Here is a 55,952-nt window from a genome sequence, read left to right as displayed (position 1 = left end):
GCTGCACAGCTGTCCCATGGGACCCGGCCCGGTGGGAATCGGGCCGCTGGTGGGTCGTATCCCGCCTCCCCTTTACGGGGGACAGCGATGGGACGCAGCGGGGGAGCACACGGTTCCCGCGCGCGCCCCGCTCAGTCCCCGTAGTCCGACATCGCGTCGAGCAGCCGCGCCGACGCCGGGGGTACGGTCACACCGTGGATCAGGGTCGGGGACACCGGCCGGGAGGCGACGCGCTCGGGAGCCGCCCAGTGCGGAGCCATCCGTGCCCCCTCACCCGGCAGCGACGCCAGATCGCCTTCGACATCGACCGGAGCGGGGGCGTTGAGCTTGAGGTTCGTCATAGCCGCACCGTATGCACGGCGGTGCGTACGGAGAAAGATCTACTATCGGGTAGTTTCGGTTCCTTCAGGGCAGCCGCGCCCACCCGATAGCGTGAAGCGTCAAGGTCCGCCTCCCTCAGGAGAATCCACGCCGTGCGCATCGCAGTCACCGGCTCCATCGCCACCGACCACCTCATGACCTTCCCCGGCCGCTTCGCCGACCAGCTCGTAGCGGACCAGCTGCACACGGTCTCGCTGTCGTTCCTGGTGGACAAGCTCGACGTCCGCCGCGGCGGCGTCGCCGCGAACATCGCCTTCGGCATGGGGCAGCTCGGCACCCGGCCGATCCTGGTCGGCGCCGCGGGCGCGGACTTCGACGAGTACCGGGCCTGGCTGGAGCGGCACGGCGTCGACACCGACTCCGTGCGCATCTCCGACACGCTGCACACCGCCCGCTTCGTGTGCACCACCGACGCCGACCACAACCAGATCGGCTCCTTCTACACCGGCGCCATGAGCGAGGCCCGCCTCATCGAGCTCAAGACCGTCGCCGACCGGGTCGGCGGCCTCGACCTGGTCTCCATCGGCGCCGACGACCCGGAGGCCATGCTCCGGCACACCGAGGAGTGCCGCTCCCGGAAGATCCCGTTCGCCGCGGACTTCTCCCAGCAGATCGCCCGGATGGACGGCGAGGAGATCCGCATCCTCCTGGACGGGGCGACGTACCTCTTCTCCAACGAGTACGAGAAGGGCCTCATCGAGACCAAGACCGGCTGGAGCGACGCGGAGATCCTCTCCCGGGTCGGCCACCGGCTGACCACCCTCGGCGCGCGGGGCGTGCGGATCGAGCGGGTCGGCGAGGACCCGATCGAGGTCGGCACGCCGGACGAGGAGCGCAAGGCCGATCCGACGGGTGTCGGCGACGCCTTCCGCGCCGGGTTCCTGTCGGGTCTGGCGTGGGGTGTCTCCCTGGAGCGCGCCGCCCAGGTCGGCTGCATGCTGGCGACCCTCGTCATCGAGACCGTGGGGACGCAGGAGTACCAGCTGCGGCGGGGGCACTTCATGGAGCGGTTCACCAAGGCGTACGGCGACGAGGCGGCGGCGGAAGTGCAGGCGCACCTGTCCTGACCCGCCGACTCCGGCAGCGGGTGCGTGGGGGCTGGTCGCGCAGTTCCCCGCGCCCCTGAGTCGCTCAGCTCGCCCGGCGGACCAGGTACGTCGTTCCTCGGTCCGCCGGTTCCTCCCCGACGTACTCCTGGCCCCGCATCTCGCACCACGCCGGGATGTCCAGCCGTGCCGCCTCGTCGTCGGCGAGGACCCGGACCAGGCCGCCCACCGGCACGTCACCGATGACCTTGGCCAGCTCGATGACGGGGATCGGGCAGCGCTTGCCGAGGGAGTCCACGACCAGGGCGTCCTCCTGGCGGGCGACGGCCTCGGAGGCAACCGGCGCGCCCAGCTTCTCCCGCACGCCCGCCACCACCCGGGGAAGCACCTCCAGGAATTTCTCCACATCCTCCTCGGCCGCCCCCACCGGCAACGAGATCCGCACATTCCCCTCGCTGAGCACGCCCATCGCCCGCAGCACATGGCTCGGCGTCAGCGTGCTGCTCGTGCAGGACGATCCGGAGGATACGGAGAAACCCTCCCGGTCCAGCTCGTGCAGCAGGGCCTCGCCGTCGACGTAGAGGCAGGAGAAGGTCACGACCCCGGGCAGCCGGCGCACCGGATCGCCGACCACCTCGACATCGGGCACCAGCCGCGGCACCCGGGCCCGGATCCGTTCCGTCAGTTCCCGCAGCCGCGCGGCCTCCGCGGCCGCCTCGGCCCGTACGGCCCGCAGGGACGCGGCCGCCGCCACGATCGCCGGGAGGTTCTCGAAACCGGGCGCCCGCCCCGACTCACGCTCGTCCACCGGCCCTTGCGCCGAGAACCGCACGCCCTTGCGCACCACGAGCAGTCCGACCCCTGAGGGCCCACCCCACTTGTGCGCACTGGCCGTCAGCAGCGACCAGTTCCCGTCCACCGGCCCCCACCCCAGCGACTGCGCCGCGTCCACCAGCAACGGCACCCCGGCCTGCCGGCACAGCTCGGCCACCGCGGCGACCGGCTGCTCGGTCCCCACCTCGTGGTTGGCCGACTGCAGACAGGCCAGTGCGGTGTCCTCGCGCAGGGCTTCGGCGTACGCCGCCGGAGCGACCGTCCCACCCCGGTCCACCGCCACCTGACTGACCGAACCGCCCTCCGCCTCGTGCACCTCGGCCGAATGGAGTACCGAAGAATGTTCGACCGCTGACACGATCAGGTGGCGCCCGACCCGCCGCCGCCCGGCCAACGCGCCCGCGATCCCCGCGTGCACGGCCCGGGTCCCGGACGAGGTGAACACCAGCTCGTCCGCCCGGCACCCCACCGCCTCGGCGGCCGCCTCCCGCGCGGCGTCCAACAGCATCCGGGCCCGCCGCCCTTCCCGGTACAACCGCGCGGGATCCGCCCACCCCTCGTCCAGCGATGCCAGCAGAGCCTGCCGGGCGACGGAATGAAGCGGAGCAGCGGAAGCAGCATCGAAGTAGGCCACACAGCAACGCTAGAACGCCCGGCACCGGGACGCCCATGAGGGGCGCGGGGCGGTGACATCCGCGGCTCCGCCGCGGGGCGCGAACAACGACGACGAGCGCCGCACCCGCCAATCAAGCGAACACCCCACCCCACTAGGCACCCCTCCTCGAGAACCCCCGGAGGGCGTCGGCTAGGGTTTGGTCCGCATAAACATCCAAACCCCTGCCCGACGCAGGGCGGCGACCGACCAGCGAGAAGGCCAGGCCGCAGCCGATCCGCGCGGGCGAGACTCTCGGGAAGGCGCTACGTGAGTCCCAACGGCTCCGACCGCTCGCCGCGGCGCCCGATGCGGCGGAAGCTGCTGCAGGCACTGACCGCGGGCCTGGTCTTGGCGACAGCCACCGGTTGCTCGTACAACTGGGAAGACTTCCCCCGCCTTGGTATGCCCACCCCGACCACGGAAGAGGCTCCGCGGATCCTCTCCCTGTGGCAGGGGTCCTGGGCGGCTGCGCTCGCCGTCGGCGTGCTGGTGTGGGGTCTGATCCTGTGGAGTGCTTTCTTCCACCGGCGCAGCCGCACCAAGGTCGAGGTACCTCCACAGACCCGGTACAACATGCCCATCGAGGCGCTGTACACCGTGGTCCCGCTCATCATCGTCTCGGTGCTGTTCTACTTCACCGCCCGTGACGAGTCCGAGCTGCTCAGCCTCAAGAAGAAGCCCGACGTCACGGTCAACGTGGTCGGCTTCCAGTGGAGCTGGTGCTTCAACTACATCGAGCCCGTCGCCGGTTCCTCCGGTGACGCCAAGACCTCCAAGGACCTGGACGCGATCCCGGACCGCTTCAAGGAGGACTTCCCGGCCAACGCCGGCGGCACGTACGACTGCGGTACCCCGGGCACCCGGAACCCGCAGACCAACAACCCGGGCCCGACACTCTGGCTCCCCGAGGGCAAGACGGTCCGCTTCGTCCTGACCTCGCGCGACGTCATCCACTCCTTCTGGGTGGTGCCGTTCCTGATGAAGCAGGACGTCATCCCGGGCCACACCAACGCCTTCGAGGTGACCCCCAACAAGCAGGGCACCTTCCTGGGCAAGTGCGCCGAGCTCTGTGGCGTCGACCACTCCCGGATGCTGTTCAACGTGAAGGTCGTCTCCCCCGAGCGTTACGAGCAGCACCTCAAGGACCTCGTGAAGAAGGGGCAGACCGGTTACGTTCCCGCCGGCATCGAGCAGGCAGGCCACGAGAAGAACCGGGAGACGAACGTACTGTGAGCATCCTGAATGACCCCAAGGGTGCCGCGGCAGCTGGGTCCCACTACGAGGACGAGCAGCCGGTCCGGCGCCAGAACCGCGGCAGTGTCGTGGTCAAGTGGCTGACGACGACGGACCACAAGACGATCGGCACGATGTACCTGGTTACGTCGTTCGCGTTCTTCGTCATCGGTGGCGTGATGGCGCTGTTCATGCGCGCCGAGCTCGCCCGGCCTGGTCTGCAGATCATGTCGAACGAGCAGTTCAACCAGGCGTTCACGATGCACGGCACGATCATGCTGCTGATGTTCGCGACGCCGCTGTTCGCCGGCTTCGCGAACTGGATCATGCCGCTGCAGATCGGCGCGCCGGACGTGGCGTTCCCCCGGCTGAACATGTTCGCCTACTGGCTGTACCTGTTCGGCTCGCTCATCGCGGTCGGTGGCTTCCTCACCCCGCAGGGCGCGGCCGACTTCGGCTGGTTCGCCTACAGCCCGCTGTCGGACGCGGTCCGCTCCCCGGGTATCGGCGCCGACATGTGGATCATGGGTCTGGCCTTCTCCGGCTTCGGCACCATCCTCGGTTCGGTCAACTTCATCACCACGATCATCTGCATGCGCGCTCCGGGCATGACGATGTTCCGCATGCCGATCTTCGTGTGGAACGTGCTGCTGACCGGTGTGCTGGTCCTGCTCGCCTTCCCGGTCCTGGCCGCGGCCCTGTTCGCGCTGGAGGCCGACCGCAAGTTCGGCGCCCACGTCTTCGACGCGGCCAACGGCGGCGCGTTGCTGTGGCAACACCTCTTCTGGTTCTTCGGCCATCCTGAGGTGTACATCATCGCGCTGCCGTTCTTCGGCATCATCTCCGAGGTCATCCCGGTCTTCTCCCGCAAGCCGATGTTCGGTTACACGGGTCTGATCGGCGCGACCATCGCGATCGCGGGTCTGTCGGTGACGGTGTGGGCGCACCACATGTACGTCACCGGCGGTGTGCTGCTGCCGTTCTTCTCCTTCATGACCTTCCTGATCGCCGTCCCGACCGGTGTGAAGTTCTTCAACTGGATCGGCACCATGTGGAAGGGCTCGCTGTCCTTCGAGACACCGATGCTGTGGGCGACCGGCTTCCTCATCACCTTCACCTTCGGTGGTCTGACCGGTGTCATCCTGGCCTCGCCGCCGATGGACTTCCACGTCTCGGACTCGTACTTCGTGGTGGCGCACTTCCACTACGTCGTTTTCGGCACCGTGGTCTTCGCGATGTTCTCCGGCTTCCACTTCTGGTGGCCGAAGTGGACCGGCAAGATGCTGGACGAGCGCCTCGGCAAGATCACCTTCTGGACGCTGTTCATCGGCTTCCACGGCACGTTCCTGGTCCAGCACTGGCTGGGTGCCGAGGGCATGCCGCGCCGGTACGCGGACTACCTCGCGGCCGACGGCTTCACCGCGCTGAACACGATCTCGACGATCAGCTCGTTCCTGCTCGGCATGTCGATCCTGCCGTTCTTCTACAACGTCTGGAAGACGGCCAAGTACGGCAAGCCGGTCGGCGTCGACGACCCGTGGGGCTACGGCCGCTCCCTGGAGTGGGCCACCTCCTGCCCGCCGCCGCGGCACAACTTCCTCACCATGCCGCGGATCCGCAGTGAATCCCCGGCGTTCGACCTGCACCACCCGGAGATCGCCGCTCTCGACCAGCTCGAGAACGTGGGCCACGGCGACAAGGCCCTCGCCGGCGGCAAGGAGGCCGGCAAGTGAAGATCCAGGGCAAGATGTTCATGTGGCTGAGCGCCTTCGTGCTCGTCATGGCGATCGTCTATGGCGTGTGGTCGAAGGAGCCGGCCGGTACCACGGCCCTCTTCCTGACCTTCGGCCTGTGCATCATGATCGGCTTCTACCTCGGCTTCACGGCCAAGCGGGTCGACGTCGGCGCGCAGGACAACAAGGAGGCGGACGTCGCGGACGACGCCGGCGAGGTCGGGTTCTTCAGCCCGCACAGCTGGCAGCCGCTGTCCCTGGCCATCGGTGGGGCCCTCGCCTTCCTGGCCGTCGCGATCGGCTGGTGGCTGCTGTACTTCTCGCTGCCGATCGTCCTGATCGGCATCTGGGGCTGGGTCTTCGAGTACTACCGCGGCGAGAACCGCACCCAGTAACACGCGCCGAGCGCCGCAGGGGCCCGGACACTCCGACAGGAGTGTCCGGGCCCCTGCTTCTGCCGCAATTCATGTCACTCGTTCGAGTCATTCGGCGTGCCGCTGTTGACATGGCTTCCTAGCGTGAGGTCATGAGCCACATAGCGATCTCCCGACGCCGCACCGCCGTCAGCTGCACGCTGCTGGTGATAGCCCTCTGCGCGGGCGTCACCGCCTGCGGCTCGGACGGCAACCCCCTCTCCCACCGCCCGTACGACGCGGCGGGCCAGATCTCCTTCAACGCCCCCTCAGAGGGCCGCAAGAAGGCCGACCCGGACAAGCCCCTGGAAGTGGTCGCCGAGGACTCCGACGGGCGCATCACGGACGTCACGGCCTACGACGCCTCAGGGCGCTACGTGGCCGGTGAACTCGCCGCCGACGGAGGCCGCTGGCACAGCACCTCCCCACTGGCCGCCAACGCCAGCTACACGGTCCGTGTGAGCACCGAGGACGAGGACGGGGCGCCCGGCCGCAAGGTGCTCACCTTCGACACCGGCAAGCCCACCGCCAAGAAGCTCCTGGACGTCGCCTTCGGCCCCGAGAAGGGCACCTACGGCGTGGGCCAGCCCATCACCGCCGAGCTGAGCCAGCCGGTCAAGGACCTCGCCCAACGGGCCGTCGTCGAACGCGCTCTGAAGGTCTCCTCCACGCCCGCCACGGAAGGCGCCTGGCACTGGGTGGACGACAAGAAGCTCCACTACCGCCCGCAGGACTACTGGCCCGCGCAGGCCACCATCCAGGTCCGCAGCAACCTGCAGGGCATCAGGATCAGTGACCGGATGTGGGGCGGCAAGGCCAAGCCGCTGACCCTCACCACGGCCGACAAGGTCGTCGCCGTCACGGACGCCGCGGCCCACCGGATGACCGTCTACAAGAACGACGAGATCGTCCGGCAGATCCCGGTCACCACGGGCATGCCCGGCTACGACACCCGCAACGGCGTCAAGGTCGTCCTGGCCAAGGAGGGCACCGTCCGCATGACCAGCGCCAGCATCGGCGCCGCGGACTTCTACGACCTGATAGTGCACCACTCGGTCCGGGTCACCAACAGCGGCGAGTACGTCCACGCGGCCCCCTGGTCCGTCGGCTCCCAGGGCTTCGCCAACGTCAGCCACGGCTGCACGGGTATGAGCACCGAGAACGCCGCCTGGTTCTACGACACCATCCGCGAGGGCGACATCGTCAAGGTCGTCAACTCCGGCGGCGAGACCATGGCCCCGTTCGGCAACGGCTTCGGAGACTGGAACCTCGACTGGCAGAAGTGGCGCACGGGCAGTGCCCTCCTGGGAGGCACCCCGGACGGCCCCACGGCAGCGGACAGGGCCCGCTTGAGGCCGCAGAGCGTGTGACCCGAAGGGCACGGGGCCGGTCCGACATGGCGGCTCCGCCGCGTGGGCGCGAACGACCCCCACGCGACCGCAGCCGCGGAACGACAGGCGAACCCGAGCCCTAGGCGTTCAAAGCCGCCTTCTCCCGCAACAGGGAAGCCAACGCGGCGGCGAACTCCACCGGCTCCACCGGCAACGTCACCGCCGACTCGGCGCGACTCCAGGTCGCCAGCCAGGCATCCTGCGGCCGCCCGATCAGCAGCAGCACCGGCGGGCAGTCGAAGACCTCGTCCTTGATCTGCCGGCAGAGCCCCATGCCACCCATCGGCACGGCCTCACCGTCCAGCACACAGACATCGATCCCACCCCGGTCCAGCTCCTTGATCACAGCCGCCGGTGTCGCACACTCCACGAACTCCACCACGGGAACGTCCGGCGCCGGCCGCCGTCCCGTGGCGAGCCGCACCTGCTCGCGGGTGTTGGAGTCGTCGCTGTAGACCAGCACCGTGGCGGTCGGCTGCATTGTTCCTCCGTGACGTCAGCGTCGTAAGGACAGGCCCGATGGGCGGATGCTACTCCCTTGAACACCACGTCAACACCGGTACGACCGGCTTAGACACTCCGAACGGCACCCCCCGGAGTGAGGGCGGGATAAGCGACCGACATAATGTCGGTCGTGGCGACAGCAACGACAGTAGAAACCGGGCACGCGCACCCGTCGGTCAACCGGCCGAACCTCACCAGCGTCGGAACCATCATCTGGTTGAGTTCCGAGCTGATGTTCTTCGCGGCCCTCTTCGCGATGTACTTCACCCTGCGATCGGTGACGGGTCCCGATCACTGGAAGGAGATGGCGAGCCATCTCAACTTCCCGTTCTCGGCGACGAACACCACGATCCTGGTGCTCTCCTCTCTGACCTGCCAGCTGGGCGTCTTCGCCGCCGAGCGCGGTGACGTGAAGAAGCTGCGGATGTGGTTCATCGTCACCTTCGTGATGGGTGCGATCTTCATCGGCGGTCAGGTCTTCGAGTACACGGAGCTGGTCAAGGAGGCGGGCCTGTCCCTGTCCTCCGACCCGTACGGCTCGGTGTTCTACCTGACCACCGGCTTCCACGGCCTGCACGTGACGGGCGGTCTCATCGCCTTCCTGCTGGTCCTGGGCCGGACCTACGCGGCCCGGAGGTTCACCCACGAGCAGGCGACCGCCGCGATCGTCGTGTCCTACTACTGGCACTTCGTCGATGTCGTCTGGATCGGCCTCTTCGCCACGATCTACATGATCAAGTAGCAGGGCCCCCAAACCGCGCGTGCTCGACGAAGCGCGCATCCCAGAAGCATCGACGCAGAAGATCCTGACACCGGGGTAATCCGTGAAAAAGCTCTCCGCACGACGACGCCATCCGCTGGCGGCGCTCGTCGTCCTACTCCTCGCGCTGGCATGCACCGGGGGGCTGTACGCCGTGTTCGCACCCGCGGACAAGGCGCAGGCCGACGAAACCGCCCAGTCCCTCACCATCGAGGAGGGCAAGAAGCTCTACGCCGTCGGCTGCGCCAGTTGCCACGGCACCGGCGGTCAGGGCACCTCCGACGGGCCGAGCCTGGTGGGTGTGGGCGCCGCGGCCGTCGACTTCCAGGTCGGCACCGGGCGTATGCCGGCCGCCACCTCCCAGGGCCCCCAGGTCCCGGAGAAGAAGAACATCTACTCGCAGGCCGAGATCGACCAGCTCGCGGCGTTCATCGCCTCGCTGGGTGCCGGTCCGTCCGTCCCGACGGAGGATCAGTACGGCCCCCAGGGTGCCGACATCGCCAAGGGCGGTGAACTGTTCCGCACCAACTGCGCGCAGTGCCACAACTTCACCGGCAAGGGTGGCGCGCTCACGCACGGCAAGTACGCGCCGTCCCTCGAGGGCGTCTCCCCGAAGCACATCTACGAGGCCATGCAGACCGGCCCGCAGAACATGCCGTCCTTCCCCGACACCACGCTGTCGGAGAAGAACAAGAAGGACATCATCGCGTACCTCGACGCGGTCAACAGCGAGAAGACCGAGAACCCCGGCGGCCTCGAGCTGGGCGGCCTCGGGCCGGTCAGTGAGGGTCTCTTCGGCTGGATCTTCGGTCTCGGCGGACTGATCGCCGTCGCCGTATGGGTCGCCGCCCGGACCGCAAAGGCCAAGAAGTCATGAGTAGCCAAGACATTCCAGAAGAGAACCTGCCTGCCGCGCAGTCCGCGGGACATGACGAGCACGGGCACGACGCGGTGAGCGTCCCGGACGAGAAGCACCCGTTCGCCGACCCGGGCCTGCCGCCCCACGAGCACCGGATCCAGGACATCGACGAGCGGGCCGCCAAGCGGTCCGAGCGCGCGGTCGCCCTGATGTTCACGGTGTCGATGCTGGCGACGGTCGCCTTCATCGCCGCGTTCGTCGCGATCCCGGTCGACAAGTCGGTCTACATCTTCCCGCTCGGCCACATCAGCGCCCTGAACTTCGCGCTGGGCATGACGCTCGGCATCGCGCTGTTCTGCATCGGCGCGGGCGCCGTCCACTGGGCGCGCACCCTGATGTCGGACGTGGAGATCGCCGACGAGCGCCACCCGATCGAGGCGTCGCCCGAGGTCCGCGAGAAGGTCTTCGCGGACTTCAAGCAGGGCGCCAAGGAGTCGGCGCTCGGCCGCCGCAAGCTGATCCGCAACACCATGCTGGGCGCGCTCACGCTGGTGCCGCTCTCCGGTGTCGTGCTGCTGCGCGACCTCGGCCCGCTGCCCGGCACCAAGCTCCGTCACACGCTGTGGTCCAGGGGCAAGCTGCTCGTCAACATGAACACGAACCAGCCGCTGCGTCCCTCCGACGTCGCGGTCGGTTCGCTGACCTTCGCCAAGCCCGAGGGCCTGGAGGAGCACGACCACGAGTTCCAGAACGAGATCGCCAAGGCCGCCCTGATGATCGTCCGGATCCAGCCGGAGAACATCAAGGACAAGCGCGAGCTCGAGTGGTCGCACGAGGGCATCGTCGCGTACTCGAAGATCTGCACCCACGTAGGCTGCCCGATCTCCCTGTACGAGCAGCAGACGCACCACGTGCTCTGCCCCTGCCACCAGTCCACCTTCGACCTCTCCGACGGTGCCCGAGTGATCTTCGGTCCCGCCGGTCACGCCCTGCCGCAGCTCCGCATCGGCGTGAACGACGAGGGCTACCTCGAGGCGCTCGGCGACTTCGAAGAGCCCGTCGGCCCTGCTTTCTGGGAGCGCGGATGAGCACTGCACAGACACGTGGAAAGGCACCCGCCGGAGAGCGGGTCGCCGACTGGGCCGACGGCCGCCTCGGGATCTACTCCCTGGCCAAGGCCAACATGCGCAAGATCTTCCCGGACCACTGGTCCTTCATGCTGGGTGAGATCTGCCTCTACAGCTTCATCATCATCATCCTGACGGGTGTGTACCTGACGCTGTTCTTCCACCCGTCGATGAACGAGGTGGAGTACCACGGCAGTTACGTCCCGCTCCAGGGGCAGCTGATGTCGGAGGCGTTCGCCTCCACGCTGGACATCAGCTTCGACGTCCGCGGCGGTCTGCTCATCCGGCAGATCCACCACTGGGCGGCGATCATCTTCCTCGCCGGCATGTTCGTGCACATGATGCGCGTGTTCTTCACCGGCGCGTTCCGCAAGCCGCGTGAGATCAACTGGCTGTTCGGCTTCCTGCTGTTCGTCCTGGGCATGTTCACCGGTTTCACCGGCTACTCGCTCCCGGACGACCTGCTCTCCGGCACCGGTGTCCGCTTCACCCAGGGCGCGATCCTGTCCGTGCCGATCGTCGGCACGTACATCTCGATGTTCATGTTCGGCGGGGAGTTCCCGGGTACCGACTTCGTCGCCCGGTTCTACTCGGTCCACATCCTGCTGCTGCCGGGCATCATGCTCGGGCTCGTGGTCGGCCACCTGATCCTGGTCTTCTACCACAAGCACACCCAGTTCGCGGGTCCCGGCCGGACCAACAAGAACGTCGTCGGCATGCCGCTGCTGCCGGTCTACGCGGCCAAGGCCGGAGGCTTCTTCTTCCTGGTCTTCGGTGTCATCGCGGCCATCGCCGGCCTCGTGACCGTCAACCCGATCTGGGCCCTGGGTCCCTACCGGGCCGACCAGGTGTCGACGGGCGCACAGCCCGACTGGTACATGGGCTTCGCCGAGGGTCTGGTCCGCGCCATGCCGGGCTGGGAGATCAACTTCTGGGGTCACACGCTCGTCCTGGGCGTATTCATCCCGCTGGTCCTCTTCGGCCTGTTCCTCGGGATCATCGCCCTCTACCCGTTCATCGAGTCGTGGGTCACCGGGGACAAGCGCGAGCACCACATCCTGGACCGGCCGCGCAACGCCCCGACGCGCACCGCCTTCGGTGTCGCCTGGATCACCGGCTACATGATCATGCTGATCGGCGGTGGCAACGACATCGTCGCCACCCACTTCCACCTGTCGATCAACGCGGTCACCTGGTTCGTCCGGATCGGGTTCTTCCTCGGACCGGTCGTCGCGTTCATCATCACCAAGCGCATCTGCCTCGGCCTCCAGCGCCGCGACAAGGAGAAGGTGCTGCACGGCCGCGAGACCGGCATCATCAAGCGCCTGCCGCACGGTGAGTTCATCGAGGTGCACGAGCCGCTCAGCCAGGAGCAGATGTACACGCTCACGGCGCACGAGCAGTACAAGCCGGCCGAGATCGGCCCGACGGTCGACAAGAACGGTGTCGAGCGCAAGGTGAAGGGCACCGAGAAGCTGCGCGCCAAGCTCAGCGACGCCTACTACGGCGAGGACGCCCAGATCCCGAAGCCCACCGCCGAGGAGTACCGGGAGATCACCAGCGGCCACGGCCACCACTGATCACTGCTTCGCCACGCCACGCCAAGGGCCCCGTCCGGTGTTCGGACGGGGCCCTTCGCCGTGCCCTGGCCTGGATAGGGTGGACCTCGTCGAGACTCTCGTCCCGCGGTGCGGGACGCCTGACCCTGGAGCGGCTTATGAGCGCTGTGACCCCCGCTGGAGGCGACACCGCGGCGGGCCGCTCCTGGCCCCTGCTGTTGAACGGCCTGCTGGAGGGCCGGGACCTGACCGCCGACGACACCGCGTGGGCGATGGACCTGATCATGCGCGGCGAGGCGACCGACGCGCAGATCGCCGGGTTCGTGGTGGCGCTGCGCGCCAAGGGCGAGACCGTCGAGGAGATCGCCGGATTCGTCCGGGCGATGTACGAGCACGCGAACGTGATCGAGGTGCCGGGCCCGGCGGTCGACATCGTCGGCACGGGCGGCGACGGGGCGAAGACCGTCAACATCTCCACGATGTCGGCCATCGTCATCGCCGGCACGGGGGCGAAGGTCGTCAAGCACGGCAACCGCGCGGCGTCCTCGGCGTCCGGGGCGTCGGACGTCCTGGAGAAGCTCGGCGTCAATCTGGAGCTGCCGACGCAGCGGGTGGCGGGGGTGGCCGAGGAGGCCGGGATCACCTTCTGCTTCGCGGCGAAGTTCCACCCCTCGATGCGGTACGCGGGCGCGGCACGCGGGCAGTTGGGCATCAGGACGATCTTCAACGTCCTCGGCCCGCTGACCAACCCCGCGAAGGTCCGGGCCCAGGCCGTCGGTGTGGCGGACCCGCGCATGGCGCCGATCGTCGCGGGCGTATTCGCCGAGCGCGGCAACTCGTCCCTGGTCTTCCGCGGCGACGACGGCCTCGACGAGTTGACCACCACGTCCACGTCCCGGGTGTGGATCGTCCGGGACGGCAAGGTGACCGAGGAGGCCTTCGACCCGCGCGACGTGGGCCTCGAACTGGTCCCGGTGGAGGCGCTGCGCGGCGCGGACGCCTCCTACAACGCCGAGGTCGCCCGCCGGCTGCTGGACGGCGAGACCGGCCCGGTCCGCGACGCGGTCCTGCTGAACTCGGCGGCGGCGCTGGTGGCGCTGGAGCCGGGCGCGGGCACGCTGGCCGAGCAGATCCGCGCCGGCATGGCGAAGGCCGCCGAATCGATCGACTCCGGGGCCGCAAAGCGGACCCTGGAGCGCTGGGTGGCGGCGAGCAACAAGTAGCGCGGGTGTCCCGCAATCCGGACGCGGGTTGCGGGACCTCGATCATTCCCGTACGTTCCTGTCCAGGTCATGAGTGACAGTCATGAGGCCCCGGCCGACTGTCCGGCAACCCTCCGTCCGTGGCGGGGTGCCCCGGGTGAAGACCAGGTCGTAGGCAGCAAGGCCTACGGCAAGCGCGGACCCCTCGCGAAACCAGGGGTCCTGGTCGTTCGAGGGAGCCTTCCGTGAGCAAGCGAATGCGATAGGGCCGCAGAGCCCCGCCTCCGCATCCTCTTTCCTTTCACCCCCCGCTCGTAGCCGTACGTGTTCGCGGGGCGGATTCCACCTGCCTTCACGGGAGTTGCGCCATGTCCGTCTCCACTGTTGCCGCCGACCAGTCCGTTTGTTCCCCGTTGCCCGTTCTGGGGCGGGATGTCACCGTGCCGCTCGTCACCGGGGGCGAGGTCAGCTACGCCGCGCTCGACTACGCCGCCAGCGCCCCGGCGCTCCAGCGGGTCTGGGACGACGTCGCCGCCTACGCGCCGTACTACGGCAGCGTCCACCGCGGTGCCGGGTACCTCTCCCAGCTGTCGACCGACCTGTTCGAGAACGCCCGCCGGACCGTCGCCGAGTTCCTCGACTGCCGGGACGGCGACCAGGTGGTGTTCACGCGGTCCACCACCGACTCCCTCAACCTCCTCGCCGCCGCCCTCCCGGACGACTGCCAGGTCTTCGTGTTCGAGACCGAGCACCACGCCTCCCTGCTGCCCTGGCGCAACGCGCGCGTCAGCTACCTCGACGCCCCGCGCAGCCCCCGTCAGGCCGTCGAGACCCTGGAGCGCGCCCTCGCCGACCGGGACCCCTACGGGCCCGCCCTCGTCTGCGTCACCGGCGCCTCGAACGTCACCGGCGAGCTGTGGCCCGTGCGGGAGCTCGCAGCGGCCGCGCACGCCCACGGCGCCCGGATCGTGCTCGACGCCGCCCAGCTGGCGCCGCACCACCCGGTGTCCGTCGCGGATCTGGACGTCGACTGGGTCGCCTTCTCCGGGCACAAGCTGTACGCGCCCTTCGGCTCCGGCGTGCTGGCCGGGCGGGCCGACTGGCTGCGCGCGGCCGAGCCGTACCTCGCGGGCGGCGGTGCCTCGCGGAAGGTCTCGCGGCGTGACGACGGGGGCGTCGACGTGGAGTGGCACGAGACCGCCGCCCGCCACGAGGCCGGCTCCCCGAACGTCATCGGCGCCTACTCCATCGCCTCCGCCTGCAAGGCCCTCACCGAAGCCGGGTTCGACACCCTGGTCGCCCGCGAGCGGTACCTGATCGAGAAAGTGCGCGCGGGTCTCGCCGAGGTGCCGCAGGTCCCGATCCTCTCCCTGTTCGGCGAAGACGCCCCGCGCGTCGGCGTCCTGTCCTTCGTCGTCGAGGGCTGGAACAGCTCCCACTTCGCCGCCGCCCTCTCCGCCGAGTACGGCATCGGTGTCCGGGACGGGCTGTTCTGCGCCCACCCGCTGGTGCGCACGCTGCTCGGCAGCGACCCGCTGACGCAGGGCGAGTGCGGGTCGCCCGAGGCCGCGCCCGGGGAGAAGTCGCTCAACGCCATCCGGGTCAGCTTCGGCGCGGGCACGCCGGACGAGCACGTGGAGCGGTTCGTGCGGGCCGTGAAGGAGCTCGTGACGGACGGGGCGAAGTGGAACTACCGCACGGAGGACGGGCGCTGCGTGCCGGACACCTCGGCTTGAACGGCCCGGTCGGAGACCAGTGACAGCCGGGTGCCGAGGACGATCATCCGCAGGGCGCGTTCCGTGGCGTCCGTGAGCAGTTCGCTCGCGCGCAGCAGCGCCTCGGCCAACTCCATCGGGGCGGGCAGGATGCCGTGGCAGGCGTCCACGCCCGGCACCTCGTGCGCGCCCTCGCCGAGGGTGCCGGCCAGGGCCAGGACCGGGCGGCCGTAGAGCTTGGCCCGGCGGGCCACCTCGGCCGGGACCTTGCCGCGCGGCGTCTGGTGGTCCAGGGCACCCTCGGCGGTGACGACGAGGTCGGCGCGGGCCAGGCGGGCGTCCAGGTCGAGATGGTTCAGCAGCACGTCGAAGCGGGGCAGGAGGCGGGCGCCCAGGGCGGCGAGACCGGCTCCGAGGCCGCCGGAGGCCCCCGTTCCGGGGCCGAAGCGAAGCTCGGTGTCCGGCACGGCGGCATCCCGGGTCAGGACGAACGCCCAGTTCTCCAGCGCCGCCGACAGCTCCTCCACCTGCGCCGGCGTCGCGCCCTTCTGCGGTCCGAAGACCCGGGCCACGCCCCGTTCGCCGCACAGGACGTTGTACGGATTGCAGGCGACGAGGAGTTCGACCTCGGACAGCCGGGCGTCCAGGCCGGTCGGGTCGATGCGGTGCAGGCGGGTCAGCTCCCGGCCGCCGCGGGGGAGTTCCCCGCCCTCCTCGTCCAGCAGCCGGGCGCCCAGCGCCTGGAGCGCGCCCGCGCCCCCGTCGGAGGTACCGGAGTCGCCGCAGCCGACCAGGATCCGGCGTACCCCGGTGTCGAGGGCGGCACGGATCAGCTCGCCGACGCCGTACGTGGTGGTGGCGCCCGGGTCGCGCAGGTCGTGCGGGACGAGGGAGAGGCCGGCGACCGCGGCCATCTCCACCACGGCGGTGTCCCCGTCGCCCAGGAGGGCGAAGTGGGCGGCGACGGTCTCCTCGACCGGGCCTGTCGCGGGCACGGTGACGATCGTGCCCCCGGTCGCGGCGGCCAGGGCGTAAGCCGTGCCCTCGCCGCCGTCCACCAGGGGCACGAGGTCGATCTCGGCGCCGGGCAGGACCCGGCGCACGCCGGCCGCGATGGCGTCGGCGGCGGCCTCGGCGGACAGGGACTCCTTGAAGCCACTGGGGGCTACGACGACGCGGTTCGGCATGGAGGGCTCCTCAACGGGTGACGGACACGCCGAGCAGCGGCCACACCGCGACGGCGAAGAGCAGGACGAGCGCGGCGGTCAGCGGCGCCAGGAAGGCGGACAGCCGCAGCAGGTCGCGCGGGGTGTAGGTGGGGGTGCCGGGGATCTGCGCGAAGAGCGTGACCGGCTTGGCCGAGGCGGGCAGGGTGTGGCAGAAGCCCGCCGCGGCGGTGGAGGCGAGGGCGGCGGCGACCGGGTTGACCCCGACGCCGAGGGAGGCGGCCACGACCAGCGGGACCAGGACCGAGGAGCGGGCCGAGCGGGACTGCAGGACCAGGTGGGCCGCCGTGCTGACGGCGATCACCAGCGCCAGGAACAGCACCGGGGACTCGTTCGTCGGCAGCCCGGACACCAGCCACTTCGCCGCGCCCGAGTCGGCGAGCGCGACGCCCATCGCCATCGTCGCCGCCATGAACAGCAGCAGCGACCAGGGCACGGTCTTCAGCGCGTCCTTCAGCCGCACGGTGCCGAGGGCGGGCGAGGAGGCGATGACCGCGCCGATCAGTGCGACCAGGGCCGGCGGAACGCGGTGCAGCGGCTCACTGCACCACAGGACGATCACGGTGGCCAGCAGCAGGGTGCAGCGTTTCTCGGCCTGGCTCCAGGGGCCGGTGACCGGCTGCTCGCTGTGCTCCTGGATCCGCTCGGGGGTGATGTGGACCGGGCCGGTGCGGTCCGCGCGCCGGGTCGTCGTCAGCAGGACCAGTTCCGCGGCCAGGTGGGAGGAGGTCACGGCCAGCGGCAGACCCAGCAGCAGCCACTGGGTGAAGCCGACATGCTGCCCGGTCGTCTCCCACAGCACGGACACGGTGATCAGATGCGCGCCGGCGCCGATCAGGGTCGCCACCGCCGACAGCAGGATCACGGTCGGGAACAGCAGCGCCAGCATCACGACCAGCCGCTTCCGGGCGGCGAGGACCTTGGCGAGGGCGAGGAACACCGGCAGCGCGAGCGCGGCCCGGCCGGAGGTGGCGGGCACCGCGAACGCCGTGACGACCAGGGCGGCCGTCGTCAGGTGCACCAACTGCCGTACGGTCCGCGCCCCAGTGACCAGGAACACCGCCGCCCGCCCCGCGAGCCCGGTCCGGCTCACCGCGGCCGCCAGCACGAACGCGCAGATCAGCAGCCAGACAGTGGCGTCACCGAGCGTCCCGAACAGGGTGTCGCTGCTGATCACCCCGGTCACCGTGAGGGCCAGCCCGGCACCCAGCGCGATGTAGGTGTCGTCGATCGACGTCCCGATCCAGGTGCAGGTCGCCAGCGCGAACACGGCGAGTGTGAACCGGGCGTCGCCTGCGAGCCCAGTGAAGTTCCCGGGGATCGCCAGCAGCGCACACAGCGTCAGCGCCACGCACAGGGCGGTGAGAGCTCGTGGGTTCCATGTCACGTCATCGAGGGTTCATCCCGGGGGTGAGCCGCCGATGAGCCGAACATGAAGGGAGCTTCACCCGGTGGGGAGCCGGTACCCCATCCCCCGCACCGTCTCCACCCGCTGGGCCCCCAGCTTCTTCCGCAGCGTCCGCACGTACACGTCCACGATGTTGGACCCCGGGTCGAAGTCGTACCCCCACACGTGGGACAGGATCTGCTCCCGGGACAGCACCTGCCCCGGATGCCGCAGGAACAGTTCCAGCAGCACGAACTCACGGGCCGTCAGGTCGACCGTGCGCTCCCCGGAGCGGGCCCGGCGCGTGCGCAGGTCGAGGCTCAGGGTGCCCGACCTGAGCACCGTCACCTCCGGCGCCCGCGCCGCCGTGCGGAGCCGCAGCCGCACCCGGGCCAGCAGCTCCTCGAAGCGGAACGGCTTGGTCATCCAGTCGTCGGCCCCGCCCTCGAGACCGGCCACCGTGTCCCGTACGGAGTCCCGCGCGGTCAGCACGATCACCGGCACCGTCACCCGCGCCTCGCGCAGCTCCCGCAGGATCGTGAAGCCGTCCCGGCCGGGCAGCCCGATGTCCAGGACGACGAGGTCGAAGCCGCCGGTCAGGGCGTACTCGTAGCCCGCGTCGCCGTCGGTGACGACGGTCGTGGTGAAGCCGTTGGAGCGCAGGCCCTTCTCCACGAAGGAGGCGATGCGCTCCTCGTCCTCGACGATGAGGATGCGGTTCACGTGGGGTCCCCTTCCGGTGCCCGGGAGGTGTGCAGGACGAGGGCGAAGGTGGCGCCGCCCCCGGGAGTGCCGTGGAGCCGTACCCGCCCCCGGTGGCCCTCGGCGATCGCCTTGACGATGGACAGCCCGAGTCCGGCGCCGGAGCCCCGGGTGCCGCGGCGGGCCGTGCCGCGCCGGAAGCGCTCGAAGATCACCTCGCTGTCCTGGGGCTGCACACCGGGCCCGGAGTCGGCGACGTACAGCTCCAGCCGCGAGCCGTCGGCGCGGGAGCCGATGCGGATGGTCTGGCCGGCCGTGGTGTGCTGCACGGCGTTCTGCGCGAGCTGCACCATGGCCTGGGTGATCCGCTGCGGGTCCAGCTCGGCCTCCAGATCGGCGACCTCGGCCAGCTGCCAGTCGCGGTCACCCAAGGTCCGGGCCTTGACGTAGACGTCGGCGGTGAGTTCGGCGACCTGGAACGGTTCCGGCGTGACGAAATCGGGGCGTTCGGCCTTGGCGAGCAGCAACAGGTCCTCGACGATGCGGCTCATCCGGTCCAGCTCGTCGGTGACCAGCCGGACCGTCTCCTCGCGCTCGGCCGGGTCCTCGCCCATCAGCTCCAGATGGCCGCGCACGATGGTGATGGGGGTGCGCAGCTCGTGGCCGGCGTCGTCGACGAACTCGCGCTGCGCGGCGAAGGCCCGCTCCAGCCGGTCGAGCATGCCGTTGAACGTCTCGGCGAGAGCCGCTATGTCGTCGTGGCCGTGCACCGGGATGCGGCGGGTGAGGTCCTGCTCGGTGAGCTGCGCGGCCGCGGTGCGCACCACCCGCACCGGTCTCAGGATCCGACCGGCGACCGCCCAGGCGATGCCGACGGTCAGCAGCAGCGCGACCCCGGAGATGACGAGCAGCGTGCGGAACATGCTGTTCACGCGCGCTTGCTCGCGCTCCGGGTGGAAGGCGACGACGAACGCGGCGTCCGGTTCCCGGCCCTGCCGCGCCACGGTCACCTTCGCCCAGCGGATCTCGCCCTGCGGCCGCCGGAGCACACCGGAGGAGTCGGGCGAGTCGAAGACGCGGCGCCGGGCCTCGGAGTCCCGGTGCAGGGGCAGGGCGACGGGCAGGTCGTGCGGCTGGCGGATCTGCCGGGGAGCACCGCCCGCCCCGGCGACCAGGCCGATCAGCTCCTCGTCCGCGTCGGGGTACTGCCGCTCCAGGAACACCGTCAGCAGCCGGTCGGCGTCGGTGAACGGCCGGCCCGTCTGCGGATCCCCGCCCCGCTCCTCGAAGTTGGCGAACTCGCCGGTCTCCTGGGCGAGCAGCCGGTTGATCCGGTTGTCGACGTCCCGCATCAGGAACGATCGGGTGGTCATGGCCACCGAGGCGAGTGCGACCGCCATCACGAGCAGCAGCCACAGCAGGATGCGGACCCGGGCGGAGATCCGCCGGCGCCCGGTGTCAGTTGTCGGAGCCGGGCCCGTCGTCGTCGCCCGGCCCGTCGTCTCCGTTGCCCCGGCCGCCGTCGTCGTCGTCATCGTCACTCGCTGAGCTGTCGGTCACCGGAGGCCGTGAGACGACCTCGTCGCCCGGCGCGGCGCCGGACGGCGTGGGCTTGGAGGTGGGATCGAGCGTGGAGGTGGGTGTGGGCGAACTCCTGTCCAGTTCCACCTGCGGGGAGGGCATCTTGGGCGACTCGGGGCTGTCCGCGAGGGCGTAGCTGGTCGCGGCGATGCCCAGCGGGATCAGCACGACCGCGGACAGGGCGGCCATACGACGGGAGAATGCCATGCGCCCGATCCTGCGGACGGAACCCGGGGCGGATGATGAACCCCGGATGAAGAACTCTTCATCCGGGGCCCCGGGGACCGGGTTCTCAGCGTGCCCTCGGGCAGGGAGCCCTAGGCGTCCAACCCGATCGAGAACGCCGCTTCCAGGTCGTGCTGCGAGTAGGTGCGGAACGCCACGTGCGTGTCCGTCCCCTCCACCCCGGGGATCTTGCTGATCCGTCCCGGGATGACCTCGGCCAGGTCCTCGTGCCGCTTCACCCGGACCATCGCGATCAGGTCGTAGGTGCCGGTGACGGAGAAGACCTCGCTGACGTTGTCCAGCGCCGCGATCGACTCGGCGATCTCGGGGATCCGGTCCACGCTGGTCTTGATGAGGACGATCGCGGTGATCACGGCTGGTTCTCTCCCTCGGGGGCCGGAGCAGGGGCGGCCTTCACTCTAGTGGGGCCGGTCGGGCGGCCGTAGCGGACCGACGCGTAGCCGAAGCCGAGCCCGAACCCGATCAGGTGGGCGAGGTAGGCCACCCCCGGTCCGTCCGGGGCGCGCCCCGCGGCCAGCCACTGCAGGGCCGCCCAGAACGGCAGCACGATCCACGCCGGTAAGCGCACCGGAAGGAAGAACAGGAACGGCAGGAGACTGGTCACCCGGGCACGGGGGAACAGGTACAGGAACGCGCCGAGGATCGCCGAGATCGCCCCGGAGGCACCGACCAGGGACTGCCCGGAGTCCGCGTTGGCGACGGCGTAGCCCAGCAGGGCCAGGTAGCCGCAGCCGACGTAGAACAGGGTGAACTGCACCCGTCCCATCCGCTCCTCGGTCATCGCCCCGAAGACGTAGAGGAAGAGCATGTTGCCGAGCAGGTGCACCCAGCTGCCGTGGACGAAGAGCGCGGTCGCGGGGGTCAGAGCGGATCCCCCGGACCCGTCGAACAGTTCTGCGGGGATCACGCCCCAGCGGCGGAAGTAGCTTCGCTGCGCGGCGAGCAGCTCGTCGCCCGTGCCGTACGCCGGATTCAGGCCCGAGCCGGGCCCGGCCAGGAAGACCAGGCAGCACAGGACGATCATGGAGTACGTCACCGGCGCCGACGACCCCCTGACCGCCCTGCCGGCCCGGACGATCGACGCGCTCCACTTGCGGATCATGGACACAGAGCATGACGTAACCGGACGCAACCGCGCAGACCGCCTCGCCGCCGCGGACGCGTGGGCGGCGGGGACCCGCCAGGCCGTAGGGTTACGAGCCACACGCACCGGGGATGCCGGTGGCGTCACGGACACTAGAAGGAAAGAGAACAGGTCACGATGACGGTTCCCCTGCCGACCGCCGAGACGCGGTGGCGCTGCACCCTCTGCGGCAACCTCACGCGGTTCGACGTGACCCGCTCGTCGAAGGTCGTGGAGTACGTCCACCTGGACCTGGCCGGAGAGCCGAAGGTCGAGGAGCGCGAGGTGCTCAGTGAGACCATCGAGTCGGTGCGCTGCCGCTGGTGCAACGCGGTGGACCAGGTGGAACTCGTGGACAGGCCGGGCGCCGGGTCCTGACGACGGGGGTCCCCCCGCTCGAGCGAAGTCGAGAGTGAGGGAGGGCCCCGCACAGAATTGGGGTGTGACGGATGGCGGAGACCACAGGCGGGGGGCCGGGCGACGGCGCCGCCGAGGTGCTCGACCGTCCGCTGCCCGACGGCGTGCGCCGCAGAGTCGTCCAGATCGTCTCCGACGGCTTCGGCGCGCTGACGGTCTCCGAGCTGCCCGCGCAGTTGAGGCAGTACGCCCGGTTCGCCCCGAACCGGCGGACCAAGTTCGCGGGCAACGCCATGGCCGCGGCGCTGGAGACCGACCCGCTGTTCCGGCAGCGCATCGGGGAGAAGCTCAGAGAGACCCAGCCGGAGCTCACCGGCGCCCTCGACTCAGGCTCCCCGCCTCCGGCCGCGGACCCGCTCGACGTGGCGGCCGCGGCCTACGTACTGCGGCCGCCCGGCTGGGTGAAGCTGGTGGCCGCCGCCGGCGAGGAGGCCCAGCGGGCCGACGCCGAGCGCGCCGACGAGGAGAACCGGGCCGAGCTGGAGCGGCTGCGCGGCGAACTCGACCGGGCCCGTGAGCACACCCGGGCCGAGACCGAGCGGCTGCGCGCGGAGCTGGAATCGGCCAAGAAGGAAGCCGATTCGCTGCACCGCAAGCTGCGTGCCGCCCTCAGCGACGTCAAGCGCGGCGAGGCCGCCCTGCGCAAGGCGCACGGCGAGATCGAGGCCGTCCGCGCCGAGGGGCAGGCCCAGGTGTCCGCCGCCGAGAGCGAGACCCGGCGGCTGAAGTCCCGGCTCGGGGAGACCGAAGCCGCTCTGGAGGCCGCCCGCCGGGCTGCGCGCGAGGGCCGCAGCGTCGAGGACATGCGGGTACGGCTGCTGCTGGACACCCTGCTGGACGCCACCCAGGGGCTCCGCCGCGAACTGGCCCTGCCGCCGGTGTCCGTGCGCCCCGCCGAGACCGTAGACGCCGTGGAGCCGGGCCGGATGACCCCCAAGGACATCGCCGCCCGCGCCCTGTCCGAGAACGACCCGCAGGTCCTCGACCAGCTGCTCGCGCTGCCGCAGGCCCATCTGGTCGTCGACGGCTACAACGTCACCAAGACCGGTTATCCGCAGATGCCGCTGGAGAAGCAGCGCCTGCGGCTGCTCGGGCAGCTCTCCCAGCTGGCCGCGCAGAGTGGCGCCGAGGTGACCTGCGTCTTCGACGGGGCCGAACTGGCCGCGCCGGTGCTGCTCGCGCCGCCGCGCGGCGTCCGGGTGCTCTTCTCGAAGCCGGGCGTCACCGCTGACGAGCTGATCCGCCAGCTGGTGCGGGCCGAACCGCCGGGCCGGCCGGTCATCGTCGCCTCCACCGACCGCGAGGTCGCCGACGGGGTGGCCCGTGCGGGCGCCCGTCCCGTGGCCTCGGCGATGCTCCTCAAGCGACTTTCGCGGGCCTAGGGGCCGTACGCACCATGCGTAACGTCCGGGCGTGATGCCCGAATTGATGGGACTTGCGAGCCACGGTGAGTCAAACGGGTCTCACCGCCTGTGAGTCCAGGGAAAAAGTTGGCCTACCGTGACGCGAATTTTCATCTGAGGATTTGAACTGATCACAGGAAGGTCACTAGGGTCGGGCCGAACCTCCGCTCGGGTGATCACTCATCGGGAGAGACGGCGGAGGGGCCAGAAGGAGCTTTTCACCCGTGGCGTCCCACCGTCGTCCGAAGCAGCCGAGCCGCGCACGTGTGACCGTGCTGACCACCGCCGCCGCCGCTGCCGTCGCCTTCAGCTCGCAGGCCGCAAACGCCGCCCCCAGCGAGAAGCCGAGCAAGGACGAGGTCAAGGCCAAGGTCGACAAGCTCTACGAAGAGGCGGAGCAGGCCACCGAGAAGTACAACGGGGCCAAGGAGAAGCAGGAGAAGCTCCAGAAGGAGATCTCCACCATCCAGGACAACGTCGCCCGCGGCCAGGAGGAGCTCAACGAGCTCCGCGACAGCCTCGGCCTCGCCGCCGCGTCGCAGTACCGCACGGGCAGCATCGACCCCTCCGTCCAGCTTTTCCTCTCGGCCAACCCTGAGGACTACCTCGACAAGGCCTCCACGCTCGACCAGTTGAGCAGCCAGCAGGTCGAGGCGCTGAAGAAGGTCCAGGAGAAGCAGCGCGAACTCGCCCAGGAGCGCGCCGAGGCCTCCGAGAAGCTCAAGGACCTCGCCTCCACCCGGACCGAACTCGGCAAGAAGAAGAAGGAAGTCCAGGGCAAGCTCGCCTCCGCGCAGAAGCTGCTCAACAGCCTCACCGCCGCCGAGAAGGCCGAACTCGCCGCCGAGCAGAACCGGGCCAGCCGGGCCAGCGAGCGCGACGCCCTCACCGCCGACGTCCCGCCCGGCTCGGGCCGGGCCGCCGCCGCCTTCGCCTTCGCCCAGAGCCAGCTCGGCAAGCCCTACGTCTACGGCGCCACGGGCATGAGCTCCTTCGACTGCTCCGGCCTCACCTCCCGGGCCTACGCCGCCGCCGGCATCCAGATCCCGCGCACCTCCGAGGCCCAGTCCCAGATCGGCACCAAGATCTACTCGGTCAGCCAGCTCAAGGTCGGCGACCTGGTCTTCTTCTTCAACGACCTGCACCACGTCGGCCTCTACGCCGGCAACGGGCAGATCATCCACGCCCCGCGCACGGGCACGGTGGTCCGCTACGAGTCGATGGACACCATCGGCGGTCCCTTCATGTTCGGCGTCCGGGTCTGACACCGGACCTCGAAAGTCCCCTCGGCGTCCTCAAGATCAGGACACCGTGTCCGCCGTCCGGGGGAATCCCGACAACCCGGACTGAGCCCACGCCCCGCCGGTGACCTGCGTCAGCGGCGGGGCGTCGCGCCGCGTACCCACGGATGGTCGTTGGCGGCCCCCTGTCGCGGGGCTACTGTCTGCCGCGTTCCAAGTCCGCCAGCGGAAGGAGAGCGGCTTCCCGTGGGGTCCCATCGCCGCCTTGCACCATCCGGCTTCGACCGGGGCGCCAGTGTCGCGGTCAGCTTCCTGTCCGTCGCGGCCGCCGCCCTGGGCGCGGTACCGGCCGTGGCCGAACCGTACGACGACACCCGCGCCAAGGTGGACCGCCTCTACGAGCAGGCCGAGAAGGCCATCGAGGCCTACAACGAGGCCGACGAGCGCGCTGACGAGCTGCGCGACGAGGTCGGCACGGCCCGTGACCGGGTCGCCCGGCAGCAGCAGCGCATCAACTCCATGCGGGAGTCGCTCGGTTCGCTCGCCGGCGCCCAGTACCGGTCGGGCGGCATCGACCCGTCCCTCGCTCTGCTGTTCTCCGACGACCCGGACGACTACCTCGACGAGGCCTCCCGGCTCGACCGCCTCACCGCCCACCAGGCCGGCGAACTCAGGGAGCTCCAGGACGCCATGCGTGAACTCGCCCAGGACCGCGAGGAGGCGGCGGACAAGCTCCGCGAACTGGAGAAGAGCCGCAAGGCCGTCGCCGCCCACAAGAAGACCGTCGAGCGGAAGCTCGCCACGGCCCGGCGGCTGCTCAACTCCCTGCCGGACGGCGAGCGTGCCGCCTACGACCGCGCCTCGCGCTCCGGCCGCACCGGCCTGTCCGGCCTCGGTGGCTCCACCGCCGCCTCGGGACGCGGTGCCGCCGCCGTCGCCGCCGCCCGCAGCGCGCTCGGCAAGCCCTACGTCTGGGGCGCCAACGGTCCCGCCGGCTTCGACTGTTCGGGCCTGATGCAGTGGTCGTACGCGCAGGCCGGGGTCTCCCTGCCGCGCACCTCGCAGGCCCAGCGGTACGCCGGACGGCAGGTCCCGCTGTCCGAGGCGCGCCCCGGCGACCTGGTCCTCTACCGGGGCGACGCCAGCCATGTCGGGATGTACATGGGCAACGGCCAGGTCATCCACGCGCCCTACCCCGGCGCGTCCGTGCGCTACGACCCGGTCGGGATGATGCCGGTCTCGTCGGTCACCAGGGTCTGACCGGGGCGGCCCGTCGCCCGTACGATCGGGGGCGTGGCTGGTCGAAGGTCGGGGTCCGCGGTGGTGGCGCTCGTACTGCTGCTCGCCGCCCTGGTCGGGTGCGGCGGGCGGTCCGCGGCCGACAGTGTCACGGTCGACGTCCAGCGGCTGCTGGACCGCCGGGCGGCCGCGGTCCTCGACCGCGACGAACGGGCCTACGCGCGCACCGGTACGGGTACGGATTTCGCCCGACTGCGCGCGATGCCCCTGGCCGCCTGGTCGTACCGCGTGACCGAGCTGCACCGCACCGGCGACACGGCCACGGCCGACGCCGAGCTGCGCTACCGCGTCGCCGGGTACGACCGGGTGCCGGTGGCCGTCGGGCGCACACTGCGGCTGAGCCGGGACGCGGACGGGCGGTGGTCGGTCGACGCCGAGCGGCCCGCGAAGAGGTCCGCGCAGCAGCTGTGGGACCAGGGGACGGTGCGGTTTGTCCGGGGCGAACACAGCCTCGTCCTCGGTGTCGGGCAGTCCGACCGCTCGCTGCGCGACTTCGCCGGCCTGGCCGACCGTGCGGTGCCGGCCGTGTCGGACGCGTGGGGCACGGACTGGAGCCGGCGGGTCGTCCTGCTCGTGCCGGACTCACTGGAGGGGATGGCGGGGCTGCTCGGATCGCCCGCCTCCTCCTACCGGGGGATCGCGGCGGTCACCACCGGCGAGACGGGCGCGCCGGGCCGGTCGCCGGCGGACCGGATCATCGTCAACCCGGACGCGTTCGCCCACCTCGGCGGCCCCGGCGAGCAGGTCGTCGTCACCCACGAGATCACCCACGTCGCCACCCGTGCCCACACGAGCGCCGCCACGCCCTTGTGGCTGTCCGAGGGGTACGCCGACTGGGTCGGCTACCGCGGCGCCGGCCGCACCCCCGCCGAGGCCGCCCCCGAGCTGTCCCGTGCGGTGAGCCGGGGCCGGCTACCCGCCGAGCTCCCGGCCGACGAGGACTTCGGCTTCACCGGCGACGCGAGCCGCCTGGCGCGGGCCTACGAGAGCGGCTGGACGGCATGCCTGCTGATCGCCGACCGCTGGGGCGAGCCGGCGCTGCGGGAGTTCTACCGGGCCGTCGGCGAGCACGGGAAGCGCGCCGGGGCGGTGGAGCAGGCGATGCGGGACGTGCTGGGGACGACGCCGGAGGCGTTCACGGACGAGTGGCGGGACCGTCTGCGGGCCGAGCTGGGCTGACCGGGCCGCGGTGGGGCCGGGCGGTTGTGCGGCCTGATATGCCGGGCGGTTGTGCGGCCTGATACGGGCAGAACCGCCCAGGGACCGCACTCGGCCCCGCATGCGTGGCCGGAGCCGGGCGTTCGGCCCGGCCGGACGCTGCCGCCGCGCCCCCGCGTCCGGCCGCCTCACCCCGACCCTTCGAGCAGTTCGACGGCCTCCCGCAGCCAGGCCCGTTCCGCCTCGCCCGTTGCCCGGGCGACCCGGAGCACGCCCTGGCGGAAAAGGTCGTCCGCTTCCTCGGCGCGGACCGGCTTGCCGGACTCGTAGAAGAAGCTCGTCGGGGCCTGGAGGAAGTCCAGGCGGCGGCGCAGCACCGCGGCCTGCTCGTGCCGGTCGGGCAGGTGGCGCAGGAAGGCCAGGACCGTGTTGAAGCGGACGTGGTCGGTGATCTCGGTCTGCTTCGGGTGCCGCAGCCGCTCCAGCAGCTCCTCGCGGCCCTGGTCGGTGAGGGCGAGGATCCGCCGCGGGGCCGCGCTCGCCCCCGGTTCCGTGCGCTGGTCGAGCAGGCCCGCCGTGACCAGCCGTGTGATCGCCGGGTAGAGCGCACCGTCGCTCACGGGCCGGACATGCCCGGTCAGCGCCTTGATGCGTTCCTTCAACTCATAGCCGTGCAACGGCTCCTCGGCCAGGAAGCCCAGGATCGACAGCTCCAGCATGGCTCTCCTCCCGAGTGGGCGAAACCGCATGCTACCTCTTGACGAGTTACCTCGATTCGAGTTACCTCGTATCGAGGTTCGTTCGGACTCAGGGGGACAGTCACCGTGAACGCCCACCGCCGGCAGCTCGTCCTGCTCGCCCGGCCCGTCTACTTCTCGCTCCTCGCCTCCGTCGCCGCCGGGATCATCAACACCGTCTGGGTCGCCCGGCTGGGCGGTCCGGCCGTGGCCGCCGTCGCCGTGGCGACCACCACGGAGAACGTGCTGCTCGGCATCGCCCTGGTCTTCGGCTCCGGCACGACCGTGCTGGTCGCCCACGCCCGGGGCAGCCGGGACCCCGCCGCCGTACGGGCCGCCGTGCGGGGCGGATGGGCGCTGTGGGCGCTGGTGACGCCCCTGGTCGTGGCGGGCGGCCTGCTGGGGCGCGAACCGCTGGCCCGGCTGGTGCTGGGCGGGGCGGACAGCGCGGCCCTCCCGCTCGCCGTCGCCTACTTCACGCTCTCCATGCCCGGCATGGCCGTCTTCTTCGCGCAGCAACTCGTCGACGGCCTCCTCAAGGGCGCCGGCGACACGAGAACCCCGATGCGGCTCGCCCTGCTGTCCAACGGCCTGATCCTGGCCCTCGATCCGCTCCTCATCCACCTCCACGGCGTCCGGGGCGCCGCGGCCGCGACGGTGCTGTCCCGGTGCGTGGCCCTCGGGGCCGGACTCCTCGCGGTCCGGCGCAACGCCCTCCTGCGGACGGCCCGCGCCGCCGAGCCGGGTGAGCCCCGGGCCGTCTCCCTGCGTCGGACGCTGACGACCGGTCTGCCCATGTCCGCCGACTTCACCGTGCGGCAGACGGGCGCCCTGGTCCTGGTCGCGATCGTCGCGCGGCTCGGGGTGACGGCGGTGGCCGCCTACGCGATCGCCTACAAGGTCCTGTACGTGGCGACCATGGCCTTCTACGCCGTCCGCCAGGCCGCCTCCATCCACACCGCCCACACGCGGGGGGCGGGGCTCGACGAGCGGCGGGCGATCGGGCGGCAGGCCGTGCTCGTCTCCGGCACACTCGGGCTCACCGCGGCCGTCCTGCTCGCCGTCACCGCCCCCTGGATCATGGCCGCCTTCGGTGCCGGGCCCGCAGTCGCCCGCGAGGGCGTGCTGTTCCTGCGCTGCGTCGGGCCCTACCTGCTGCTGATGGCCTGCCTCATCGCCCTCGGCGGGGTCTTCGAGGGGAGCGGCGGTGCCTCCGTCCTGCTGCGCGTGACCGTGCTCGGGACGGCGGTCCAGCTGGCGTTCGCGTACGCCCTGACGGGGCTCGGGCTGCCCGGGGTGTGTCTCGCGCTGGGGCTCGGGGCGGCGGTGCAGTGCGCGCCGGTGGGGCTGCTGTTCGGGCGGGCCCCGGATCAGGAGGAGACGGCGGTCTCGTCGGTACGGGCCGGCTGAGAGGGTACCGGGGCGGGGACCGTGCGCGGTACGGTCGCGCGCCACAGGGCACGAGCCGCGATCAGGGTGGCCGCCACCAGCAGGCCGTTGCGCAGGAACAGCAGGGTCAGGCCGAGACCGTCACTGGCCACCACGTCGGCGAAGTAGAGCGGGAACTCCAGCACCGTCACGAGGCACGCCACCAACACCAGGGCGACCGGCAGCCGCATCCGGCTCCCGGGGAAGTACAGGCACACCGCCGCCAGCCCGACCAGCCACACCATGTACTGCGGGCTGATCACCCGGCTGGTCGTGGTGAACATCAGCACCGCCACGAAGGCCGCGTCGGCGAGCGTGTGCTCCTCGAAGCGCCGGGCCAGCAGCCGCCACAGCATCAGCCAGCCGAAGGCCGCCCCGGTGAAGAACAGCGCGCCCGTGCTCACCTCGCTCACATACGGCCCGAGGAACTCGATCGATCCGTAGTTCAGCCTCACCTCGCCCTGCCAGCCGAAGTGCCGGGCGACATGGAAGACCAGCGCGCCCAGCGACTCCACCTCGGTGCCCCGGTCGCGCTGGAAGGTGAGGAAGGCGAACGCGCCCGGCATGGCCAGGGCGGACAGACCCGCCACCGCGACGCCGGTCACCAGGGCCGACACCCAGGCGCTACGGCGGCGGGCGGCGAGGAGGAGCATCACCGGCCAGACCTTCAGCAGCGCGCCGAAGGCGGCCAGCGCCCCCAGCGCCTTCGGGTGCCGGGCACCGGCGAGCAGCGCCGCCACCGCCACCGCCGTGACCATCACGTCGTAGCGCGCGTACACCGTCGGCCCGAGCAGCGGCACGCCGATCACCCACACCCAGGCACCGCGCAGCGACCGGCCAGGTCGGCGCCCCGCGTACGCCAGCAGGGCCAGGACGGCCAGGTCGGTGACGCACACCAGGACGAAGAAGGCGGTCGCGTAGTCCAGGAAGGGCAGCAGGCCGGGGGAGAGGATCGCCAGCGCGGCGGCGGGCGGGTACTGCCAGGTGACGTCGTCGAGAGGGAACGTTCCGGTGCGCAGGACGTCGTACCAGCCCTGGTAGATCACGTGCACGTCGCTCGTGACGTCCGGGCCCGGGAAGACGTACACCTTCAGCACGAACAACAGCAGCAGCCACCTCGTGAGGCACCAGATCACCGGCAGCCATGCCAGGGACCGCCTCGTGCCCGTCGTCTTCACGTGATCCCTGCCCGTTCGCGTGCCGTGTCGAGGGGGCCATGATGGGCCCGTCGCCTGTGAGCGTGCCATACCTGCCGCCGCGCGGGGCCGTGAAGGGCGGTTCGGTAGGGTCGGCGGGGTGCGCAAGACCCTGATCGTGACGAACGACTTCCCGCCCCGGCCCGGCGGCATCCAGGCGTTCCTGCACAACATGGCGCTGCGGCTGGACCCGCAACGGCTGGTCGTCTACGCCTCGACCTGGAAGCGGAGCCGGGAGGGTGTGGAGGCGACCCGCGCCTTCGACGCCGAGCAGCCCTTCACCGTCGTACGCGACCGAACGACCATGCTGCTGCCGACGCCGGGTGCCACCCGGCGGGCGGTGGGGCTGCTCCGCGAGCACGGTTGCACCTCGGTGTGGTTCGGGGCGGCGGCCCCGCTCGGCCTGATGGCGCCGGCCCTGCGCGGCGCGGGCGCCGAGCGGCTGGTCGCCACCACGCACGGGCACGAGGCCGGCTGGGCCCAACTGCCCGCCGCCCGGCAGCTGCTGCGCCGGATCGGCGACACCACCGACACGATCACCTACCTCGGCGAGTACACGCGCTCGCGGATCGCCACCGCCCTGACTCCCGAGGCGGCCGCCCGCATGACGCAGCTGCCGCCCGGGGTCGACGAGAAGACCTTCCACCCCGGCTCGGGCGGTGACGAGGTGCGGGCCCGTCTCGGCCTGACGGACCGGCCGGTGGTGGTCTGCGTCTCCCGGCTCGTACGGCGCAAGGGGCAGGACACCCTGATCCGGGCGATGCCCCGCATCCTGGCGGCCGAGCCGGACGCCGTGCTGCTGATCGTCGGGGGCGGCCCGTACGAGAAGGACCTGCGGCGGCTCGCCCACGAGACCGGCGTCGCCTCCGCCGTGCGCTTCACGGGTGCCGTCCCCTGGTCCGAACTGCCCGCCCACTACGGCGCCGGAGACGTCTTCGCCATGCCCTGCCGCACCCGCCGCGGCGGCCTGGACGTCGAGGGTCTCGGCATCGTCTATCTGGAGGCCTCCGCGACGGGTCTGCCGGTCGTGGCCGGCGACTCGGGCGGTGCGCCGGACGCGGTCCTCGACGGCGAGACGGGCTGGGTGGTCAGGGGCGGCTCCCCCGAGGAGGCCGCCGACCGCATCACCACCCTCCTCGGCGACGCCGAGCTCCGCCGCAGGATGGGCGAGCGGGGCCGCGCATGGGTCGAGGAGAAGTGGCGCTGGGACCTGCTCGCGGAGCAACTGAGAAGCCTGCTGTAGCAATTGAGAAGCCCGCTGTAGGGAAACCGGACTCAGGGGCGCGGGGCTGTGTCAAGGTGCGGCTCCGCCGCGTGGGCGCGGCGGAGGCCCCTGGCCGGCTTCCTGTGGCCGGACGTGGCCGACCGGGACGGTGTTTCGTCACCACCACCGCGCTCGGTTTCGTCACCACCACCGCGCTCGCCGAACGCACGATGGCGCGGGTCCTCGCCGAGGACACCGCGCCATTTGACGCTCACCCAAAGGCCGTCCTACTTCGCGTAGATCGCCTCGATCTCGTGCGCGTAGTCCTTCGCCACCACGTTCCGCTTCAGCTTCAGTGAGGGCGTCAGATGGCCCGACTCCTCCGTGAACTGGGAGGACAGAATGCGGAACTTCCGCACCGATTCCGCCTTCGACACCGCGGCGTTGCCGTCGTCGACCGCCGCCTGGATCGCGGCCAGCAGGTCCGGGTCCTCGCACAGCGATGCCGCGGTGGAACCCTCCGGCTTGCCGTGGTCACCGCACCAGCGGCCCAGGAACTCCTCGTCGATGGTGACCAGCGCGCCCACGAACGGCCGCCCGTCACCCACCACCATGCACTCCGCGACCAGCGCGTGCGCCCGGATGCGGTCCTCGATCACGGCCGGGGCGACGTTCTTGCCGCCCGCGGTGACGATGATCTCCTTCTTGCGGCCGGTGATCCTGAGGTAACCGTCCTCGTCGAGGGTGCCGATGTCACCGGTGTGGAACCAGCCGTCGGCCAGCGCCTCCCCGGTCGCGCCGGGGTTGTTCCAGTACTCCTTGAACAGGTGCTCGCCGTGCAGCAGCACCTCGCCGTCGTCGGCGATCCGCACCACCGAGCCGGGCAGCGGCTGCCCGACCGTGCCGATCTTCTGCCGGTCCCAGGGGTTGAACGCGGTGGCCGCGCACGACTCGGTCAGGCCGTAGCCCTCCAGGACCGTAAAGCCGATGCCGCGGAAGAAGTGCCCGAGCCGCTCGCCCAGCGGGGCGCCGCCGGAGATGGCGTACTCGCCCCGGCCACCGAGGACCGCGCGGAGCTTGCTGTAGACGAGCTTGTCGAAGGTCTTGTGCTTGATCTTCAGACCGAACGACGGGCCCGACGGGGTGTCCAGGGCCTTGCTGTAGGCGATGGCCGTGTCCGCCGCCTTGTCGAAGATCTTGCCCTTGCCGTCGGCCTGCGCTTTGGCGCGCGCCGAGTTGTAGACCTTCTCGAAGACGCGCGGCACGCCGAGGATCAGGGTCGGGCGGAACGCGGCCAGCTCGTCGGTGAGGTTCTTGATGTCCGGGAGGCAGCCGAGCTTGATCGGCGCCATCATCGGCGCGATCTGCACCAGCCGGCCGAAGACGTGCGCGAGCGGCAGGAAGAGCAGCACCGAGCACTCGCCCGTGCGGAACAGCGGACGCAGCCGCTCCACGATGTTGCCGCACTCGGCGAAGAAGCTGCGGTGGGTGAGCACACAGCCCTTGGGGCGGCCGGTGGTGCCCGAGGTGTAGACGATGGTCGCCGGGTCGTCGGCCCGGGCGATCGAGCTGCGCTCCTCGACCGTCTCGTCCGTGACGTCCTGGCCGAGCCGGCCCAGCTCGTCGAGGCCGCCGTCCTCGATCTGCCAGACATGCTTCAGGGCCGGCAGCCGGTCGCGCACCGACTCGACGGCGGCCGTGTGGGCGCCCGTCTCCACGACGCACGCGGTCGCGCCCGAGTCGCCGAGGATCCACTCCACCTGCTCCGGCGAACTGGTCTCGTACACCGGCACGGTCACCGCGCCCGCGCTCCAGATCGCGAAATCCAGCAGCGTCCACTCGTAGCGGGTACGGGACATCAGGCCCACCCGGTCGCCCGGCTGGACCCCGGCGGCGATCAGCCCCTTCGCCGCCGTGTGCACCTCGGCGCGGAAGGTGGCGGCCGTGACGTCCTGCCAGCTGCCGCCGATCTTGCGGGCGATGACGGCGACGTCCGGGTGCTGCGCGGCGTTTCTGCGGACGATGTCGGTCAGATTTCCGTCCGCAGGGACCTCGTACAAAGCCGGAAGGCTGAACTCGCGCAAGACTGCTGCTCCTCATAGGGCGCCGGCGCCACGACGGTGTGTGCTGCGACGGTGCGGGTCCAAGGCTCGGGCAGGTACTCAGGCATTCACTTGTTGAAATGCAGAGCACGACTGGACTGCCCGGACGTTACCCGCCGGTATGGCTTCCCCGACAGGGGGGCCCGTCGAGATGTTCGCTGCGTCACACAGTTGGGTATTCCTTCGCGCACAGTAGTCCAAGCACTAAATGACTGGCCAGTAACCGCAGGTAGGGCCGCCACTGTTCACAGCTGCGGCGCTCGACCTACTCTTGATCGTCATGCCACCCACACCAGCCGGAAACCGCAGGACGCGCGTGCACGTCATCAGCGACGTACACGGCAACGCCCGTGACCTGGCCCGCGCCGGCGAGGGCGCCGACGCGCTGATCTGCCTGGGCGACCTCGTCCTGTTCCTCGACTACGCCGACCACTCGCGCGGCATCTTCCCCGACCTGTTCGGCGTCGAGAACGCCGACCGCATCGTCGCCCTGCGCACCGCCCGCCGCTACGAGGAGGCCCGGGAGTTCGGCGCCCGGCTGTGGGCCGGCGTCGGCGGGGACCGCGCCTCGGTGATCGAGCAGGCGGTGCGCAAGCAGTACGCCGAGATGTTCGCCGCGTTCCCCACCCCTACGTACGCGACCTACGGCAACGTCGACGTGCCACCCCTGTGGCAGGAGTACGCCGGCCCCGGCACGACCGTCCTCGACGGCCAGCGCGTCGAGATAGGCGGCCGGGTCTTCGGCTTCGTCGGCGGCGGTCTGCGCACGCCGATGCGGACGCCGTACGAGATCAGCGACGAGGAGTACGCGGCGAAGATCGAGGCCGTGGGCGAGGTCGACGTGCTGTGCACGCACATCCCGCCCGAGGTTCCCGAACTGGTCTACGACACGGTCGCGCGCCGCTTCGAGCGCGGCAGCCGGGCCCTGCTGGACGCGATCCGCCGCACCCGCCCCCGCTTCTCGCTCTTCGGGCACGTCCACCAGCCGCTGGTGCGGCGGATGCGGATCGGGGCAACCGAGTGTGTGAACGTGGGGCACTTCGCCGGGACCGGGACGCCGTGGGCGCTGGAGTGGTGAGGACGTCCCAGGTCGGGTGAGATCGGCCGGTCCCGTGCGCGGTAGCCTTCACGCTGCACAGGCTTGCGCACGACGACCTCATAACCGGCCCGTATCTGGAGGAGCCACGGCGATGGCGGAACACACCAGCTCGAGCATCACCATCGAGGCGGCCCCGTCCGATGTCATGGCGGTCATCTCCGACTTCGCCCGCTACCCGGACTGGACCGGCGAGGTGAAGGAGGCCGAGGTCCTCAAGACCGACGCCCAGGGCCGCGCCGAGCAGGTCCGCCTCGTCATGGACGCGGGCGCGATCAAGGACGACCAGGTACTCGCGTACACCTGGACCGGCTCGCACGAGGTGTCCTGGACGCTGGTGAAGTCCCAGATGCTCCGTTCCCTGGACGGCTCGTACCTCCTCAAGCCGTCCGGTGCGGGCGGTACGGAGGTGACGTACGTGCTGACCGTCGACGTCAAGATCCCGATGCTGGGGATGATCAAGCGGAAGGCCGAGAAGGTCATCATCGACCGGGCGCTGGCGGGCCTGAAGAAGAGGGTCGAGTCGGCCTAGGCCGCGCCCTGTCGGCATGGGGTTCTAGCGGCGGCTTCGGTGCGGGTGCGGGGTGACCGGGCGCAACCACGCCGCGGAGCCGCGCGTTCACACTCCCCGCGCCCCCCGAGGGCGTCTCGGTTACCGTTCCTTCCCATGCGCACCATCCTGATCACCGGCCCCGGCGGCAGCGGTCGTACCACCCTCGCCGCCGCGACCGCCCTGGCGGCGGCAGCCGAGGGCACCCGCACCCTCGTCCTCGGCACCGACCGCACGGACAGCCTCGGTGCCGCCCTCGGTGTGCGGACCGGGCCGGTCCCGGTCGAAGCCGCCCCCGGCCTCACCGCCTGGCGCCCCGACCCCGCCCAGGACTTCCGCCGGGACCTCATCGCCCTGCAGGACCGCGCCTCCTCCGCCCTCGACTTCGTCGGCGCCTCCCGCCTCGACCCCGAGGAACTCACGCCCCTCCCCGGCGCGGGGGAACTCGTTCTGCTGCGCGCCCTGCGCGACGCCGCGGTGTCGGAGAAGTACGGCCTGCTCGTCGTCGACCTGCCCCCGGCCCCGCAGGCCCTCGCCCTCCTCGCCCTGCCCGAGGAACTCCGCCGCTACCTGCGCCGCCTCCTCCCGCCCGAACGGCAGGCCGCCCGCGCCCTGCGCCCCGTCCTGGGCCGGCTCGCCGGCGTCCCCATGCCCGCCGAGTGGCTGTACGAGACGGCTGCCCGCTGGGACGTGCAGCTTGCCGCCGCCGAGGCGGTCGTCGCCGACCGGGACACCGTCGTGCGGCTGGTCGCGGAGCCCGGCCCGGCCGGCGCCGACGCTCTGCGCACCACCGGTCTCGGCCTCGCCCTGCGGGGCCTGCGCACCGATGTCGTGGTCGCCAACCGCGTCCTGCCCGAGGCGTCCCCGGACACCTGGCTGGCCGGGCCGGTCGCCCAGCAGCGCAAGACACTGGAGGAGTGGCGGGAGTCGTACGACGTCCGCACGGTCGCCCACCTCGGCCGCGACCCCCGCGGCACCGACGACCTCACCGCACTCGCCGTGCCCGGCCCCGATGAGGAGGCTCCCGCCGCCGAGTGGCCCGTGACCGACCGGCTCGCCGAGGACGGCGTGCTCGTCTGGCACATCCCGCTGCCCGGCGCCATACGCGAGGAACTCGACCTGGTCCGCCGGGGCGACGAACTGGTCGTCACGGCGGGACCCTTCCGCCGTGTCCTCGCCCTGCCCTCCGTCCTGCGCCGCTGCACCGTCGAAGGGGCCGCCCTGCGCGAGGGCGAACTGCGCATCCGCTTCGCGCCCGACCCGAAGCTCTGGCCGCAGACGTGACCGGCCAGTGAGGCGGAGACGGCGGACCCGGCCGGTTCCGGCCCGTGAACCGGATACCTCCGTTCGGGTAACGTCGGAGGGACGAACCGTAGTCAGGAGTCCGTCATGAGCGAAGAGCTCCCCCCGTCCGGCGCCGCCCGCGAAGAGGCCGTGGACGAGGCGCGGGCGTCCGACGCCGACGCCTGGTCGACCGCCTGCGCCGAAGACCTCGAGGCGGAGAAGGCCCGCCGCCGCGCGCAGTACGGCACCGCCCCGGGCTCGGCGGCCGAGGAACTGAAGAAACTCGTCGACGCCGTCGCGGACAAGCTGTCCGGCATCCAGTCACCGCTGTTCGGCGCGGTCGCGGGCCCCGCCGCCCAGCAGGCCGTACGGCAGGCCGTCCAGCAGGCCAAGGCCGCCGTGGAACCCGTCATCGAACGCAACCCGGACGTCTTCGACCACCTGGCCGCGGCCGGGAACGAACTGCTCGCCGCCTACCGCTCCGCCGTCCAGGCCCAGGAGCAGCGCTGGACCGGCCGCGACACCCACGACGATCCCCGTGACCAGGGCGAACGGCGTGACGGCGGCGACGACCCCGGCCCCGGCGAGCGCATCGACCTCGACTGAGCCCCCGCCCTCGGGCGAGCGAGGTCCGGCATGCCCGCGCCGGACGTCGCCCAGCGTGCGGACGACGGCGAACCGACGGCAGGGCCTCGGGTACCGTTGGCCGTAGCGGGGCTCGACCGAAACTGAGGGATTCATGGGACTCACCATCGGCGTCGACATCGGCGGCACGAAGATCGCGGCCGGCGTGGTCGACGAGGAAGGCAACATCCTCTCGACCCACAAGGTGCCGACCCCGGGCACGCCCGAGGGCATCGTGGACGCCATCGCCTCGGCGGTGGAAGGCGCACGCGTCGGGCACGACATCGTCGGCGTGGGCATCGGGGCCGCCGGCTACGTCAACCGGCAGCGCTCCGAGGTCTACTTCGCGCCCAACATCCACTGGCGCAACGAGCCGCTCAAGGAGAAGGTCGAGGCCCGCGTGGGCCTCGCGGTGGTCGTCGAGAACGACGCGAACGCCGCGGCGTGGGGCGAGTACAAGTTCGGCGCGGGCAAGGGCCACCGCAACGTCATCTGCATCACGCTGGGCACCGGCCTCGGCGGTGGCATCATCATCGGCAACAAGCTGCGCCGCGGGCACTTCGGCGTGGCCGCCGAGTTCGGCCACATCCGCATGGTGCCCGACGGCCTGCTGTGCGGCTGCGGCTCGCAGGGCTGCTGGGAGCAGTACGCGTCGGGGCGGGCGCTGGTGAGGTACGCCAAGCAGCGCGCCAACGCCACCCCCGAGAACGCCGAGATCCTCCTCGGCCTCGGCAACGGCACGCCCGACGGCATCGAGGGCAAGCACATCTCGATGGCCGCCCGCCAGGGCGACCGCGTGGCCGTCGACTCCTACCGCGAACTGGCCCGCTGGGCCGGCGCGGGCCTCGCCGACCTCGCCTCCCTCTTCGACCCCTCGGCGTTCATCGTCGGCGGCGGCCTCTCCGACGAGGGCGAACTGGTCCTCGGCCCGATCCGCAAGTCCTACAAGCGCTGGCTGGTCGGCGGCAACTGGCGCCCGGTCGCCGAGGTCCGTGCGGCGGAACTGGGCAACAAGGCCGGCCTGGTGGGCGCTGCCGACCTGGCCCGGGAACCCGACCCGATCATGTAACGGCTCGCATCGCGCTCACAGGGGCGCGGGGACCGCGCGAGCCAGGGACAACGGCACTCGCGTAACCGTCCTCGCGCCCGAGCCGGCGGGCGTAAATTGATCACATGTCGCTGCTCCCCAACTCGCGTACGGAACCCGATGGTTCCGCGGTCATCAGGGTCCTCAGCTACAACATCCGCTCGATGCGCGACGACACCGACGCCCTGGCCCGAGTCATCCGCGCCTGCGCCCCCGACCTGGTCCTCGTCCAGGAAGCGCCCCGCTTCTTCCGCTGGCGCAAGAAACTCGCCCGCCTGGCCCGCGCGAGCGACCTGGTGATCGCGACCGGCGGGGCCACAGCCGCGGGACCGGCGATCCTCTGCTCGCTCCGGGCGGGTGTCGAACGCACGGAGGACGTCCTGCTGCCGCTCACCCCCGGCCTGCACCGCCGAGGCTTCGCCACCGCGGTCGTCCGGTTCGCCGGCGCCCGCCTCGGCGTCCTCAGCTGCCACCTGTCGCTCCAGCGGGACGAGCGCCACGAGCAGGCCGGCATGCTCCTGGACCGGCTCGCCGGGATGGGCGTGGAGCACGCGATCGCCGGCGGCGACCTGAACGAGCGCCCCGACGGCCGCGCCTTCCGCCGGCTGGCCGACGGCCTGACCGACTGCCGGGTCGCCGCCCCCTGGGGTGGTGAGCACACCTGGACCCCCGCCGACCCCGGCCGGCGCATCGACGCGATCTTCGCGACCCGGGGCGTCGAAGTGCTCGGCTGCGGTGTGCCGTCCGGACTGCCCGGGGTGACCGACACGGACCTGAGGGCGGCCACCGACCACCTCCCGGTCCTGGCCGCCCTCAGAGTCCCGGCCTCTTAGGGGCCCTTGCACTGTGCCCGCCCGGGTCGCGTGGTCTGGCACCGCGCCTCGCCGTGTTGCCGAAGCGCCCAGGCAGCTCCGCTACCAGGGCACTTAGGCGCCTTGCGATGCACGGCACCGGACCACGCGACCTGATCGGACGCTCATAGGGCGAGGACCCGTTAGACGACGGCACCCCGTCCGGGATCGTCGTCCTCCTCGTCATCCGTACGCATCCGCATCACCAGCGTCGCGAACCCCCCGATGAACCCGCCGATCCCCAGCGTCGCCAGCCACCAGGTCATCTCCCAGCCGAGCAGCACGGCGAGCAGCAGCAGGACCGGCCCGCCGAGCACGCCGAGCCACGCGAACTTCGCGGTGGGGTCGGCGGTCGGCAGCGGGGGCGGCTCCGGCGGCACGAAGTGGCCCTCGTCGTCCTCGTCGAAGTCGTCCTCGGCGGGCTCGGGCGCGGAGTAGTCACGCGGGCCGACGCCGGGAGCGAAGGAGACCGAGCCGCCCAGCGGCTTGGCGGGCTTGTCGCCGGGCCGCTCGGCCTCCGGCGCCTCCGGCTCGGCGGGCTTCGCGGCGTCCATGACCGTCCCGGCCGCCTCCATCCGGTCGTCGTTGGTCCCGGTCTCCAGCAGCGCCAGGTCCTCGACCGACTTGAACGGCTTCGCGCCCGGCGGGTCCGGCGGCTCCTCGCCGTACCCGGCGACGATGGCCGCCCAGGCGGCCGCCTCGTCGAAGGGGACGCCCTTCTCGTCCGGCTCCCCGCCCTCGCGGTCGGAGTCGTGCTCAGCCACCTGCGGTCGCCCCTTCCTTGCCGAGACCGGGCTCCTTGCCGAGCCCGGACGCGAGCCGGCCGATGAACGCGAGGCTCTCCTCGTGGATCCGGTCCGCGTCATGGTCCAACGTGGCGACGTGGTAGCTCTGTTCCAGCAGGACCTCTTTCACGTCCGTCGACGAGATGCGGCTGAGGATCCGGGCCGAGTCGGCGGGCGGCACCACATGGTCCTGCGGGCTGTGCAGCAGCAGCACCGGCTGGGTGACCTGCGGCAGCTCGCCGTCGACGATCCGGAAGAACTGCCGCAGTGAGTGCGCCGCGTGCAGCGGCACCCGGTCGTAGCCGAGCTCCCTGCTGTCCGGCTTGGCGATGTCGCTGGCGATGCCCTTCGTCGCGGGGACGAGGTGGCGGACCACCGGCAGGGCGTGTGCGGCCAGGCCGTGCACCTTGTTCGCCGGGTTGACGACCACCACGCCGCTGACGGCGTCGCCGTGCTTCGCGGCCAGCCGCAGGGCCAGGGCGCCGCCCATCGACAGTCCGGCCACGAACACCTTCTCGCGGCGCTCGCACAGCAGACGCAGCTCGCGGTCCACCTCCGCGTACCAGTCCTGCCAGCCGGTGATGCGCAGGTCCTCCCAGCGGGTGCCGTGCCCGGGCAGCAGCGGAAGGGAGACGGTCAGGCCGTGCTCGGCGAGGTGCTCCGCCCAGGGGCGCAGCGACTGCGGTGAACCGGTGAAGCCGTGGCAGAGGAGGACGGCGACCTCCCCGCCCTCGTGGCGAAACGGCTCGGCTCCGGCAAGGACCGGCACCTTCGGCCTCCAGGTCGTGAGAAGGGACTGACACGATCACGGAATGTCACGGAACGTCATGGAAGGGGTCGCACGTCGTTCGCGGGACCTTCACCGTACGCGACCGCACTGACACCGACCAGGGCCGTCGGCGCCTTTGACAGCGCTCCGGGTTAAGGTCTGATCGACACCTACAGGAGGCACTCGGTTGTTGTACGGCGCGATGAAGGTCGCTGTTGGGGGACCGCTGAAGGTCGCCTTCAGGCCCTGGGTGGAAGGCCTGGAGAACGTTCCCGCCGAGGGCCCCGCGATCCTGGCGAGCAACCATCTGTCCTTCTCGGACTCGTTCTTCCTGCCCGCGGTACTGGACCGCAAGGTCACGTTCATCGCGAAGGCCGAGTACTTCACCACGCCCGGGGTCAAGGGCCGGCTGACGGCCGCGTTCTTCAAGGGCGTCGGCCAGCTGCCCGTGGACCGCTCCGGTGCGCGCGGCGCGGGTGAGGCCGCCATCAGGAGCGGCATCGAGGTACTGGAGCGCGGCGAGCTGTTCGGTATCTACCCCGAGGGCACGCGCTCGCCCGACGGCCGCCTCTACCGGGGCAAGCCCGGCGGCCTCGCACGCGTGGCCCTCGCCACCGGCGCGCCCGTCATCCCGGTCGCCATGATCGACACGGAGAAGATCCAGCCGCCCGGGAAGGTCATGCCGAAGCTGATGCGGCCCGGCATCCGGATCGGCGAGCCCCTGGACTTCAGCCGCTACCAGGGCATGGAGCACGACCGTTTCGTGCTGCGCGCGGTGACCGACGAGGTCATGTACGAGATCATGAAGCTCTCCGGCCAGGAGTACGTCGACATGTACGCCACGGCCATGAAGCGGCAGCTCGCGGACGCGGCGAAGGCGGAGAAGGAAGCCGAGAAGGCGGCCAAGGCCGCGCTCGCGAAGGCGGAGAAGGACCAGGCCCAGAAGGAACAGGCCCAGAGGGAACAGGCCGAGCAGGAGCACACGGAGTAGCGGCGGACCGGGGACCGGGCAGAACTTCAGTCGGGGGCGAGACAGATGGCCGAGCGCGAGCGTGTCATGAGGATGTCGGTCGAGCAGCCGCTGTGGCGGGCACTCACCGCCTACCGGGTGCTCACGATGCTGTACGCGGTCGGCCTGTTCGCCACCGCCTACGACGAGTTCACCCGCCCCTGGGTCGCCGTCGCCTACTACGCCGTGCTGGGCGGCTGGACCCTGGCCACGCTGCCCCGGGTCGCGAACGCCGCCCGCTGCACCAAGCGGTTTCTCGCCGCCGACCTCACCATCGCCCTCGTCGGAATCCTGCTGACGCCCGTCGCCGACGCGCACGAGCGGGTCCAGGCGGGCGGCCCGACCCTGCCGTCGATATGGACCGCCGGTGCCGTCCTGGCCTTCGCCGTCAAGGGCGGCTGGCGCTGGGCAGCCCTCGCCTCGGGCCTCGTGGCGGTCGCCAACCTGATCGAGCGCGGCAGCCCGGCCCGCGACACCGTCCACAACGTCATCCTGGTCTGCATCGCCTCCATCGCCATCGGCTACGTCGTCGAGGTGGCCCGCGCCTCCGAGCGCACCCTCGCCCGCGCCCTGGAGATCGAGGCCGCCACGCGTGAGCGGGAGCGCCTCGCCCGGGACATCCACGACAGCGTGCTCCAGGTGCTGGCGATGGTGCAGCGGCGCGGCGCTGTGATCGGCGGCGAAGCGGCCGAGCTGGGCCGGATGGCCGGCGAGCAGGAGGTCGCGCTGCGCACCCTGGTCTCCGGGGGACTCCTGCCCGTCTCCCGGGTCTCCGAGGACGCCGCAGACGGCGCGGTCGTCCGGGCCGTCGAGGCGGAGCCCGAGCAGAGCGGCCCCCTCGACCTGCGTGCCCTGCTCGCGCCGTACGCCGGGGCGAAGGTCAGCCTCGCCGAGCCCGGCGCGCCCGTGCCGCTGGCGCCGGTCGCCGCCCGGGAGGTGGCCGCCGCGGTCGGGGCCGCCCTGGACAACGTCCGCAGGCACGCCGGGGAGCAGGCGCGTGCGTGGATCCTGGTCGAGGACGAACCGGACGAGGTGATCGTCACCGTCCGGGACGACGGCCCCGGGATCCCGGAGGGGCGGCTCGCCCAGGCCGAGGGCGAGGGGCGGCTCGGCGTCGCCCTGTCGATCCGCGGCCGGCTGCGCGACCTCGGCGGCAGCGCGGAGCTGATCTCGGTTCCGGGCCAGGGCACGGAGGTCGAGTTGAAGGTACCGAAGGACGTGGCGGACGCACGGGGGAAGGCGGAGCAGCGATGACGGAGAGCACCGGGGAGCGGCGGGACCCGATCAAGGTCATGGTGGTCGACGACCACCCCATGTGGCGCGACGCCGTCGCCCGCGACCTGGCCGAGTCGGGCTTCGAAGTGGTCGCGACCGCGGGCGACGGCGACCAGGCCGTGCGCCGCGCCAAGGCCGCCGCGCCCGAGGTCCTCGTGCTCGACCTGAACCTGCCCGGCAAGCCCGGCGTGCAGGTCTGCAAGGAGGTCGTCGCAGCGAACCCCGCGCTGCGGGTGCTCGTACTGTCCGCCAGCGGTGAGCACGCCGACGTCCTGGAGGCGGTGAAGTCCGGCGCGACCGGCTACCTGCTGAAGTCGGCCTCCACCGGGGAACTCCAGGACGCGGTCCGCCGCACGGCCGTCGGCGACCCCGTCTTCACCCCCGGCCTCGCCGGACTGGTCCTCGGCGAGTACCGCCGCCTGGCCTCCGAACCCGCCCCCGCCCAGGACACCGGCGAGCCGAAGGCGCCCCGGCTCACCGACCGCGAGACCGAGGTATTGCGCCTGGTCGCCAAGGGCCTGAGCTACAAGCAGATCGCCGAGCGCCTGGTCATCTCCCACCGCACGGTGCAGAACCACGTCCAGAACACCCTGGGCAAGCTCCAGTTGCACAACCGCGTGGAGCTGGTCAGGTACGCGATCGAGCGCGGCCTCGACGACGAGTGAGGCGCACGTCACACTGGCCCTTCGTCAGGTATCTGTGGCGAAGGGACTGTTCCATGCGCGTCGGAGTACTGACCGGAGGCGGCGACTGCCCCGGCCTCAACGCCGTCATCCGGGCCGTCGTCCGCAAGGGCGTGCAGGAGTACGGCTATGACTTCACCGGCTTCCGGGACGGCTGGCGAGGTCCCCTGGACAACGACACCGTCCGGCTCGACATCCCCGCCGTGCGCGGCATCCTGCCGCGCGGCGGCACCGTCCTCGGCTCCTCGCGGACCAACCCGCTGAAGGAGCGGGACGGCATCCGCCGGATCAAGGAGAACCTCGCCGGGCTGGAGGTCGAGGCGCTCATCACCATCGGCGGCGAGGACACCCTGGGCGTGGCCGCCCGCCTGTCCTCCGAACACGGTGTGCCCTGCGTGGGCGTCCCCAAGACGATCGACAACGACCTGTCGGCCACCGACTACACCTTCGGCTTCGACACCGCCGTCGGCATCGCCACCGAGGCCATCGACCGGCTGCACACCACCGCCGAGTCCCATATGCGCGTCCTGGTCGTGGAGGTGATGGGCCGGCACACCGGCTGGATCGCCCTGCACTCCGGACTGGCCGGCGGTGCCAACGTCATCCTCATCCCCGAGCAGCGCTTCGACGTCGAGCAGGTGTGCGCCTGGGTGACGTCCCGCTTCCGGGCGTCGTACGCGCCGATCGTGGTCGTCGCCGAGGGGGCCGTGCCCAAGGACGGCGACATGGTCCTCAAGGACCGGTCGCTGGACTCCTTCGGGCACGTCCGGCTGTCCGGGGTGGGGGAGTGGCTCGCCGAGGAGATCGAGAAGCGCACGGGCAAGGAGGCCCGGACGACGGTGCTGGGCCACGTGCAGCGCGGTGGCACCCCCAGTGCCTTCGACCGCTGGCTCGCCACCCGCTTCGGACTGCACGCCGTCGACTGCGTCCGCGACGGCGACTTCGGCACGATGGTCGCCCTGCGCGGCACGGACATCGTCCGCGTCCCCCTCGCGGACGCCACGGCCCGCCTGAAGACGGTGGACCCGAAGCTGTACGAGGAGGTCGGGGTGTTCTTCGGCTGACGGACGGCCGGTCGGGGCCGGTCGGCCCCGACCGGACCGAGCTACACCGAGGGCGTGCCGGTGCCCCGCAGCTGCCCCACCAGCTCCCGCACGACCCGCGCCCCGTTCAGTGTCAGCACCGACTCGGGGTGGAACTGAACCCCCGCGAACCCGGGACCTCTCAGCGCGTGCACCTCACCGTTCCCGGCCCGGCTGACCTCGACGCCGTGCGCGGCCAGCTCCTGGTGGGCCCCGTCGTCGCAGCGCGCCACGAAACTGTTGTAGAAGCCGACGGTCTCCCGCCGCCCGAACAGCTCGATCTCCGTCTGCGCCCCCTGGTACGGGACTTCCTTCGCCACGATCTCCAGCCCCAGCTCGGCCGCGATCAGCTCGTGCCCGAGGCAGACGCCCAGCACGCCCTGCCGTTCGCTGCGGATCACCTCGGCGGTGAGGCCGCGCAGGAAGCGCATCTTGGGATCGGCGAGGTCGGACGGGTCGCCCGGCCCCGGCCCGAGCACGACGGGTCCCTCGTGTGCGAGCACCGCTCCCCGCAGCCCCGGCTCGTCGTACCGTCGCACGGTCACCTCCAGGCCGCTCGACCGCAGCACGTGCGCGAGCATCGCCGTGAAGGTGTCCTCACCGTCGACGACCAGGGCGTGTCCGGCCAGCTCCGCCGAGCGCTCCTGCATCCGCAGCCAGAAAGGCGCGAGCGACGCCCGGCGTCCGTCCAGCGCGGCACGCACGCGTGGGTCGTCGGCGAGGCGCACGCGCGTGTTCTCCGCACGCGGCCGTGCCGGCCGCACTCCCAGTGCCGCCAGCACCCCTGCCGCCTTGGCGTGCGTCTCGGCCACCTCGCTCGCCGGGTCCGATCCGCGCACGAGGGTCGCGCCGACCGGCACCCGCAGCCTTCCGCCGGCGTCGATGTCGGCGGTGCGGATGAGGATGGGGGAGTCGAGGGTCTGGGCCCCGCCCGAGTCCCGGCCGACGAGGGCCAGCGCCCCGGCGTAGTAGCCGCGCCCGCCGGCCTCGTGCCGCTCGATCACCCGGCAGGCGTTCTGCACGGGCGATCCGGTGACGGTCGCCGCGAACATGGTCTCCCTCAGCACGTCCCGCACGTCCAGCGAGGACCTGCCGCGCAGCTCGTACTCGGTGTGCGCGAGGTGCGCCATCTCCTTCAGCCGGGGCCCGATCACGACCCCGCCCATGTCGCCGACGGTGCACATCATCTTGAGCTCCTCGTCGACGACCATCGACAGCTCCTCGATCTCCTTGCCGTCGGCGAGGAAGTCCAGCAGGTGCTCGGGCGTCGGCCCTTCGGCGGGGTAGCGGTACGTGCCGCTGATCGGGTTCATCACGACCGTGCCGCCGGACATCCGCACATGCACCTCGGGGCTCGCCCCGACCAGCGTGCGGTCCTCGGTGTGCACGACGAACGTCCAGTACGCCCCCCGTTCGCCCTCCAGCAGCCGCCGGAACAGTGCCAGCGCGTCGCCCCGGCCGAACCCGGGGATCTGGCCCTGGTACGTCCGCCGGATCACGAAGTTCGCGCCCTCGCCCCGGCCGATCTCCTCCCGCAGCACCCGCCCGACGATCTCCGCGTACTCCTCGTCGGCGACATCGAAACCGCCGCCCTCGACCCGCACGTCGTGCGCCGGCAGCTGGGCCAGGGCGTCGGCCAGCGGGACGGTGTACGACTCCTCGGGCGTCAGTGCCACCAGGGGCGTGCCGTCGTCCCGGACGTCGAAGCCGCGCTCGCGGATCTGCCGGAAGGGGACGAGCGCGAGGCTCTCGCCGGGGAGGTCGGCGAGGCGGTCGTACCGGGCGACCGGGCCGATCAGGACCTCGACCAGCCCGTGGTCGTGGCCGGGGGTGCGGCGGCGAAGCAGTGCGAAGGGGCGGGTGCCGTGCAGGAGCTGTCCCAGGTCCATGGATCCTCTTCCGTCGATGTCGGTGAGGAACGACCCCGGGAAACACCGAAGGCCGCCCCTCGGGCGGCCTTCGCGAAGTCTTGAGTACGCGCAGTCAGCGGGCCGCCGGATGAGCGGTCCACCACCAGGTCTGGATCGAGTGCGCGAACATGCGAGGCACCTTACCCCATGTCCGAGGGTCGTACCGGGTGTCTCAATTGCTGGGCATGGGTCAGGACGCCCGACACGACCCCGTAGTGTTGAGGTCGTGACCGTGAACGCTAAGACCAGCGCCACCGCTGGCAACACCTGGCGAGACCTGCCCGCGGCGCAGCAGCCCGAGTACCCCGACACCGAGGCTCTGCGCGCAGTGATCGCGGACCTCGAGTCGTATCCGCCGCTCGTCTTCGCGGGCGAGTGCGACCAGCTGCGTGCCCGGATGGCGGCCGTTGCCAAGGGAGAGGCGTTCCTCCTCCAGGGCGGCGACTGCGCCGAGGCCTTCGACGCGGTGTCCGCGGACCACATCCGCAACAAGCTGAAGACACTGCTCCAGATGGGCGCCGTGCTCACGTACGCCGCCTCCGTGCCGGTGGTGAAGGTCGGCCGCATCGCCGGCCAGTACTCCAAGCCGCGCTCCAAGCCGACCGAGACCCGTGACGGCGTGACGCTGCCGACCTACCGCGGCGACTCCGTCAACGGCTTCGACTTCACCGAAGAGGCCCGCGTCCCGGACCCCGAGCGGCTGAAGCGGATGTACCACGCCTCCGCCTCCACGCTGAATCTGGTGCGCGCCTTCACCACCGGCGGTTACGCCGACCTGCGCCAGGTGCACGCCTGGAACCAGGACTTCGTGAAGTCGTCCCCCTCGGGGCAGCGCTACGAGCAGCTGGCCCGTGAGATCGACAACGCGCTGAACTTCATGCACGCCTGCGGGACCGACCCGGAGGAGTTCAAGACGGTCGAGTTCTACGCCTCGCACGAGGCGCTGCTGCTCGACTACGAGTCCGCCCTGACCCGGGTCGACTCGCGCACCGGGCAGCTGTACGACGTCTCCGCGCACATGGTGTGGATCGGCGAGCGGACCCGGCAGCTGGACCACGCGCACATCGAGTTCGCCTCGCGGATCCGCAACCCGATCGGCATCAAGCTCGGCCCGACGACCACCGCCGAGGACGCGCTGCAGTACATCGAGCGCCTCGACCCGGAGCGGGAGCCGGGCCGGCTGACCTTCATCGTCCGCATGGGCGCCGACAAGGTCCGCGACAAGCTTCCCGAGCTGGTCGAGAAGGTCACCGCCTCGGGCGCCACCGTCGCCTGGGTGACCGACCCGATGCACGGCAACACCTTCGAGGCGGCCTCCGGGCACAAGACCCGCCGCTTCGACGACGTGCTCGACGAGGTCAAGGGCTTCTTCGAGGTCCACAAGGAGCTGGGCACCCACCCGGGCGGCATCCACGTGGAGCTGACCGGCGACGACGTCACCGAGTGCGTGGGCGGCGGCGACGAGATCTTCGTCGACGACCTCCACCAGCGCTACGAGACGGCCTGCGACCCGCGTCTCAACCGCAGCCAGTCGCTCGACCTGGCGTTCCTCGTGGCCGAGATGTACAGGGACCAGTAGCGGATCAGCCTGTCGCGGGCATCGACTGGGGCGCGGATCACATACGATCCGCGCCCCTCTCCGCTTTTGCGGCTCCCACCCGGCGGGTAAGGTTAGGTTAGCCTCACCGATCAACGGGGACGGCGCCTTGGAACGACCCGTCGGGAGGTGGACCGCGTGTACGTCTGCAGTTGCTTCGGCATCACCGAGCAGCAGGTCAAGCAGCACGCGGACAGCGGCGCCTGCACCCCCCGCCAGATAGCCTCCGCCTGCAAGGCGGGCACGGACTGCGGGTCGTGCGTGCGCCGTATCCAGGCGATCCTGGGCCGGGGTGCCTGCCCCCGCCGTGAACTGGCCGACCGGGGTCAGCCGGTGCTCTCGGAGCTGGAGGACGCCGCCTAGGTCCGCCTAGCTCGGCTGCTCGATCTGCTGCGCGAGGTACAGCGCCTCACCGAGCTTGTCGATGAGCTCCAGTTGCGTGTCCAGGTAGTCGATGTGGTGCTCCTCGTCCTCGAGGATCGACTCGAAGAGGTTCGCGGACGTGATGTCGCCCTTGCTGCGCATCACCTCGATACCGCGCCTGAGGCGGTCGATCGCCTCGACCTCGACCTGTCGGTCGGCCTGGAACATCTCGGTGACCGTCTGGCCGACCCGCACGTGGAAGAGACGTTGGTAGTTGGGCAGGCCGTCCAGCATGAGAATGCGTTCGGTGATCTTGTCCGCGTGCTTCATCTCGTCGATGGACTCTTCACGCGTGTACTTGGCGAGCTTGGTCCAGCCCTTGTTGTCCTGGATCCGGTAATGCAGCCAGTACTGGTTGATCGCCGTCAGCTCGCCGGTCAACTGCTCGTTGAGAAATTCGAGGACCTCGGGGTCGCCCTGCATCGCAGAGGCTCCTTCCGCGCGGGGGACTGGCAGGTTGCGCCGCATGATTCCACTGGTGAAGAAGATCGTCCAGTAAGTCTGCACTTAGTAAGTAAGGGCATGCTTAGTTCTATTTGTCCCGTTTTTGGAGTCGCCCCGGTCAGGGGCATCACCCGGGGTCTGTCAGGATGGAGTCATGGGTCAGCCGCTGGAACACGAATCGGGAGAAGGGCACGATTCAGCAGGAGTGACGCAGCCCGGACTGCCCCCGGGACAGCGGGTGCAACGCGGCTGGCCGGTCACGCACTACGGCCCTGTCCCCAAGTTCCGGCCCGAGCGCTGGGAGTTCCGGGTCTTCGGCGCCACCGCCGGTGGCGGCAAGCACTGCTGGACCCACGAGGAGTTCACGGCCCTGCCCCACACCACCGTCGTGGCCGATCTGCACTGCGTCACGAAGTTCAGCATGCTGGGCGCCGAGTGGGGCGGCATCCCCGCCCGCACGATCCTCGACCTCGCCCCGCCCGCCGACCACGTCACCCATGTGATGGTGTGGGCAGAGTACGGATTCAGCTCCAACCTCAGGCTGTCCGACTTCGCCTCCGAGCGCACCCTGTTCGCCACCCACAAGGACGGCGAACTGCTCACCGCCGAGCACGGCTTCCCGCTCCGCCTGATCGTGCCCCACCTGTACGCCTGGAAGGGCCCCAAGTGGGTGCGCGGTGTGGAGTACATGACCGCCGACCGGCGCGGCTTCTGGGAGGAGCGCGGCTACCACAACATCGGCGACCCGTGGCGCGAGCAGCGCTACTCGTACCAGGAGAAGCCCGGGGACGGCCCCGACCTCTGACGGCGTCAGCCGTCGCGCAGCTTCTTCAGCCGCTCCACGTCCGCCGCGTGTCCCTGCTTGCCGCCCGGCGTCTCGATGATCAGCGGAACGCCCTCGGTCGCGGGGTGTGTCATCAGGGCCCGGAACGGGTCCTCGCCGATGTGGCCGACGCCGATGTTCTCGTGCCGGTCCTTGTGCGCGCCCACCACGTCCTTGGAGTCGTTGGCGTGGATCAGCTTCAGCCGGCCCTCGCCGACCGTGTCCACGAGCAGGTCCAGCGTCCGGTGCATGCCGCTCGGGCCGGTCAGGTCGTGCCCGGCGGCGAAGATGTGGCAGGTGTCCAGGCACACGCCGAGCATCGGGTGGGCGTCCAGCGCCTCGAAGTACGGGCCGAAGTCCCACGTCCGTGAGCACAGGGAGGCGCCCTGGCCGGCGGTCGACTCCAGCAGCAGGAACGGGTCGTCGTCGTGGGTCAGCTCGTCGAGCAGCGGCAGCAGATGCTCCCGGACCTGCTTCAGCGCCACCGACCGCTCCCGGCCGCCGGTCGCGCTGCCGGTGTGGACCACCACGCCCCGCGCCCCGATCGCCCGGCCGCGCCGCAGCGAGTGCCGCAGCGACTCCACCGACCGCTCCACCGTCGCCTCGGTGTGCGAACCGAAGTTGATCAGATAGGGGGCGTGCACGTACGCCGGGATCGACTCGGCCTCGCACGCCGCGCGGAACGCCTCGTCCTGCTTCGGGTTCCCGGCCGGTGTGGCCCAGCCGCGCGGGTTGGCGACGAAGACCTGCACCGTCTCCGCCTGCAGGTCACGGGCGTACGACAGGCCGACGGAGTGGAGCCCGCCGGCCACGGGAACGTGGCCGCCCACAGGGTTGCGGGGAGGGTCGGACAGCTGATGGTTCACCCGTTCAGGGTGTCATGCGTCCGGCCCTGCCCCGTCCACGGGCCCCCTGCCCGGGACCGTCACCTGATCTTGATCGTGATCGTCGAGCCCTTGGGCGCGGTCTCCCCGCCCTCGATGGACTGGCCCTTGACGGTGTCGCCGAACAGGCCGAGCAGGCCGCGGTCCTCGTCGACCTGGAACCCGGCGGCCTCCAGTGCCTTCCTCGCGTCGTCCGCGCTGTCGCCGACCACGTCCGGGACCTCGATCATCGCCGGGCCCTTGGACACCGTCAGCGTCACGGTGTCACCCTCGGCGACCCGCCTGTCGGCCTCCGGGGACTGTGCCGCGACCTGGCCCTTGTCGAAGTCGTCCGAGGTGACCTGCTCGGGCGAGACCTTCACCCTGAGACCGGCCTCCCGCAGCTCTGCCCTGGCGTCCTCCAGGCTCTCGCCGATGACCTCGGGGACGTCGACCTGGGCGCCCTTGCTGACGACGAGCGCGATCGCCGAGCCCGCCCGCCGCTCGGTGTCGGCGGCGGGGTTCGTGCTGATCACGTAGCCCTTGCCCATGTCCTCGCTGAACTCCTGCGTGACCATGCCGGGCTCCAGGCCGGCCGCACTCAGCCGCTCCTTGGCCCTGGCCAGCCGGTCCCCCGTCACGTCGGGCACGTTCACCATCTCCGGGCCGTCGGAGACGGTGAACGACACCGAGTCGTTGACGCGGATACGGGTGCCCGGCGCGGGGTGGGTGCCGATGATCGTGCCGCGCTTGACGGTGTCGCTGTAGGCATGGCTGACCCTGCCGACCTGGAGCCCGGCCGCCTCCAGCCGCTCCCGGGCCTGCACCTCGGTATTCGACAGCACCGCCGGGACCTTGGTGAACTGGCCGGAGTTGATGTACCAGACGCCCGCGCCGACACCGAGGACCAGCAGCAGGGCGGTGACGATCGAGATGACGCCACGCCGCGGCAGGCGTCGCCGGGACGGCGGCGGAGGTGGTGTCGCCAGCCGGCTGGTGCGGTGCAGCTCCGGCTCGGCGTCCTCGTTCACGGGCAGCGGCCGCGGCATCGTGAGCGCCCGCGGGATCACGCTCGTCCGGTCGTCGGCGTTGTCGTGGTCCGACGCGAGCGCCTGCGGCGGCACGGCGTCCAGCTGGTCCGCGCTCAGCCGGCCACGCCCGTCACGGACCTGCGCGAGCAGCGCCACCGCGTCGTACGGGCGGATCTCCGGGGTGCGGGCCGTCGCCGAGGCGACCATCTCGTCCAGCTCGTACGCCAGGCCGGGCACGGCGGCCGACGGCGGGGGGACGTCCTCGTGCAGGTGCTTGTAGAGGATCACCGCGGGGGAGTCCCCGTCGTGCGGCCTGTCGCCGGTCAGCATCTCGTACAGCATCACCCCGCACGCGTACACGTCGACGCGGGGGTCGGCGGTGCCGTTCTCTATCTGCTCGGGGGCGAGGTACGAGACCGTGCCGAGCACGGTGCCGGTGGTGTTCGTCACCGTGTCCACGGCCCGGACGAGACCGAAGTCGGCGACCTTGACCCGGCCGTCGTCCCCTATCAGGACGTTCTCGGGCTTCATGTCGCGGTGCACGAAACCGGCGCGGTGGGCGGCGCCCAGCGCGGCCAGTACCGGCTCCAGGATGTCCAGGGCGGCACGCGGCTGCAGCGCCCCGCGCTCGCGCAGCACGTCGCGCAGGGTGCAGCCCGCGACGTACTCCATGGCGAGGTAGACGTAACTGCCGTCGGTGCCCTGGTCGAAGACCTGCACCACGTTCGGGTGCGCCAGCCGGGCCACCGACTTCGCCTCGCGGATGAACCGCTCGACGAACGAGCCGTCGACCGCGAGAGAGGGGTGCATCACCTTGAGCGCGAGGACCCGGTCGAGCCGGGTGTCCACGGCCCGGTAGACCGTGGCCATCCCGCCGACCGCGATCCGCGCGTCGATGCGATACCGGCCGTCGAGCACCTGCCCGACCAAGGGGTCCTGAAGGGTCGTGTCCACGCAGGCGAGTGTACGAGCCACGACCGGCAGCCCCGTCCTCCCGGCCGTTCTCGGGGCTGGACTGAAGCGGACCTGTGACGTGTGCCCGGCCGTCCTACTGGAAAGCGGGCCGCTCCGGATCCAGCACGGCCAGCCCCTCCGTCGGCGACGACGCCTCCGCGAAGTGCCGCCGGGGGATACGCCCGGCCCGGTACGCCAGCCGCCCCGCCTCCACGGCATGCCGCATCGCGTCGGCCATCAGTACCGGCTCCTGTGCCCGCGTCACCGCCGAGGCGAGCATCACGCCCGCACACCCCAGCTCCATCGCCAGCGCCGCGTCCGACGCCGTCCCGGCACCCGCGTCCAGGATCACCGGCACACGCGCGTGCTCCACGATCAGCTGGAAGTTGTGCGGGTTGCGGATGCCGAGCCCGGAGCCGATCGGCGAACCGAGCGGCATGATCGCCGCGCAGCCGGCGTCCTCCAGCTTCCGCGCCAGCACGGGGTCGTCGTTGGTGTACGGCAGCACGGTGAAACCGTCGTCGACCAGCGTCTCGGCCGCCTCCAGCAGCTCGATCGGATCCGGCAGCAGCGTGCGCTCGTCGGCGATGACCTCCAGCTTGATCAGGTCCGTGCCGAGGGCCTCGCGCGCGAGGCGGGCGGTGAGCACGGCCTCTCCGGCGGTGAAGCAGCCCGCCGTGTTGGGCAGCACCCGGATGCCCAGCTTGTCCAGGACGGACAGCACCGAGCCGTGCACCGAGGCGTTCACCCGGCGCATCGCGACCGTGGTCAGCTCCGTCCCGGACGCGACCAGCGACCGCTCCAGCACATCGAGGCTGGGCGCCCCGCCGGTACCCATGATCAGGCGGGACGTGAAGGACGTACCACCGAGGACAAACGGATCGTCGGCCATGGTCAGCCTCCTTGGACGGCGGTGAGGACTTCCACGCGGTCGCCCTCGGCGAGGGACGTGGAGGGCCATCGCGTGCGCGGGACGACGGTTTCGTTGAGGGCGGCGGCCACCCCCGAGGGCGAGGTGGTGAGGGACTTCACCACGGTGTCGAGAGCCGTGCCGGGCCGGACGTCCCGGGGCTCCCCGTTGACGGAGATGTTCATGCGGGCTGCTCCGTGAGTGCGGGGGCGGTACGGAAGCGCTTCGGGCTGAAGGGACGGGCCTCTTCGGGGAGTTCACCCGTCGCCAGGACGTGCGCCAGGGCGTCGCCGGTCACCGGCGTGAGCAGGACGCCGTTGCGGTAGTGCCCGGTGGCCAGCAGCAGTCCCGCCAGACCGGTCGGGCCGAGCAGCGGCGCGTTGTCGGGGGAGCCGGGGCGCAGACCGGCCCGGGTCTCGGTGAGCGGCAGCTCCGTGATGCCCGGCACCAGCTCGTGGGCGTCGCGCAGCAGCTCGTACACGCCGCCCGCGGTCACGGTGGTGTCCCAGCCGAGTTCCTCGCTGGTCGCCCCGACGACCAGCTCGCCGCTCTCTCGCGGCACCAGGTAGACGTGACTGCCGCGCACGACCGCCCGCACGGTCCGGCTCAGGAACGGCCCGTGCCGCTGCGGCATGGTCAGCCGTACGACCTGCCCCTTCACGGGCCGCACGGGCGGCAGCACGTCCTCCGGGACGCCGGCGAGCCGCCCGCTGAGGCTGCCGCCGGCGAGCACCACCTGCCCGGCGCTCAGCGCGGTCCCGTCGTCCGTGACGACACCGGCGGCCCGGTCCCGGACGACGGTGAGCCGCTCGGCCCACACCCGGTGGAAGACCACGCCGGCCCGCTCGCACGCGGCCACCAGCGCCCCGGCCAGCCGCCGGGGATCGATCTGGTGGTCGCCGTCGACCCGCAGCCCGCCGCGCACACCCGGCGCGAGCATCGGCTCCAGGCGACGGCACTCGCGCCCCGACAGCCACTGCGAGTCCAGGCCGGACTGCTGCTGCAAGGCGTGCAGTTCCCGCAGGTGGGCCCGGTCATCGGCGTCCAGGGCCACGGCGAGGGTGCCGCAGCGGCGGTAGCCGAGGTCGTGGCCGGTCAGCTCGGTCAGTTCGGCCGCGAAGGCCGGGTAGCGGCGGGCGGAGGCGAGGTTCAGGCCGAGCAGGGTCTGCTCGCCGTAGTGCAGTTCCGTGACGGCGGCCAGCATGCCGGCGGCCACCTGGGCGGCTCCGCCGCCCGGCTCGGGATCCACCACGGCCGTGGCGAGGCCGCGTTGCGCGGCCCGCCAGGCCGTGACCAGGCCGATGATCCCGCCCCCGACGACGAGGACGTCTGACGTGGTGGACGTAGGCGACATGGGCGTCCAGCCCCTCCCTTCGCCGGCATGACCCGGATCAGGTTCGTACGGTCGGAGGCCGCCAGCCTCCCTCTCAGCCCGGTGCGTCCGGGCTCCCGCGAGTGCTTTACGTCAGCCACCCTAGCCCGGCGCCGCATGCCGCAGTAAGGGGTCCTTGCACTGTGAGCGTCCGACCCGGGCGGGCACAGTGCAAGGACCCCCGAGGGAGCCTCGGCCCGGATCCGGGCCGGACAGGAGCGCGGCGAGGTCGTACAGAGGCCGTTCGGGGGTACCGGAAAAGGTGGGCCCGGGCAGCGGGACGAGCGTTGTGGAGCAGGTCACGGCGCAGGAACGCTGACTGACGGAATGTCAGGTGTCTATGGTGATCAGGTGAGCGAGCAGACGCAGGAACCAGGTTCGTCCGCGCCGCGGCGCGTGGTCGTGGCGGGCGCGGGCATGGCCGGGGTGCAGACCGCGGTCGCCCTGCGTGAACAGGGTTTCACCGGCACCGTGAGCCTGATCGGCGCGGAGCCCCACCAGCCCTACGACCGCCCCCCCTTGTCCAAGGCAGTCCTGCTCGGCAAGGCCGAGGGCTCCGCCTTCGACGTCGACTTCGAGGCCCTCGGCATCGAATTGCGGCTCGGCTGCGAGGTGCTGGGCCTGCGCCCCGGCGACCACGAGCTGGACACCGAGGTCGGGCCCGTGCC

55 protein-coding genes and 2 riboswitches (1 of these 57 running past the window's edge) are annotated in these 55,952 nt (G+C 71.2%); of the genes, 32 read left to right on the top strand and 23 right to left on the bottom strand.

Going from position 1 to position 55,952, the window contains the following annotated elements; genetic code table 11:
• Window positions 1-131 precede the first annotated feature (131 nt).
• Window positions 132-341, bottom strand: a complete 210-nt coding sequence (locus tag ACWD1U_RS17845) for a hypothetical protein (protein ID WP_451108479.1) — start codon at window positions 339-341, stop codon at window positions 132-134.
• A 132-nt stretch (window positions 342-473) separates the two neighbouring features.
• Between ACWD1U_RS17845 and ACWD1U_RS17840 the strand changes: the two genes are divergently transcribed.
• A complete protein-coding gene (locus ACWD1U_RS17840) occupies window positions 474-1,448 on the top strand; it encodes a carbohydrate kinase family protein (protein WP_451108477.1) in 975 nt (324 codons plus the stop codon).
• Between the two features lie 64 nt (window positions 1,449-1,512).
• Here ACWD1U_RS17840 and ACWD1U_RS17835 read toward each other — a convergent pair whose 3' ends face one another.
• Complete coding sequence (locus ACWD1U_RS17835) at window positions 1,513-2,895, bottom strand: aminotransferase class V-fold PLP-dependent enzyme (RefSeq protein ID WP_451108476.1); 1,383 nt, start codon at window positions 2,893-2,895, stop codon at window positions 1,513-1,515.
• Window positions 2,896-3,183: 288 nt separating this feature from the next.
• Here ACWD1U_RS17835 and ctaC point away from each other — a divergent pair, with 288 nt between their 5' ends.
• The 4 genes from ctaC to ACWD1U_RS17815 all read left to right on the top strand — a co-directional run bounded on the left by ctaC (window position 3,184) and on the right by ACWD1U_RS17815 (window position 7,665).
• The gene (gene ctaC / locus ACWD1U_RS17830) at window positions 3,184-4,149 is read left to right on the top strand and encodes an aa3-type cytochrome oxidase subunit II (protein ID WP_451108474.1); all 966 of its coding nucleotides are present in this window, start codon (window positions 3,184-3,186) and stop codon (window positions 4,147-4,149) included.
• Window positions 4,146-5,882 (top strand): aa3-type cytochrome oxidase subunit I, encoded by a 1,737-nt coding sequence (gene ctaD / locus ACWD1U_RS17825; RefSeq protein ID WP_451108472.1) that lies wholly within the window; start codon window positions 4,146-4,148, stop codon window positions 5,880-5,882. The genes ctaC and ctaD overlap by 4 nt, the downstream gene beginning before the upstream one ends.
• The gene (locus tag ACWD1U_RS17820; RefSeq protein ID WP_451108470.1) at window positions 5,879-6,277 is read left to right on the top strand and encodes a cytochrome c oxidase subunit 4; all 399 of its coding nucleotides are present in this window, start codon (window positions 5,879-5,881) and stop codon (window positions 6,275-6,277) included. Before ctaD ends, ACWD1U_RS17820 begins: the two co-directional genes overlap by 4 nt.
• Window positions 6,278-6,408: 131 nt before the next feature.
• A complete protein-coding gene (locus ACWD1U_RS17815; RefSeq protein WP_451108468.1) occupies window positions 6,409-7,665 on the top strand; it encodes an Ig-like domain-containing protein in 1,257 nt (418 codons plus the stop codon).
• Between the two features lie 100 nt (window positions 7,666-7,765).
• Here ACWD1U_RS17815 and ACWD1U_RS17810 read toward each other — a convergent pair whose 3' ends face one another.
• Window positions 7,766-8,167, bottom strand: a complete 402-nt coding sequence (locus tag ACWD1U_RS17810) for a hypothetical protein (protein WP_451108466.1) — start codon at window positions 8,165-8,167, stop codon at window positions 7,766-7,768.
• Window positions 8,168-8,311: 144 nt separating this feature from the next.
• Between ACWD1U_RS17810 and ctaE the strand changes: the two genes are divergently transcribed.
• The 6 genes from ctaE (at window position 8,312) to ACWD1U_RS17780 (ending at window position 15,433) form a co-directional block, all read left to right on the top strand.
• Entirely contained in the window at window positions 8,312-8,932 is a 621-nt protein-coding gene (ctaE, locus tag ACWD1U_RS17805) for an aa3-type cytochrome oxidase subunit III (protein WP_010048918.1), read from the top strand.
• An 82-nt stretch (window positions 8,933-9,014) separates the two neighbouring features.
• Complete coding sequence (qcrC, locus tag ACWD1U_RS17800) at window positions 9,015-9,827, top strand: cytochrome bc1 complex diheme cytochrome c subunit (protein ID WP_451108465.1); 813 nt, start codon at window positions 9,015-9,017, stop codon at window positions 9,825-9,827.
• Window positions 9,824-10,897 carry a cytochrome bc1 complex Rieske iron-sulfur subunit gene (gene qcrA / locus ACWD1U_RS17795; protein ID WP_451108463.1) on the top strand — a complete coding sequence of 358 codons (1,074 nt, stop codon included), beginning with the start codon at window positions 9,824-9,826 and terminating at the stop codon, window positions 10,895-10,897. The genes qcrC and qcrA overlap by 4 nt, the downstream gene beginning before the upstream one ends.
• Window positions 10,894-12,516, top strand: coding sequence for a cytochrome bc1 complex cytochrome b subunit (gene qcrB / locus ACWD1U_RS17790; RefSeq protein WP_451108461.1), 1,623 nt, complete (start codon window positions 10,894-10,896; stop codon window positions 12,514-12,516). The genes qcrA and qcrB overlap by 4 nt, the downstream gene beginning before the upstream one ends.
• 137 nt (window positions 12,517-12,653) lie before the next feature.
• The gene (gene trpD, locus ACWD1U_RS17785) at window positions 12,654-13,718 is read left to right on the top strand and encodes an anthranilate phosphoribosyltransferase (RefSeq protein WP_451108459.1); all 1,065 of its coding nucleotides are present in this window, start codon (window positions 12,654-12,656) and stop codon (window positions 13,716-13,718) included.
• 65 nt (window positions 13,719-13,783) lie between these two features.
• Window positions 13,784-13,900: riboswitch (SAM riboswitch) on the top strand.
• A gap of 165 nt (window positions 13,901-14,065) precedes the next feature.
• A complete protein-coding gene (locus tag ACWD1U_RS17780; protein WP_451108458.1) occupies window positions 14,066-15,433 on the top strand; it encodes an aminotransferase class V-fold PLP-dependent enzyme in 1,368 nt (455 codons plus the stop codon).
• Here ACWD1U_RS17780 and ACWD1U_RS17775 read toward each other — a convergent pair.
• From ACWD1U_RS17775 to ACWD1U_RS17745, 7 genes are all read right to left on the bottom strand, one after another.
• Window positions 15,388-16,599, bottom strand: a complete 1,212-nt coding sequence (locus ACWD1U_RS17775) for a glycerate kinase family protein (RefSeq protein ID WP_451108456.1) — start codon at window positions 16,597-16,599, stop codon at window positions 15,388-15,390. The genes ACWD1U_RS17780 and ACWD1U_RS17775 overlap by 46 nt on opposite strands.
• 10 nt (window positions 16,600-16,609) lie before the next feature.
• Window positions 16,610-18,025 carry an SLC13 family permease gene (locus ACWD1U_RS17770; RefSeq protein ID WP_451108454.1) on the bottom strand — a complete coding sequence of 472 codons (1,416 nt, stop codon included), beginning with the start codon at window positions 18,023-18,025 and terminating at the stop codon, window positions 16,610-16,612.
• Between the two features lie 57 nt (window positions 18,026-18,082).
• A complete protein-coding gene (locus ACWD1U_RS17765) occupies window positions 18,083-18,748 on the bottom strand; it encodes a response regulator transcription factor (protein WP_451108453.1) in 666 nt (221 codons plus the stop codon).
• Window positions 18,745-20,262: an ATP-binding protein gene (locus ACWD1U_RS17760; RefSeq protein WP_451108451.1), complete on the bottom strand. Its 1,518-nt coding sequence runs from the start codon at window positions 20,260-20,262 to the stop codon at window positions 18,745-18,747. Before ACWD1U_RS17760 ends, ACWD1U_RS17765 begins: the two co-directional genes overlap by 4 nt.
• Window positions 20,186-20,515: a small secreted hydrophilic protein gene (locus ACWD1U_RS17755; protein ID WP_451108449.1), complete on the bottom strand. Its 330-nt coding sequence runs from the start codon at window positions 20,513-20,515 to the stop codon at window positions 20,186-20,188. The genes ACWD1U_RS17760 and ACWD1U_RS17755 overlap by 77 nt, the downstream gene beginning before the upstream one ends.
• A gap of 110 nt (window positions 20,516-20,625) precedes the next feature.
• Window positions 20,626-20,907 carry an Lrp/AsnC family transcriptional regulator gene (locus ACWD1U_RS17750; protein ID WP_451108447.1) on the bottom strand — a complete coding sequence of 94 codons (282 nt, stop codon included), beginning with the start codon at window positions 20,905-20,907 and terminating at the stop codon, window positions 20,626-20,628.
• Complete coding sequence (locus tag ACWD1U_RS17745; protein WP_451108445.1) at window positions 20,904-21,656, bottom strand: rhomboid family intramembrane serine protease; 753 nt, start codon at window positions 21,654-21,656, stop codon at window positions 20,904-20,906. Before ACWD1U_RS17745 ends, ACWD1U_RS17750 begins: the two co-directional genes overlap by 4 nt.
• 159 nt (window positions 21,657-21,815) lie before the next feature.
• Here ACWD1U_RS17745 and ACWD1U_RS17740 point away from each other — a divergent pair, with 159 nt between their 5' ends.
• The 5 genes from ACWD1U_RS17740 to ACWD1U_RS17720 all read left to right on the top strand — a co-directional run bounded on the left by ACWD1U_RS17740 (window position 21,816) and on the right by ACWD1U_RS17720 (window position 27,216).
• Window positions 21,816-22,055: a hypothetical protein gene (locus ACWD1U_RS17740; RefSeq protein WP_003989675.1), complete on the top strand. Its 240-nt coding sequence runs from the start codon at window positions 21,816-21,818 to the stop codon at window positions 22,053-22,055.
• Window positions 22,056-22,126: 71 nt separating this feature from the next.
• Window positions 22,127-23,476 carry an NYN domain-containing protein gene (locus tag ACWD1U_RS17735; protein WP_451108443.1) on the top strand — a complete coding sequence of 450 codons (1,350 nt, stop codon included), beginning with the start codon at window positions 22,127-22,129 and terminating at the stop codon, window positions 23,474-23,476.
• A gap of 245 nt (window positions 23,477-23,721) precedes the next feature.
• Window positions 23,722-24,762 carry an NlpC/P60 family protein gene (locus ACWD1U_RS17730; RefSeq protein ID WP_451108442.1) on the top strand — a complete coding sequence of 347 codons (1,041 nt, stop codon included), beginning with the start codon at window positions 23,722-23,724 and terminating at the stop codon, window positions 24,760-24,762.
• 222 nt (window positions 24,763-24,984) lie between these two features.
• Window positions 24,985-25,998: an NlpC/P60 family protein gene (locus tag ACWD1U_RS17725; RefSeq protein WP_451108440.1), complete on the top strand. Its 1,014-nt coding sequence runs from the start codon at window positions 24,985-24,987 to the stop codon at window positions 25,996-25,998.
• Window positions 25,999-26,031: 33 nt separating this feature from the next.
• Window positions 26,032-27,216 (top strand): hypothetical protein, encoded by a 1,185-nt coding sequence (locus ACWD1U_RS17720; RefSeq protein WP_451108438.1) that lies wholly within the window; start codon window positions 26,032-26,034, stop codon window positions 27,214-27,216.
• Window positions 27,217-27,383: 167 nt separating this feature from the next.
• Here the strand turns inward: ACWD1U_RS17720 and ACWD1U_RS17715 are convergent, their stop codons facing one another.
• A complete protein-coding gene (locus ACWD1U_RS17715) occupies window positions 27,384-27,914 on the bottom strand; it encodes a PadR family transcriptional regulator (RefSeq protein ID WP_451108436.1) in 531 nt (176 codons plus the stop codon).
• 105 nt (window positions 27,915-28,019) lie between these two features.
• On the opposite strand from ACWD1U_RS17715, the gene ACWD1U_RS17710 reads away from it, so the two are divergent.
• Entirely contained in the window at window positions 28,020-29,342 is a 1,323-nt protein-coding gene (locus ACWD1U_RS17710) for an MATE family efflux transporter (RefSeq protein WP_451108434.1), read from the top strand.
• Here ACWD1U_RS17710 and ACWD1U_RS17705 read toward each other — a convergent pair.
• On the bottom strand, window positions 29,303-30,538 hold the full coding sequence (locus ACWD1U_RS17705; RefSeq protein ID WP_451108432.1) for a glycosyltransferase 87 family protein: 1,236 nt from the start codon (window positions 30,536-30,538) through the stop codon (window positions 29,303-29,305). The genes ACWD1U_RS17710 and ACWD1U_RS17705 overlap by 40 nt on opposite strands.
• 118 nt (window positions 30,539-30,656) lie before the next feature.
• Between ACWD1U_RS17705 and ACWD1U_RS17700 the strand changes: the two genes are divergently transcribed.
• Window positions 30,657-31,799 (top strand): glycosyltransferase family 4 protein, encoded by a 1,143-nt coding sequence (locus ACWD1U_RS17700; RefSeq protein WP_451108430.1) that lies wholly within the window; start codon window positions 30,657-30,659, stop codon window positions 31,797-31,799.
• A 248-nt stretch (window positions 31,800-32,047) separates the two neighbouring features.
• Here ACWD1U_RS17700 and ACWD1U_RS17695 read toward each other — a convergent pair whose 3' ends face one another.
• A complete protein-coding gene (locus ACWD1U_RS17695) occupies window positions 32,048-33,844 on the bottom strand; it encodes an AMP-dependent synthetase/ligase (protein WP_451108428.1) in 1,797 nt (598 codons plus the stop codon).
• A 298-nt stretch (window positions 33,845-34,142) separates the two neighbouring features.
• Between ACWD1U_RS17695 and ACWD1U_RS17690 the strand changes: the two genes are divergently transcribed.
• From ACWD1U_RS17690 to ACWD1U_RS17665, 6 genes are all read left to right on the top strand, one after another.
• On the top strand, window positions 34,143-34,940 hold the full coding sequence (locus ACWD1U_RS17690) for a metallophosphoesterase family protein (RefSeq protein ID WP_451108427.1): 798 nt from the start codon (window positions 34,143-34,145) through the stop codon (window positions 34,938-34,940).
• A gap of 112 nt (window positions 34,941-35,052) precedes the next feature.
• The gene (locus tag ACWD1U_RS17685) at window positions 35,053-35,490 is read left to right on the top strand and encodes an SRPBCC family protein (protein WP_451108426.1); all 438 of its coding nucleotides are present in this window, start codon (window positions 35,053-35,055) and stop codon (window positions 35,488-35,490) included.
• 135 nt (window positions 35,491-35,625) lie between these two features.
• Window positions 35,626-36,792, top strand: a complete 1,167-nt coding sequence (locus ACWD1U_RS17680) for an ArsA family ATPase (protein ID WP_451108424.1) — start codon at window positions 35,626-35,628, stop codon at window positions 36,790-36,792.
• A 105-nt stretch (window positions 36,793-36,897) separates the two neighbouring features.
• Window positions 36,898-37,398, top strand: a complete 501-nt coding sequence (locus tag ACWD1U_RS17675) for a DUF5304 domain-containing protein (protein ID WP_451108422.1) — start codon at window positions 36,898-36,900, stop codon at window positions 37,396-37,398.
• 133 nt (window positions 37,399-37,531) lie between these two features.
• Window positions 37,532-38,485, top strand: coding sequence for an ROK family glucokinase (locus ACWD1U_RS17670; RefSeq protein ID WP_451108420.1), 954 nt, complete (start codon window positions 37,532-37,534; stop codon window positions 38,483-38,485).
• A gap of 104 nt (window positions 38,486-38,589) precedes the next feature.
• Window positions 38,590-39,336, top strand: a complete 747-nt coding sequence (locus ACWD1U_RS17665) for an endonuclease/exonuclease/phosphatase family protein (protein ID WP_451108418.1) — start codon at window positions 38,590-38,592, stop codon at window positions 39,334-39,336.
• Window positions 39,337-39,497: 161 nt separating this feature from the next.
• Here ACWD1U_RS17665 and ACWD1U_RS17660 read toward each other — a convergent pair whose 3' ends face one another.
• Entirely contained in the window at window positions 39,498-40,118 is a 621-nt protein-coding gene (locus ACWD1U_RS17660; protein WP_451108417.1) for a hypothetical protein, read from the bottom strand.
• The gene (locus tag ACWD1U_RS17655) at window positions 40,111-40,908 is read right to left on the bottom strand and encodes an alpha/beta hydrolase (protein ID WP_451108415.1); all 798 of its coding nucleotides are present in this window, start codon (window positions 40,906-40,908) and stop codon (window positions 40,111-40,113) included. The genes ACWD1U_RS17660 and ACWD1U_RS17655 overlap by 8 nt, the downstream gene beginning before the upstream one ends.
• A gap of 202 nt (window positions 40,909-41,110) precedes the next feature.
• Here ACWD1U_RS17655 and ACWD1U_RS17650 point away from each other — a divergent pair, with 202 nt between their 5' ends.
• Genes ACWD1U_RS17650 through ACWD1U_RS17635 form a run of 4 tightly spaced genes read left to right on the top strand, consistent with a single transcriptional unit; the run spans window position 41,111 to window position 44,939 of the window.
• A complete protein-coding gene (locus ACWD1U_RS17650; RefSeq protein WP_451108413.1) occupies window positions 41,111-41,899 on the top strand; it encodes a lysophospholipid acyltransferase family protein in 789 nt (262 codons plus the stop codon).
• A gap of 45 nt (window positions 41,900-41,944) precedes the next feature.
• A complete protein-coding gene (macS, locus tag ACWD1U_RS17645) occupies window positions 41,945-43,171 on the top strand; it encodes a MacS family sensor histidine kinase (RefSeq protein ID WP_451108412.1) in 1,227 nt (408 codons plus the stop codon).
• Window positions 43,168-43,857 carry a response regulator gene (locus tag ACWD1U_RS17640; protein WP_451108411.1) on the top strand — a complete coding sequence of 230 codons (690 nt, stop codon included), beginning with the start codon at window positions 43,168-43,170 and terminating at the stop codon, window positions 43,855-43,857. The genes macS and ACWD1U_RS17640 overlap by 4 nt, the downstream gene beginning before the upstream one ends.
• 53 nt (window positions 43,858-43,910) lie before the next feature.
• Window positions 43,911-44,939: a 6-phosphofructokinase gene (locus tag ACWD1U_RS17635; protein ID WP_451108410.1), complete on the top strand. Its 1,029-nt coding sequence runs from the start codon at window positions 43,911-43,913 to the stop codon at window positions 44,937-44,939.
• Between the two features lie 41 nt (window positions 44,940-44,980).
• Here the strand turns inward: ACWD1U_RS17635 and ACWD1U_RS17630 are convergent, their stop codons facing one another.
• Both ACWD1U_RS17630 and ACWD1U_RS17625 read right to left on the bottom strand, forming a co-directional pair.
• Window positions 44,981-46,846 (bottom strand): anthranilate synthase family protein, encoded by a 1,866-nt coding sequence (locus tag ACWD1U_RS17630; protein ID WP_451108408.1) that lies wholly within the window; start codon window positions 46,844-46,846, stop codon window positions 44,981-44,983.
• A gap of 94 nt (window positions 46,847-46,940) precedes the next feature.
• Window positions 46,941-46,997: a trp operon leader peptide gene (locus ACWD1U_RS17625; RefSeq protein ID WP_078602827.1), complete on the bottom strand. Its 57-nt coding sequence runs from the start codon at window positions 46,995-46,997 to the stop codon at window positions 46,941-46,943.
• Between the two features lie 96 nt (window positions 46,998-47,093).
• Here ACWD1U_RS17625 and ACWD1U_RS17620 point away from each other — a divergent pair, with 96 nt between their 5' ends.
• Together ACWD1U_RS17620 and ACWD1U_RS17615 are read left to right on the top strand one after the other, a co-directional pair.
• Window positions 47,094-48,446 (top strand): class II 3-deoxy-7-phosphoheptulonate synthase, encoded by a 1,353-nt coding sequence (locus ACWD1U_RS17620; protein ID WP_451108406.1) that lies wholly within the window; start codon window positions 47,094-47,096, stop codon window positions 48,444-48,446.
• Between the two features lie 156 nt (window positions 48,447-48,602).
• Entirely contained in the window at window positions 48,603-48,827 is a 225-nt protein-coding gene (locus ACWD1U_RS17615) for a (2Fe-2S)-binding protein (RefSeq protein WP_451108404.1), read from the top strand.
• Between the two features lie 6 nt (window positions 48,828-48,833).
• Here ACWD1U_RS17615 and bfr read toward each other — a convergent pair whose 3' ends face one another.
• Window positions 48,834-49,310 carry a bacterioferritin gene (gene bfr, locus ACWD1U_RS17610; protein WP_190048923.1) on the bottom strand — a complete coding sequence of 159 codons (477 nt, stop codon included), beginning with the start codon at window positions 49,308-49,310 and terminating at the stop codon, window positions 48,834-48,836.
• A 175-nt stretch (window positions 49,311-49,485) separates the two neighbouring features.
• Between bfr and ACWD1U_RS17605 the strand changes: the two genes are divergently transcribed.
• Window positions 49,486-50,136, top strand: coding sequence for a sulfite oxidase-like oxidoreductase (locus tag ACWD1U_RS17605; RefSeq protein ID WP_451108402.1), 651 nt, complete (start codon window positions 49,486-49,488; stop codon window positions 50,134-50,136).
• A gap of 5 nt (window positions 50,137-50,141) precedes the next feature.
• Here the strand turns inward: ACWD1U_RS17605 and ACWD1U_RS17600 are convergent, their stop codons facing one another.
• The 5 genes from ACWD1U_RS17600 to thiO all read right to left on the bottom strand — a co-directional run bounded on the left by ACWD1U_RS17600 (window position 50,142) and on the right by thiO (window position 55,266).
• Complete coding sequence (locus ACWD1U_RS17600; RefSeq protein ID WP_451108401.1) at window positions 50,142-51,020, bottom strand: deoxyribonuclease IV; 879 nt, start codon at window positions 51,018-51,020, stop codon at window positions 50,142-50,144.
• A gap of 59 nt (window positions 51,021-51,079) precedes the next feature.
• Window positions 51,080-53,002: a Stk1 family PASTA domain-containing Ser/Thr kinase gene (gene pknB, locus ACWD1U_RS17595; protein ID WP_451108399.1), complete on the bottom strand. Its 1,923-nt coding sequence runs from the start codon at window positions 53,000-53,002 to the stop codon at window positions 51,080-51,082.
• 94 nt (window positions 53,003-53,096) lie between these two features.
• A complete protein-coding gene (locus ACWD1U_RS17590) occupies window positions 53,097-53,894 on the bottom strand; it encodes a thiazole synthase (RefSeq protein WP_451108397.1) in 798 nt (265 codons plus the stop codon).
• A gap of 2 nt (window positions 53,895-53,896) precedes the next feature.
• Window positions 53,897-54,097, bottom strand: coding sequence for a sulfur carrier protein ThiS (thiS, locus tag ACWD1U_RS17585; RefSeq protein ID WP_451108395.1), 201 nt, complete (start codon window positions 54,095-54,097; stop codon window positions 53,897-53,899).
• Complete coding sequence (gene thiO, locus ACWD1U_RS17580; protein WP_451108393.1) at window positions 54,094-55,266, bottom strand: glycine oxidase ThiO; 1,173 nt, start codon at window positions 55,264-55,266, stop codon at window positions 54,094-54,096. The genes thiS and thiO overlap by 4 nt, the downstream gene beginning before the upstream one ends.
• A riboswitch (TPP riboswitch) is annotated at window positions 55,264-55,375 on the bottom strand. (Overlaps the previous gene by 3 nt.)
• 260 nt (window positions 55,376-55,635) lie before the next feature.
• Here thiO and ACWD1U_RS17575 point away from each other — a divergent pair.
• Window positions 55,636-55,952: the start of an NAD(P)/FAD-dependent oxidoreductase gene (locus ACWD1U_RS17575; RefSeq protein ID WP_451108391.1), read on the top strand. Its footprint extends 925 nt past the window's final position; only the first 317 of its 1,242 coding nucleotides appear in the window; its start codon is at window positions 55,636-55,638; the stop codon falls past the right edge of the window.

It is taken from the genome of Streptomyces sp. NPDC002788, assembly GCF_053592115.1.
This window is presented reverse-complemented; position numbering and strand designations above follow the sequence as displayed.

What these genes read in the sequence shown, in the direction of transcription:
- ACWD1U_RS17845 (WP_451108479.1), bottom strand. Translation starts at nt 341, where the DNA reads ATGACGAACCTCAAGCTCAACGCCCCCGCTCCGGTCGATGTCGAAGGC.
- ACWD1U_RS17815 (WP_451108468.1), top strand. Translation starts at nt 6,409, where the DNA reads ATGAGCCACATAGCGATCTCCCGACGCCGCACCGCCGTCAGCTGCACG.
- ACWD1U_RS17810 (WP_451108466.1), bottom strand. Translation starts at nt 8,167, where the DNA reads ATGCAGCCGACCGCCACGGTGCTGGTCTACAGCGACGACTCCAACACC.
- ctaE (WP_010048918.1), top strand. Translation starts at nt 8,312, where the DNA reads ATGTCGGTCGTGGCGACAGCAACGACAGTAGAAACCGGGCACGCGCAC.
- qcrA (WP_451108463.1), top strand. Translation starts at nt 9,824, where the DNA reads ATGAGTAGCCAAGACATTCCAGAAGAGAACCTGCCTGCCGCGCAGTCC.
- qcrB (WP_451108461.1), top strand. Translation starts at nt 10,894, where the DNA reads ATGAGCACTGCACAGACACGTGGAAAGGCACCCGCCGGAGAGCGGGTC.
- trpD (WP_451108459.1), top strand. Translation starts at nt 12,654, where the DNA reads ATGAGCGCTGTGACCCCCGCTGGAGGCGACACCGCGGCGGGCCGCTCC.
- ACWD1U_RS17780 (WP_451108458.1), top strand. Translation starts at nt 14,066, where the DNA reads ATGTCCGTCTCCACTGTTGCCGCCGACCAGTCCGTTTGTTCCCCGTTG.
- ACWD1U_RS17775 (WP_451108456.1), bottom strand. Translation starts at nt 16,599, where the DNA reads ATGCCGAACCGCGTCGTCGTAGCCCCCAGTGGCTTCAAGGAGTCCCTG.
- ACWD1U_RS17760 (WP_451108451.1), bottom strand. Translation starts at nt 20,262, where the DNA reads ATGACGACGACGACGGCGGCCGGGGCAACGGAGACGACGGGCCGGGCG.
- ACWD1U_RS17755 (WP_451108449.1), bottom strand. Translation starts at nt 20,515, where the DNA reads ATGGCATTCTCCCGTCGTATGGCCGCCCTGTCCGCGGTCGTGCTGATC.
- ACWD1U_RS17745 (WP_451108445.1), bottom strand. Translation starts at nt 21,656, where the DNA reads ATGATCCGCAAGTGGAGCGCGTCGATCGTCCGGGCCGGCAGGGCGGTC.
- ACWD1U_RS17740 (WP_003989675.1), top strand. Translation starts at nt 21,816, where the DNA reads ATGACGGTTCCCCTGCCGACCGCCGAGACGCGGTGGCGCTGCACCCTC.
- ACWD1U_RS17735 (WP_451108443.1), top strand. Translation starts at nt 22,127, where the DNA reads ATGGCGGAGACCACAGGCGGGGGGCCGGGCGACGGCGCCGCCGAGGTG.
- ACWD1U_RS17715 (WP_451108436.1), bottom strand. Translation starts at nt 27,914, where the DNA reads ATGCTGGAGCTGTCGATCCTGGGCTTCCTGGCCGAGGAGCCGTTGCAC.
- ACWD1U_RS17690 (WP_451108427.1), top strand. Translation starts at nt 34,143, where the DNA reads ATGCCACCCACACCAGCCGGAAACCGCAGGACGCGCGTGCACGTCATC.
- ACWD1U_RS17685 (WP_451108426.1), top strand. Translation starts at nt 35,053, where the DNA reads ATGGCGGAACACACCAGCTCGAGCATCACCATCGAGGCGGCCCCGTCC.
- ACWD1U_RS17680 (WP_451108424.1), top strand. Translation starts at nt 35,626, where the DNA reads ATGCGCACCATCCTGATCACCGGCCCCGGCGGCAGCGGTCGTACCACC.
- ACWD1U_RS17675 (WP_451108422.1), top strand. Translation starts at nt 36,898, where the DNA reads ATGAGCGAAGAGCTCCCCCCGTCCGGCGCCGCCCGCGAAGAGGCCGTG.
- ACWD1U_RS17670 (WP_451108420.1), top strand. Translation starts at nt 37,532, where the DNA reads ATGGGACTCACCATCGGCGTCGACATCGGCGGCACGAAGATCGCGGCC.
- ACWD1U_RS17665 (WP_451108418.1), top strand. Translation starts at nt 38,590, where the DNA reads ATGTCGCTGCTCCCCAACTCGCGTACGGAACCCGATGGTTCCGCGGTC.
- ACWD1U_RS17650 (WP_451108413.1), top strand. Translation starts at nt 41,111, where the DNA reads ATGAAGGTCGCTGTTGGGGGACCGCTGAAGGTCGCCTTCAGGCCCTGG.
- macS (WP_451108412.1), top strand. Translation starts at nt 41,945, where the DNA reads ATGGCCGAGCGCGAGCGTGTCATGAGGATGTCGGTCGAGCAGCCGCTG.
- ACWD1U_RS17640 (WP_451108411.1), top strand. Translation starts at nt 43,168, where the DNA reads ATGACGGAGAGCACCGGGGAGCGGCGGGACCCGATCAAGGTCATGGTG.
- ACWD1U_RS17635 (WP_451108410.1), top strand. Translation starts at nt 43,911, where the DNA reads ATGCGCGTCGGAGTACTGACCGGAGGCGGCGACTGCCCCGGCCTCAAC.
- ACWD1U_RS17630 (WP_451108408.1), bottom strand. Translation starts at nt 46,846, where the DNA reads ATGGACCTGGGACAGCTCCTGCACGGCACCCGCCCCTTCGCACTGCTT.
- bfr (WP_190048923.1), bottom strand. Translation starts at nt 49,310, where the DNA reads ATGCAGGGCGACCCCGAGGTCCTCGAATTTCTCAACGAGCAGTTGACC.
- ACWD1U_RS17605 (WP_451108402.1), top strand. Translation starts at nt 49,486, where the DNA reads ATGGGTCAGCCGCTGGAACACGAATCGGGAGAAGGGCACGATTCAGCA.
- ACWD1U_RS17590 (WP_451108397.1), bottom strand. Translation starts at nt 53,894, where the DNA reads ATGGCCGACGATCCGTTTGTCCTCGGTGGTACGTCCTTCACGTCCCGC.
- thiS (WP_451108395.1), bottom strand. Translation starts at nt 54,097, where the DNA reads ATGAACATCTCCGTCAACGGGGAGCCCCGGGACGTCCGGCCCGGCACG.
- thiO (WP_451108393.1), bottom strand. Translation starts at nt 55,266, where the DNA reads ATGTCGCCTACGTCCACCACGTCAGACGTCCTCGTCGTCGGGGGCGGG.